This is a genomic window from Acinetobacter sp. YH12235 (assembly GCF_013417705.1).
GTDB lineage: Bacteria > Pseudomonadota > Gammaproteobacteria > Pseudomonadales > Moraxellaceae > Acinetobacter.
Map to the genome: position 1 here is coordinate 1 of NZ_VPDL01000022.1, position 57,671 is coordinate 57,671.

A 57,671-nucleotide genomic window follows, 5' to 3' on the forward strand; every position below is an offset into this window, starting at 1 on the left:
ATCAATTACGCAAAATAATTCGGTACTATTAAACATCGGGACTAGAGTTTTAAGTTTTGTGTGGTAACTCAACTGATGGCTCTAGTCCTCTTATTTTTCAAGTCAATTTTTTATCCGCGATTCGGGTTAATTAGAAGAAGTTAAAAAAAATTTTAGTAAAAAATGAACTTTATCAAATTATTTTACTTCTTTTGCACGTAAATGGTTCTCACTAACCTCCTTTCTACAAAATCGTGCAGCACCAACTTCTTGATCTGGCGCATTAATACCTTCTTGATTAAACATCACCTTAGCTGTTTTAAACATAATTTTAAAATCTAGCCAAATACTATTTTGCTCAACATATTGAACGTCCAAGTCGAATTTTTCTTCCCAAGATAAGTTATTACGTCCACTGACTTGGGCAAGCCCTGTCATGCCGGGTTTTACCTCATGTCTTCGCATTTGTTCAGCCGTATAATGTTCTAGAAATTCTTTCATTTGAGGTCTAGGCCCAACAATACTCATATCACCTTTTAAGACATTTATAAGCTGAGGCATTTCGTCCAAGCTGGTAGAACGTAGTTTTTGACCGAATGGTGTAATTCGAAATTTATCTGGTAAGGGATTACCTTCTTGGTCAAATGCATTTCTCATAGACCGAAACTTAATCATTTTAAAGAGCTTTCCATTTTTACCAGGTCGTTCTTGATAGAAGAAAATTGGTGAGCCTAGATTTCTACGTACTTTATAAGCAATGACGATAAAAACTGGCAATAATATAAATATAGCAGCAAGCGAAATAATAATATCGATTAATCGCTTAACAACTTTTATATCACTCCTAAAAAGGTCAGCACTAGAATATAGATGAGGGTAAGATGTTAAGGCATTTTTTAAAATTAGATCTTTCTTCCCCCGATAATACCAGGATTTTTTTTTCTCTAGCTTAGCCACTTTATTTATCCGTGGAGAAAATTGAATGATTTGGTTCTTATACCCTTCTTTTTCTACAAGATTTTTTTTTAAGAAAATATTATCTTTTTCAATAAATAACGATTTACGTGTTGTAATAGAGCTTTTTACAAAGTTTTCGATCTTATTTTTTTCTTGTTGTAGATCCATTAATAAACACCTCACTATGTCTATCTACGCATCATATCAATTGTATTTTTATTAAAGTAGAGAGACTATTGTTAGCCAATTTCATATTTTAGTTTTTTAGAAATATTATTATTATTTTTATTAAAATATATATTTAACTAAATTTAGTTAAATTTCACCTAATAAAAAACTTAAGTTTATATTTTTTCTATAAATATTAGCCACTTATATTAAATTAAAATAAATAATTTATAATTACACTAGATCAGTTAATAATGAAATATATTTCATTATTAAGGTAAATAATTTTTTAAAATATAGCAAATCTCACACTAAATAAAATGTGACAAAATGTAATTTATTTATAAATAATGAGTCTTATATCACAATAAAATACTATTTTAAGCTTATAATTAAATATATTTCTAATTAATTATACAATCAAGATAACGTTATTTTTATTCTATTGAGACCGTCTTAAATATATAAAACCAGATAAGATAAAAAAATTTAAGAAAACTAGAAATCCACCTCTAATAATAATGAGGTGGAATAATTCAAGTTAAAATTAGGTGATCATAAATCTATACTATAATAATCATGCACAATACCACGTGCACCAAATCTTTCTTTTTGATCAATCAATCCTATATTTAAGTATTTCCCTTCATCCTCATTGGAAGTCCCAAAATCAAATATTTTGGCATTTTTCTTACTTTTATCTATTAAATGATCAATGAGATAATCTAATACCTTTTTCTCCCTACCTTTATCATTGCTAGCCAAATATTGAGTATGAACTACTATTTCAGTTTCAAAAGTCACTGCTCCTGCCACAATATTTCCATCAAGACAACATTTATATGCTTTTATATTATTAGGGAAACGACTTTTTAATAAATCTATTTCATCTTCATTATGTACAGGTTGTTGGTTATGATGCTGACGCAGTACTTCCCGGATTACTCCCCAAACCATACTAGGTTGATCTACTTCCTCACAGCTAACCCCATTTTTTTTGAGCTTATTGACTGATCTTCTTTTACTTTCTGAGTATGAATATTCTTCATTTAAATCAATAGAAACACTAATATCTCGTCGGTAAAGCTTGGCATCATTTCGAAATAAAGCATACAAGTCTTCTTGAGCAGGATAATTATGATAAATAACAGGAATGCATTTATATATAATCTTATCAATATTTTTTTGTTTTAAATAAATTTTTAATAAATTAAATAATTCTAGCATGTCAGCGGCATGAATATCTCTATTAATTAAAAAACCGCCAAAAGTTAAACCTTGATGACTATAAAAAATATTATCTTTAATATTTCCAGGCAATAAGGCTACAATTTTCCCTTTTTCATTTTTAAATATCAATGAGAAATCCTCAAATCGATCAGCATGATATTCCATAAAATCACGATTAAACATAAAATGATAATTTTTACATTTTAATAAAAATTCATTCCATATTATTTTATCTGAAGTTTCATATTTATGTATTTGAAAACCTAAGTCTTCTTTCATTATAGTACCCATATCTATATCCTAGTTATTATTTTTAAATCAAATATAATTTTTCTATTTACTAAAAAAATACTATTACTTTTTTTAAAGCCCATTAATGCCCATCATTTGTAATAGTCTATGGTTTATATGATCCGCATTAAAATTCTTTCTAGCATAGAGAAATCCTTGATAGCCCATTTTATTTATTTGTTCAGGATGTTCTATAAAATAAGTCATTTTCTCTACCAATGCAGCCACATCCCATTTAGGAATTAGGAAACCTGTCAACCCATCGACTACAGTCTCATTGCAGCCTGGAACATCAGTAGTGATGACTGGACGTCCTACAGCCATTGCTTCTTGTGTACTACGGGGCACCCCCTCTCGATAATAAGACGGCAATACAAAAACCGCGCTATTACGTAGCCTTTGATCTACATCAGTCACAAAACCATTATATTCGATAATACCTGTTTGTATTAGCTGATCTAATTCAGCTTGCTTTAAGCCAGTTGGATTTTCAGGATCTAATCCACCAATAATTTTAAACACAACTTCAGGATATTTTCTTTTTACTATTCTTGCTGCTTCTATATATTCAAATATTCCCTTTTCAGCGATCAATCTGGCTATAAATATAAATGATATATTTTCCTGATTATTCCATTTTGTATAAGCATAATCTTGTAAATTAAGACCAATTGGTCCCAAGACTTCGATCGCATTTTTTTTATGTGGCAAATTATAATGATGGACTAAATCCTTAGGATCATCATGATTTAAAAAAATAATTTTATCTAGATATGGAAATGCAAGCCGATATAGTGACACCTGCACAAAACGTATGAATTTAGCCTTTAAGCTTTGGCCATATTTATGAATAGTGAAAGGTGATCCTAGTCCTTCGATCATGCCATAAATATAAGGTACTTTAGTCTTATAGGCAGCTAGCGTTGCATAGATAACAGGCTTAGTTGAATAGGAGAATACGATATCAGGTTGAATTTCTTTTATTTTTTTAGCCAACTGATAAGTTGAACGTAGATCAGCCAAGGGATTCAATCCTCCTCGACTAAGCTGATATGTCACTAAGGTGACTCCTAAATCTTGAATTTTGGCCAACCATTCATTTGTATATTCAGATACAAAGGCATAAACATGATAATTCTGTGCCAGACAAGACAAAATAAAATCTTTGCGAAAACCGTAAAGATTAGAGGCAGTCGTTCCAATGATGATAATTTTTTTAGAGATCATGGCTTTATACGCTCTATGAGTTCTAATTGTGCAGCATAAAAATTTTTATCAGAGTCAGAGACTGATGTAACTCTACGCTTATGTAGTATCTGCATTAAGTTCAAAAAATTTAGTACTTTTACAATAATTTTTTTAATTTCAAACTTTAAAACAATCTTATTTTTTTCAAGATCGGAAATAGTACTATTATAATATTTATTGATTACTCCGATCTGGGTATTATAACCACGGATCATTTTTTCTTTTTTTACATTTTCAACTTCTCTATAAAAATATAAAGGTTCCTGTAAAACGACGTAATTAAAATCATTTTTTATCGCAGCTGAAAGCCATAGTTCATAATCTTCAGCTAAGCAATTATCGACTTGGTACGGGTTTCTTTTACACCACTCCTTTCGGGCAAGTAATGAAGGATGCAGTATATTAGTAACACCTTGCAAAATTTCTTTGGGTTGCATTTGATGATTAGAATAGATTCTCTTTCCTAAAATTTCATTCTTGTCTCCAATTGAATATAAGCTGGTGACTACGACATCAATATCTGGATTTTCATTTAGTACTTTAATCTGTTTTTCAAGACGATCGACTGCCATTAAATCATCGGCATCCATACGTGCAATAAAATCATACTTTGCTTCATTGATAATCTGATTTAAGCGGTAGGGTAATCTTCTATTATGCCCATCAGCTATGATACGGATTCTCGGATCATTAAATGAGCGGGCAATCTCTAAAGATCGGTCTGTTGACCCATCATCTACCAGAATTAATTCCCAATTTTGAAAAGTTTGCGCTAATACCGATTTAATGGCATCTTCTAAATATTTTTCAGCATTAAAAAATGGTATTCCTATAGAAATATACATATTTATTCTTCCTTATTATTATTTGAAAATAGTAAAAAAGCGGCCAATAAAAACCAAAAAATCAGTGTTCTTGCGCTATAAGTTGTAAACCCATATAGCATCGGCCCCAAGAATATCAACTTGTTTGAAAATGATAATTTTTTAAATATTTGATATAAAAAGATTAAAAATAAAGAGATGCCGACGATCCCATAATAAAAAAGGATACCTAACCAGGTTGAATGAATTTCGTTCCCTTTCGGGTTATATAACCAGTGCGCACCTTGGCCAGCACCAAAAATTAAATATTGAGGATATTCAAGGAAGTTAAAAAGACCTCGTCCTTCTGCCTGGCTGTCTTTTTGATCCAGGCCTTCGACAAAACGCAGAACCACACTATCAAAAGCCCCTAAATGATATAAAAAGTAACTGAGGGTACTAAAAATGACTAATATGCCAAAAAATACAAATATTCTTTTATTCAGATCCCCTTTTTGACTAAATATAAATCCTAAAGTCAGCATTAAGAAGCCAATTGAAGCAGACCTTGACATGGTCAATAGAATTAAGAATAAAGCTAAAAAATAAACGATTATCTTTTTTAAATTACTTTCAGAAATATATAAAAAGATAGCACAGGTAGTTAAAACCCAAAATGCCATCTGATTGGGATCATTAAAAAGACCATTGTATCGTGGTTCAAAATTGTAACGACCTAATCCACTTGCCCAGATTGCAATTTCTATTACATAGGAAAATGGAATAAGAAACAGTATTTTTTCATAAAAAAAGTTAACTTGAGAGGAACTCAAATTCATTAATAATAAAAAAAACAACAAGTTAAAGATCCAGTAAATGGTAGAAACCATATAACTGGGATCTAGAACGATCAAATACCAAGCAAAATTTACACAAACTGTATATGCGACAAAGATTAAGGCTACACTTGAGTATTCGATGGTTATTTTTGAGCTACGGCTGAATAATAAAAATATAGCCGCCATAATAAAAAGGTGACTAAATTGTGGAACCCCACTAGACCAAAAATAAAACTGAGATAAGAAAAATGACAGCAAGATAAAGTATATAACCACTTTATCTTTTAAATTAATATCATCTAAAAAAATAATGTTATTTTTTGAATTACTTTCATTTAAAATAATCATTATCCATTCCTTTTATTATTATCTAATGCCTAGAATCAGCAAAAGAAATGATTAATATTTTTATATTACTAACTAAATTATTTTATTAAACATAGTTAAAATATAATTATTTATATAAAATTTTTTAATTATTAAAAATCTTTTTTTATTAAGAGCCAATAAAAAAATCTAAAAAAATCATATGTTAAAATTTCTGTAGGATATTCTTTTAAAATTTTTATCATCTTTTCTAATGATTTCTTTTTAGATAATAGCCCTAATTCAAATGCATTAATCCACAAAGCTCTCTTTTTTGCCTTATTAAATAAAATATGATTCTGATATTCACTTAGAATCATCATTCTTGAATCGTGCATAAGAGTCGTTTGCTTATGCATATTATTGTCATGCAACCTATATTTTGCAAAAAGCACAGGAAGATAGCATAACTCCCCTGCTTGCGCTAAAAGCAGCCACATATACCAGTCTTCTATTTGTACTTCTGCATTGTAGCCACCTATTTTTTTTAAAGCTTGAGTACGAATAAGTTGTGTAGTAGCGGGCAAATCATGTTCTAACAATAAAATCTGATCAAAGGTATAACTTTTTCTTTTTTTAACTCTATTTTTCACAAGATTAGAATCATTATCAATAATTGATACTCCTCCAAATACAGCTATACAGTTCTTATTCTGGCTTAGAAATTTGGTTTGTATTTTTATTTTATCTTTTAAGATTATATCATCAGAAGCAAGGGAGGAAAAATATTCCCCCTGTGCCCATTCTAATGCTTCATTTAGAGTTGCGCTTAAGCCCTTATTTGGACGATGTCTAAACTCAAATCGGGTAAACCGTTTTTCACATAATGGAATTAATTCTTGTATTTTTTCTACTGAAGCATCTGTAGATCCATCATCAATAATAATTAACTCAATATTCTGATAAGACTGGTCAATGACACTCTTGATGCTATCACGTATAAACCTTTCATGATTATAACTTGGTATAACTATAGAGACTAAGGGTTGTTCACTTATCATCATATTATTCCCTCTTTATTTTAATTGTTTAAATATAAATAAACTGATTACGATCCAATACAGCCCATAATTTATGAGATGGGCAATAGAAACACCTTCGAAACCAAATACTTGAGTACATATATAAGTTAAAGCAATGAGTGACACTGTAAATATAATCTCTGTACAAATATAGAGTTTAGTCATTGCTTTGCTGAGCATTAAATAAGCCAGTATCCAGCTTCCTATCTTCAAGGCATCTCCCATCATTTGCCAAAGAAATAACTCCTGCATAGGGGCAAAAGATGGACTAAATAATAATTTGATAATCCAATCACGTAGTATGAAAACACAAATTCCACCTACAACAGCAAGTGGAAAAATAAACTTATAGCCTAAATAGACCTCTTTCTTAATTTCATCAATTGCATTGAGTTCTGATAAGCGCGGCAAGTAATACACACCTAATGTAGTGGTTACAAGCAAAAGATATACTGTGCTTAGACGGATCATCGCCTCCCAATAGCCCGCATAAGCCAGGCTAAATTCTTGGGTTAAGTAAGCCCGAATTAACATTTGCGATAGCGGCACACAGATCGCACTGACTAATGCCATGAGAATAAATGAGGCAAATTTTTTGGTAATTCCTAGGTCTATTTTTCCTAATAGTGAAGAAAACTCAAACCAGTCTGCTCTATGACAGAGTATTAATGTCACTATAAATGCAATCGATTGATAAATGGATAATGCAATTAAAGCCCCATATAACTGCAGCTTGATTGCCAAAACCCCAGTGATCACAAGTGCAAATAAACTACCGGCAATATTTGCAAGCACCAGCTTTAAAATTTCTTTTTTCCCATTCAATATGGCTAAAAATAGCGTATTGAAATTGAAAAATATTAAAAAAACAGCAAACCATATAAAAATCGTTTGGTATTTAAGTGATTGAAATATATATAATGCCAGTTGCTTTTGAAAAATAAGTATGAGAATCGCAAAAACGAGACTAAATAGAAAAACAATACTCCCTGCTGTTTTCCAGACTGCACGTTGTTTAGTCTCATCTTCATGATATTCAGCCGTATATTTAACTACAGCGGTATTAATGGCACTGCCAGCGAAAGTCGTCACCATTTGAATAAAATTCTGGAATTGGCCGATCGCTGCATATCCGGTAGGTCCTAGATATACAGCCAGAATTTTATTCAGTACAAACATGGTGATGGTCTTAATCAAAACGGCTACACCATTCAGTACACTGGTCCTAAATAGATTCATCTATGCCTGAAAACCATTACATAACTGAACAACCTGCTTTGCTTCATCCATAGATAAAGTTGGTCCAATTGGTAAGCTTAGGACCTCCGCATGAATCTGTTCTGAAACTGGAAAACTTAAACCATTCCATTCCTTATAAGCCTGCTGCTGATGAGGCGGAATTGGATAATGAATGAGTGTCTGTACTCCGTTTTCTGCTAAATATTGTTGTAATTTTTCCCGATATTTTGTTCTGATCACAAATAAATGCCAGACATGTTGTGCATATGTCTCAGTGTCTATATTTTTGCACGGGAGCTCAATTGCGGGATTATGAATTTCTTTTAAATACAGATCTGCAATACGCCGACGATGCTGATTCTCCTGATCTAAAAATTTAAGTTTCACATTCAGGATGGCAGCCTGAATTTCATCAAGACGACTATTTACACCTGGTACCAGGTTTTTATATTTTTCATGTGAACCATAATTACGTATAGCTTTAAGCATCTGCGCTAACTCAGCATCGTTGGTGGTAATTGCTCCTCCATCACCGAGTGCGCCTAAGTTTTTACCAGGATAAAAACTGAAACCTGCAGCATCTCCCCAATTTCCTGCTTTTTGACCATTTATTTCAGCACCATGACCTTGGGCCGAATCTTCTAAAACCAGCAAGTTATATTTTTTGGCAATCGCCATAATTTCTGGCATTGCAGCGAGCTGTCCATATAAATGCACAGGCAAAATTACCTTTGTTTTTGGAGTTATGGCTGTCTCAATTTTCTTGGTATCAATATTAAAAGTCGTTATATCCGGTTCAACCAGTACCGGTTTCAGATTATTCTGTGAAATTGCTAAGATACTTGCAATATAGGTATTTGAAGGGACAATGACCTCATCTCCTTCATTGAGTTTTCCTAATTCTTTCCATGCGCGTAGCGTTAAAATAAGAGCATCCAAGCCATTAGCAACACCTATGGCATATCGTGTTCCACAATAATTTGCAAAATTATGCTCAAATTCTTCTAATTCTTTGCCACAGATATACCAACCAGAGTCAATTACCTGAGTGCAAGCTGCAATCAGTTGATCACGGTATTGAGTATTTATTGCTTTCAGATCAAGAAAAGGAATCATTTTTATCAATCTCATATAAAAATTTATATTTATTTTTTAATCTCATATTAATTAAAATTAATATATCTATAGTATTTAAATACAATCCTATTTATTCAGTTCATAACCTTTAGATTTAAAGCTTGGCTCCAATAAAAATTGTTTTACTTTCTTATTTAGCGGTTTTTCAATAAATCTATACATTATAAAGCTAGCAATTAGAGTGACAATAAATATAAAAAATGAAAACAGCATTAAGTCCATATTCAATGAAAATATTTTTCTTATATAATTTAAAATTTGTATTTCCAAAACATGCAGCAAGTAAAAAGAAAAACTAATTTCCCCTGCTAATACCATGTATTTATTTGACAAAAATTGGGTAATTATACTTTTCTTCTGAGCAACATGAGACAGTGCAAAAATTAAAATAATTGCTGCCATAGGCAACCAATAGTAAATTGAATACCTGTAACTTATATCTATTTTATTATGAAATACAAAGAATAAAATAAAAAGTAAAATAGCTCCTAATTCAAATATAACTACAGGTTGCTTAATTTTGGAATAGCCCACTTTTAATTTTTCAAAAATATCAAACAGGATAATACCCAACAAAAAGTCAGAAAAACGCACATATGGTGAAATATATAACCAATAGTGATCCTGATTTTTATCAAGCTGAATATTTAGAATCAAAATACCTATAAGATAGAATATAAAAATATAACTTCTGATTTTTTCAGAAATCAAAAATGCAAACGGAAACAGCAGGTAGAAGAACATTTCATCAGAGATACTCCAGGAAGGAGAATTCAATGAGAAATGGATCTCTTCTGAAGTAAAAAAGCTTTGTATCAGAAAAACATGCTGTATTAAATATTCCCAACCCTTGCCAGACTGAGCAAAAGTTAATAAAAATACCAGTGCTGTTGTGGCAATATGTACGGGATATATTCTGGCTAAACGAGAAATATAAAATTCTCTTTTTGAAATATTTCCGATTAAAAACTTTTCTTTATAATTGTAGGCTAAGATAAATCCACTCAAAATGAAGAAAAAGCTGACCCCTAAAAAGCCTTCGTCAAAAATACTATTAAAAATATTGGCATAGTCTGTTTCTTTTAGAAAAGCCAAATGACTCAGAAAAACAAAAAGTGCGAAAAACATACGCAATGATGTAAGCGGCTTAATCACGTCATATATCTCCTTAATATTTATTATTATTTTTACAATTCTATCTTCTGAAGCTTCTTCTTTTGCAAGGCCTTCATTCTAATGAATTAATTTTATTATTTAGTGATCTGCTCAATCAAAGTCTGATCTACTTCTTTTAGGAACTGGTCGTAATTACGAATGTAATCACTTTCATCATAGTAATCACTTGCCAGTACCAATAGGATGCAATCTTCTGAAAAATCATGCATCTCATGCCAAACCATAGGTGGGATCAATAATCCCTTATTAGATTGAGCAATTAAAACTTCCTGTTTTTCTCTGCCATTATCCATCAGCATTTTACAGCTACCTTGAATTCCAAAAGCAATCTGTCGAAGTTGCTTGTGTGCATGGAATCCGCGTGGAACATCAGGTTGAGCGCCAGCAATATAATAAAGTCGCTGTATACTGAAGGGTATATTCCGATTGGCTTCTGCGACGACCAGACTGCCGCGGTGATCTCCCAGGTTAGGTAATTCAATCCACTTAATTAAGTTCATGCTCATTACCCCACCAAAGAAATCAGATATTGACCGTAGCCATTCTTATGCATGGTATGACCAATCGCTAAAACTTGCTCTTTACTCAACCAGCCATTGTTCAAGGCGATTTCTTCTAGACAAGCAACTTTATAACCTTGACGTCTTTCGAGGGTTTCAACAAATTGAGCCGCTTCAAGCAAACTACCCTGGGTACCTGTATCTAACCAGGCAAATCCACGTCCCAGAAGTTCAACATTTAGGTCACCACGTTCCAGATAAGCCTGGTTAATTGAGGTAATTTCCAGCTCACCCCGTTCTGAGGGTTTGACCTGTTTGGCAATCTGGATGACATCATTGTCATAAAAATATAAACCTGTCACCGCAAAGTTAGATTTTGGATTTTGGGGCTTTTCTTCGATTGAGATTACCCGTTGCTGTTCATCGAACTCTACGACACCAAAGCGTTCAGGATCTTTCACCTGATAGCCAAATACTGTTGCACCTTTTTGTCGTGCTGCGGCCTGACGTAACATTGGTGTAAAACCTTGGCCATAAAAAATATTATCGCCTAGTACCAGACATACATTGCTTTGACCGATAAATTTTTCACCCAGGATAAAGGCTTGTGCCAGACCATCAGGACGAGGCTGGATCGCATAACTCAGCTCCATGCCAAATTGCGAACCATCCCCTAATAAGCGCTTAAACCCCTCAATATCTTCTGGTGTACTAATCACTAGGACTTCACGAATACCGGCCAACATTAATACCGATAAGGGGTAATAAACCATTGGTTTATCATAAATCGGAAGTAACTGTTTTGAGATTCCTTTGGTAATAGGATGCAAACGTGTACCTGAGCCACCTGCCAAGATAATCCCTTTTGTTGTTCTTAACATTATACTGCCTCCCCTAAACGTTCACGCTGATAAGAACCATCCTGAACACGCTGACACCATTCCAGATTATTCAGATACCATTGCACCGTTTTCCGGATACCTGTTTCAAAGGACTCTTGTGGCTTCCAACCCAGTTCGCGCTCGATTTTTGAAGCATCAATCGCATAACGTAAATCATGACCTGGCCGATCGTTAACAAAAGTAATGAGGCTTGTATAAGTTTTTCCCTCCAGACGAGGCTTGAGCTCATCCAGAATTTTGCAGATGGTTTTAACCACCTCAATATTCTGTTTTTCATTATGCCCCCCGATATTGTAGGTTTCTCCCACGATGCCTTCGGTTGCAACCTGATATAAAGCACGCGCATGATCTTCTACAAAAAGCCAGTCCCGGATCTGTTGACCATTGCCATAAATCGGCAATGACTTACCATCCAGGGCATTTAAGATCATTAAAGGAATCAATTTTTCAGGAAAGTGATAAGGACCATAATTATTTGAACAGTTCGTGATTACGACTGGCAAACCGTAGGTTCTATGCCAAGCCCGAACCAAATGATCCGAACTGGCTTTACTTGCTGAATAAGGTGAGCTTGGTAAATAAGGCGTAGTTTCAGTAAATAAGTCTGTTGTACCTTCTAAGTCTCCATATACTTCATCCGTTGAAATATGATGGAACTTGAATCTAGACTTTTTAATCGTAGATAGATTTTGCCAATACTTTCGGGCTACTTCCAATAAGGTGTAAGTTCCCACAATGTTTGTATTAATAAATTCTGCCGGACCATCAATCGAACGGTCCACATGAGACTCTGCAGCCAGATGCATGACGATATCTGGCTGAAACTCTAAAAATAATCGGGTTAAAGATACATGGTCGCAAATATCAGTTTGCGTAAATTGATAACGGGGATGATCCGATACAGAAATAAGTGACTCCAGATTACCTGCATAAGTTAACTTATCAACATTTAATACATGATGTTCAGTCTCGTTAATGAGATGCCGAATGACGGCAGATCCAATAAAACCGGCCCCACCGGTTACCAATATATTCATCACCATTTTGATTATCCTTTAATATTTTTTATTTTACTTTTCACAAATTATTTTTAATGTGTTAATGCCGTCTAGGCATATCTGTTTTTATTGATTTGTCTATAAGATATATTAATTTTATTACACAAACTACCCATAGAGCAGCTAATCATCAAATGTAGTTACATTTTACAAATCCGGATAATGTTTTTTAAACTTAGTCCATCTTATATAGGCTCCAAGTTTTTTAGATAATTTTCCACTAATATTAATTTAACAATCACCTAAACTAATTAAATATTATTTTAGTTAACAACAGATTATTTTGATTACTATAAATATAAAGTATTTTAAATTCTATTAAAATATAATTGAATATTAAGAAAAATCAATGATCTAAAAAACCTCTAGATTAGATAAAAATTATATGAAAATACTTTTCTATATTAATTTCAGGGCTTAATTCCTTCTATCATTGAAGAATAGTACTTATTTAAAAAATAACAATTGGAAACAATTAATATTCTAATGCTATCTTAAGCAATTCACTATATCTCTATAGCTTATTTAATCACGGTTTCACGTCCATTTTCGTCAATCTTACAGTTAAATTTCAGCTCAAACTTGTTAACTTGACTTAAGAATAGCTATAGACAAGGTATGTGATCTATTATATTTTTTAGACGTTAATCACATAAACCGAATTCAAAAAAATTAATAATTATTAATAAATACCAATTCTGAACATATAAAAATAAAGGGGTTTCAAGTGAACTATAGACACCTTTTAGGTACTTTTACCTTAAGCCTATCTCTGGTTGGATGTGCAGCAACATCCGGCTTTCAAACGTATGATTTACCGACAGAAGGAATCTATCAAACTGAACTGGGAACTCCAGTCAATCTGGTGAAACTGACTCAGGATACATTACCTGTAGTACAGTCTGCGCAAACGCATAATCTCAGTCATTATGCTCCTCTATTTCAGACTGAGGTGCAGGATTACCGCTTGAATCCAGGAGATATTTTATCTTTCCAGCTATGGGCTTATCCCGAAATTAGTGCCGTTCCTACAGCTAGTGACAATAACAATGGTTATCAGATTGACCGGAATGGTTATATCCAGTTTCCATTTATCAATCGTTATAAAGCAGCCGGAAAAACCCTTCCACAAGTGAATCAGGAAGTACGACGTCTGTTAATTCCTTATTTGAATAACCCGGATGTGGTCGTGAGAGTAATTTCCTATCAGGGACAGCGTTATTCCGTAGTAGGGAATGTGAAATCAGCCGGACAATTTTACCTGACTGACCAGCCGGTAAGTGTGTATACGGCGCTGGGCTTGGCTGGCGGGATTAATGAGCAAGGTGATTCCACTTCAATTCAGCTCGTACGCCAAGGTGTGACCTATGATCTAAATACGATTGCTTTGGAAAAAGCGGGTTATTCCTTACATAAGCTACTGATTCAACCCAATGACACCCTGTATATCAGTCCTCGGGAAAACCAGAAAATCTATGTCATGGGTGAAGCCGGCACCAATAAACCATTACCTATCCGTGACCAGGGCATGACGCTCGCTGATGTACTGGGTGAAAGCGAAGGGATTAATCCATATTCTGCCAATCCGAGTCGAATTTATGTCTTGCGTGGCAATTCTGACAACAAGATGACTGAAATCTATCACTTAAGTCTAAAAAATCTGGGAGATTTTGGTCTGGCTAAACAGTTCAAGATGAATAGTAACGATATTGTCTATGTTGATGCTACTGGTCTGACCCGTTGGGAACGCGTAGTGAGCCAGATTCTTCCATTTTCATATGTCGCTGGTTCAGCTATACGATAGGTGAAAGTATGAAAATTAAAAATCTTTTAGCAATCTGTTTTGGACATGTTAATCATCAATTAGTGAATAAACATTTATTTATAAGATCTATCCGTACTTTCAGATTAAATCTATAAGGCTGGATCAACTAAATAATGACTGTTAGTACTAATAAAAACACTATTTTTAATTCCTCCATGGACTTCACCTGTAACTCCATGGTGCCCGAAAACCAGATATGAAACAGATTAGATGAAAGACAACATTATTCTGATCAGAATCAGAATGTCTGGTCTTTAGCGGACTCGACATCCCAAGAGAGGATAAAAAACAGAATATTGAGGATCCTTTCTCGCAGGGAGCAGCAAGTCATTGATGCATTTTTTTTGAGTTAATTCAAAATGGCATCAGCGACTGGAAAAATCACTTTTAAACTTTTAGATAGTAAAATTATGAACAAAAATAACAATACCGATAATATGATTGACCTAAAAGGGGTGTTCTTTTCCCTGCTCGCGCAATGGAAGCTCATCCTGCTATGTGGTTTGCTCAGCCTGATTGTAGTGCTGCTTTACCTACGTACCGCAGCAATTAACTATAAGGTTGATGCAATCGTCCAGGTCGAAGAAAGTAGAGGCTCATCAGCTGCTTTACTTGGCAGTCTGTCCAGCATTGTGAGTCAGATGTCTTCATCCAATGCCGAGATTGAGGTTTTAAAATCACGTACGATTCTCGAATCCGTAATTGACCGTTTAAATCTGGATCTGCATATTGCCAGCACTGAAGACTCTTTTATCAACCGTTTGATTCAAGGCAGAACTTCTCAAACTGAATATCAGACCGAAACTGTACGCTTTAAAGATGGTCAAAAAAGCTTCGATATCCGTCAGTTTGAAGTCCCTGTAGCCTATCTGGATAAAAATTTGCTGCTGAAATTTCAACAACATAGCTTTAGCCTGATCAATCCACTGACCGAAGAAATCGTCTTTCAAGGCGCACTAAACCAGCCGGTTGAGGCTAAAGCTGTACAGGGCGACTGGAAAATTGCCATCTTTACTCAAGATAATCTCGATAACAGCTATCAGGTGAAAAAGCTCTCATTGCCTTCAGCGATCGATTCTATTCTCGCCAATTATACAATTACAGAAAAAGGTGATCTGAGCGGTGTTCTACAACTTCGCTATCAGGGTCAAGATAAACAGCACATTACTAAAGTCCTGAATACGATTTTAGCAGTTTACAGCCAGCATAATATTACACGCCGTTCAACAGACACTGCACGAACACTGGCTTTCCTGGATGAACAATTGCCGGATTTAAGGAAACAGCTTGATGATGCAGAGTTTGCCTTCAATCGCTTCCGCCAAAAATATAATACTGTGGATATCACCAGAGAATCAGAATTATATTTAAATCAGAGCGTGAATTTAGAATCACAAAGAGCCCTACTTGAACAGCGACAGGCGGAAATAGGTGCCAAGTATGCAGCTGCCCATCCAGCCATGCGTGAAATTACCGCCCAACTTCGCGTAGTGAATGGCAAGATTCGTGAATTGAATTCAACACTTAAAAATATTCCAGAGATTCAACGCCAGTATTTACAACTGTCTCGTGACGTTGAAGTGAAACAGCAACTGTATACTAATCTGGTAAATTCTTATCAGCAACTGCGTGTTGCTAAAGCAGGTGAAAGCGGTAATGTTCATATTATTGATACCGCACTTGAACCAGTTGACCAGATTCAACAGAAACAGCCACTGATTTTATTTTTAACCTTCTGCTTTGGTATTTTCCTGGGCATCCTGGTGGCGTTGTTCCGTAACATGCTACGTTCTGGTGTGAAAGATAGCAGTCAGATCGAATACCAGCTGGATCTTCCAGTCTATGCCAATATCGCGCACTCTACTGTTCAGAAGCCCGGCCTGAAATTACTGAAAAAGAAAAAAATGCCTTTCTTATTGGCATTGAAACACAGTGATGATATGGCAGTTGAAAGCTTAAGAAGCATTCGTACAGCGAGCCACTTTGCTCTGACTCAGGCCAAAAACAATATCATGATGATTTCAGGTCCAGCACCAAAAGTTGGAAAATCTTTTGTTGCCAGCAATCTGGCCGTCATCATGGCAGAGAAAAATAAGCGTGTACTGATCATTGATGCGGACCTGCGCCGTGGTCATATACACAAATATTTTAATCTGGATATCCAGTATGGATTAACTGAATATCTGAATGAACACGTGTCTTTGGATAAAGTGGTACAAACCACCAATGTGCCGAACTTAAATGTCATTAGCTGTGGTGAAAATGCAACTAATCCAGCTGAGCTTCTGAATTCAGAACGCTTCCAGGAGTTGTTGCAAAAACTGATTCCACACTATGACCATATTATTATTGATACTCCACCGGTACTGGCTGTTACGGATGCGATCATTGTTTCCCGATACGTCGGACTTAATCTGGTTGTAGCACGCTATGCAAAAACCCAGATGAAGGAACTGGCACTTACAGTAAACCGCTTTAAACAGGCTGGCAGTACTGTCAATGGTCTGATCCTGAACGATATCCAGCGTTCAGCAGGTGGCAGCTATAGCTATGATTATACATATAGTTATAAGCCGAAAGCCAAAACCAGCTAATCTAATAGCTCCTAAAAAAAACCAGCAATCATTGCTGGTTTTTTCTTTTTTGAGTCGTACCAAATGCAGGTATTCACTTGCTAAAAAACCACCCGTTCTACAAGATTTCTTAAAATTTTCTGCTAAGATGGACTGAACCTCAACGATAACATTAGATTGGACAAATACATGAGTAAGGCCTTACCGATTGCCGTCGCTGTTCTTTTAGGCGGTGCCGCGCTAGTACCTGTTTACTATGCAACTCAAAACCCTGCTACTCAAACTACAAAAGCATCTAAAGATGCCTCTGCTGTCTCTAAAATCAGCTATGCACTCGGTTATGAAGTGGCGCATCAGACTCCTCCTGAGCTGGACATTAACAGTTTTGTGACCGGTGTACGTGAAGGACATGCGCGTTCTGCACCTGCCTATACGGAAGAAGAATTACAGGCAGCTTATGAGCAGTTCCAGAAAGAAATGCAACAAAAGCAGCTTGATAGTGCAAAACAGGCTCAAGCTTCAAGTGATACTTTCCTGACTGAAAATGCGAAAAAAGCAGGTATTAAAACAACTGCTTCCGGCTTACAGTACCAAGTCACGAAAGAAGGTACAGGTAAACAGCCAAAAGCCTCTTCAATTGTGAAAGTACATTACACTGGTAAACTGGTAGATGGCACTGTATTTGACAGTTCAGTAGAACGCGGTGAACCGATCGAGTTTCCATTAAATCAAGTCATTCCAGGCTGGACTGAAGGTCTGCAGCTGATGAAAGAAGGCGGTAAGGCAACTCTATATATTCCGTCAAATCTGGGTTATGGTGAACAGGGTGTCCCTGGTACGATTCCTCCGCATAGCACTTTGATTTTTGATGTGGAATTAATCGAAGTAAAATAATACAAATAGGGAGAGCGACCAGCTCTCCTTTATTTTTGAGAATTGATAATGAAAATACAAATCAGTTTAATGGTTTTGCTGCTCAGTTCAGGCAGCCTTTTTGCTAAAGAGATCAATAATACAAGTAGTGAAGCTGAGAAGATTGGTTACAGCTTTGGTTATCTGATGGGTCGCAGTAATGCAGACACTTTAAAGGATCTTGATTTAGATGCATTTAGCCAGGGCTTAAAGACAGCCGCTGCTGGACAAAAATCCAGTTTAAGCGATGAAGAAATGACCCAAGTGCTGACTCAGTATAAACGTCAAAGTGATGCCAAAGAACTGATTGTGCTGAAGCAGAAAGCTGAAGAAAATGCCAAAGCTGGCAAAGCATTCTTGCAGGAAAATGCGAAAAAGCCAGGCGTTAAAACTACCAAATCTGGTCTGCAATACCTGGTACTGAAAGAAGGTAAAGGGAAATCACCAAGTGCTAACAGTAATGTTCGTGTGCATTATGAAGGTCGCCTGATTGATGGTACCGTTTTTGACAGTTCGATTGCCCGCCAGCAGCCAGTCGATTTCCGTACCACCCAAGTGATTACTGGCTGGACAGAAGGCTTACAGCTGATGAAAGTCGGTGCTAAATACCGCTTCTTTATCCCCGCTGATCTGGCCTATGGACAGATTGGTTCGGGAGATATCATTGAACCAAATAGTACCCTGATTTTTGATATCGAATTACTGGAAATTATTAAATAAAAATTCCTTTAATTGTAAAAGTTAAAAAGAGAGGCAAATTATTTGCCTCTCTTTTTTTGTACTGATGAGAAACGAATTAGTTGGCGGTTTTCATGTATATTCATAGCAGTTTTGCTATTTTATAGTTTAATCAAAATATTCAACAACAATAGAGGACTTCAGCATGGCAGCAATCAAGACCCGCGAAATTCAATATACTGCGCAGGATGGCAGCACTTTGATTGGTTATTTTGCCGCACCGGAAACTGATGCACCTGTAGCCGGTGTTATCGTGGCACCCGAATGGTGGGGCCGCAATGACTATACTGAACAGCGTGCCCGTGAACTGGCGGAACATGGGTATGCCGCGCTGGCAATTGATATGTATGGTGACAAGAAAGTAACCACCAGCTCTGATCAGGCCTATCAATGGATGATGCAGACGTTTGAAGATCCGGACACTATCGTGAACCGTGCGAAAGCTGCTTTAGATACTTTGGCGGCACAGGATGAAGTCAATCCGGAAAAACTGGCTGCGATTGGTTTCTGCTACGGTGGTAAAGTGGCTCTGGATCTGGCTCGCTCAAATGCACCGTTAAAAGCTGTGGCTACTTTCCATGCCAACCTGTCTCCTAAAGCACCTGCACAGGAAGGCCAGGTACAGGCAGAAATTCTGGTCCTACATGGCGAAAAGGACAGTATGGTGAGCCTGGATGATGTCGCCAGCTTTAAAGAAGAAATGCAGGCGGCTAAGGTCGAGCATAATGTGATTGTATTTGAAAATGCCAAGCATGGATTCAGTAACCCGCTGGCGGATGAGCGCGCCAAGGCCAATGGTGTCGATCTGGGCTACAATGCTGAAGCAGAGAAACAAAGTTTGGCTGCCATGTATGAATTACTAGCACGACAACTCGCCTAATAACAGATAAATTGATCCGGCTCATGATCGAGCTGGGTCATACATGAAAAAAATAAATTCAATGAAAGGAGCCAATATCATGACTGAAAATAACTGCCCGTACTGTAATTTTGACGAATACGATATTCTGGCTAAAAATGATTTTGCTGTCGTGTTACCTGAACCCAACTCCCTGTCCAAAGGACATTATGTAGTTACTCCATTACGTCATGTGGCGTCATTTTTTGAAATCACAGATAAAGAACGTAAGAGCATGATGTCCTTACTTGAACAGGCTCGTAATGAATTGCAATTACGCTATCAGCCTTCCGGTTTTCATGTCGGGTTTAATGATGGCGAAGTATTTCAGGAAAAATCAGAACATTTACACATTCATATTATCCCACGTTATGAAGGCAAGGTATTAAAGCTGGATGCACGCTGGGGCATTGAAGAATAAGAATTTAAATTTTTTTCCCGAGTGAATGCTTTTCGAAGTGTTCACTTGTCCCTTCCATTTATTCATTTTTACTCTTTTTCAGTCTTGCTGTTTTAGCAGACTTTTCATCTTTTAGCTGGGTCTCTTCAGTTATACTAGGCCTCGTTTTCCAGTTTGTTCTATCTTCATGTTTGTATTTTCAGATGCCCTTTTAGAATGGTTTGATGTGCATGGCCGTCATGATTTGCCGTGGCAAGTGGCTGATGATCCCTATAAGGTCTGGGTCTCTGAAATCATGCTACAGCAGACTCAGGTCAAAACCGTGCTGCAATATTTTGAGCGGTTTATTCAACGTTTTCCGACAGTACAGGACTTAGGTACAGCTTCTTGGGATGAAGTCGCACCCTATTGGGCTGGGCTGGGCTATTATGCTCGTGCCCGCAATTTGCATAAGGCAGCCGGTATTGTAGCAAGGCAGGGGCATTTCCCGACGAGCCTGGAAGAATGGATCGCTCTGCCCGGCATTGGCCGCTCAACCGCGGGAGCCTTAATGTCTTTGGGTTTACGTCAGTACGGCGTGATCATGGATGGTAATGTCAAACGGGTGCTGGCACGATTTTTTGCGATCGAAGATGATCTGTCTAAACCGGTTCATGAACGTGCCTTGTGGGAGCTTGCTGAACAGCTTTGCCCGGTTGAACGGAATCATGACTATACCCAGGCGATTATGGATCTCGGTGCGACCGTCTGTACTCCGAAAAAGCCTTTATGCCTGTATTGTCCAATGCAGCAACATTGCAAGGCACATCAACAGGGTCTGGAAAATGAATTGCCCTTTAAAAAAGCCAAAAAGCCGGTACCGGTCAAAGCAGCTCAAGTGCTGTTGATCCAGTCAGGTGATGAATGGCTATGGCAGCAACGTCCTAATAGTGGTCTTTGGGGCGGGCTTTGGTGTCTGCCAATTATTGAAGACACTCATACATTTGAACAATTGTGCCAGCAACTCGGTCTGAAAAATCTCGTACAAAAGGCCCAGATCAGCCACAGTTTCACCCATTTTACCTGGCAGCTTGAAGCCATGGTTTTTGCAGTCGATGCAGATCAGCAGGAACATCTGGCGATTGAGTTACAGGGCTTCTGGATGAACCCGGAAACTGCGGTCAATGCAGGTATTCCAACCGCCATGAAAAAATTGATTTCTACCGTAAATTTATGACATAGTCTGGAACAAGAAGAATCATATTGGCCTCATTTAAGGATAAATATTTTGCGCCATTCTCTTGCGTTTGTCGGGCTTTCTTTGGTGATGTTATTTCTGGTGGCGTGTAGTAGCGCACCGAAACATCCTTCTGCGGTTCAGCTTAATCCGGCACTGGTCAAAAAACTGAATCATATGCGTATGCCCTCTTCTCTGCCGATTCCGGTAGATCGGGTTCAGGCTCGTGAATTGAAAGATACTTGGGGAGCTTCGCGTAGTAGTGGCCGTTTGCATGAGGGCATTGATATTCTGGCTCCACGTGGAACCAAGGTTCGTAGTGCGACGCCTGGTCTGATCGCGGATTTACGGAATAACAATTTGGGTGGTAAAGTAGTCTGGATTCTGGGTCCAGGTGGTGCCTGGCATTATTATGCACATCTGGATGGTCATAAGCGTGGCCTGAAAGTTGGTGACTATGTCAAAAAGGGCGATGTCATTGGTTATGTCGGTAATACTGGCAATGCCCGGCATACTGCGCCACATCTGCATTATGGTCTCTATTTAAATGGTAAGGGCCGTGGTGTTGTTAACCCTTATCCATATTTACGTTAATTTTAGGAAGTTTACATGTCAGAAGCGTTGATCAACCGTCTGGTCGAATTTGCTGAATCAGGCAATCAACAGAAAATCGTGCTCAATGGCCAGACCTATCAGGGCTGGATCATGGAAATTACCGAAGAGGCGCTTCTGATCAGTACTGGTTATGCCGATAAAAGTGGTAAGGATATGTGGATCCAGTTCAGTGATCTGCAGCAGGCAGAACTCTCCTACTGGGACAATCAGCAAGATCAGTGGACGACATTTAAATTATAAGATAATCAAAAAAGGAGCATCTCTTGACGATCCAACGCTGTGGCTGGTGCTCTGATGATTCTCTGTATACTGCTTACCATGATCAGGAATGGGGACAGGCGCTGCATGATGAAAAACGCCTATTTGAAATGCTGTGTCTGGAAGGCCAACAGGCCGGTTTAGCCTGGATTACCGTACTCAGAAAACGTGAATCTTATCGCAAACATTTCTTTCAATATTCGATTGAAACGATTGCTTCTTTTACAGATGAGCAACTCACCGCAAAACTGCAAGATGCTAGTCTAATCCGGCATATCGGTAAACTAACTGCGATTCGTGATAATGCCCGGACCTGGCAACAGCTTAAATCTCAAGAAATTGATGTGGTCACATGGTTGTGGTCCTTTGCCCAGCAGCCCCGGTTAAATAATGATGTTGCAGATTATCGTCAGGCTCCAGCACAAACCATTGAAAGCCAGAACATGTCCAAAGCCTTAAAAAAAGCAGGCTTTAAGTTTGTCGGTCCTACGATCTGTTATGCCTTTATGCAGGCAGTTGGCATGGTCGATGACCATGAAAATCACTGTCACTTTAAAACAATATCCTCCCATTCAAATAAGAGCTGAATCTATGTCCACTAATACTATTCAAGCCTATGCCGCAATGTCTGCCGGTGCTGCTCTGGAACCTTATCAATTTGATGCAGGTGAACTTCAGCCGCATCAGGTCGAAGTGAAAGTTGAATACTGCGGCCTATGCCATTCTGATATTTCAGTACTCAATAATGACTGGGGATCTTCAGTATATCCTGTGGTGGCCGGACATGAAGTCATTGGAACCATTACACAACTGGGTTCTGAAGCCAAAGGTCTAAAAGTAGGTCAACGTGTCGGTATTGGCTGGACTGCGGAAAGCTGCCAACATTGCGATCCTTGTATTTCAGGCCAGCAAGTGCTGTGTACCGGTGGTCAGGTTGCAACCATCGTCGGTCATGCAGGCGGTTTTGCAGATAAAGTCCGTGCTGGCTGGCAATGGGCAATTCCCTTACCCGAAGATCTGGACCCAGAAAGTGCTGGCCCCCTGCTCTGTGGCGGGATTACTGTATTTGACCCGATTCTGAAACATCAGATTCAGGCCATTCACCACGTCGGTGTCATTGGTATTGGCGGTTTGGGACATATGGCGATCAAGCTGTTGAAAGCGTGGGGTTGTGAAATTACCGCCTTTACTTCAAATCTGGATAAAACCGATGAGCTGAAAGCTATGGGTGCAGACCATGTAGTGAATAGTCGTGACCCAGCAGCGCTTAAACCGCTTCGTGGTAAATTTGACCTATTAATGAGTACTGTCAATGTCACACTAGACTGGCAGGCTTATTTATCAACACTGGCACCAAATGGTACTGTACATATGCTGGGCTTACCATTGGAACCCATGCAAATTTCTGCAGGTTCACTGATTGGTGGTGCTAAATCTGTGACTGGCTCGCCGACAGGTTCACCAGCAGCTTTACGTCAATTACTAAAATTTGCGGCACGTAAAAATATTGCGCCACAGATTGAACTGTTCCCCATGTCGGAAATTAATGCGGCGATTGAACGTCTGCACTCAGGCAAAGCCCGTTACCGGATTGTACTGAAAGCCGATTTCTAATTTGTACCAATCATCAGTAAATCTAGATCTGCCCTAGCATCATGTTAGGACAGATTTTTTTTTGGCTGTATTTGCAAATAATTGGTTTATAAATATTTAGCCAGCTTCTGAGCTAGAAATTCAATAAATAGATGTACCCGTTTAGGCAGATGCTCCTGACGGTAATAGACCGCATGAATTTTTTGATAATGTAGCTCAATCTGGTCTTCAAATAACGCCTGTAAACGACCCGCCTGCAAATCGTCCTCGACCAGAAAGCGTGACAGACAAGTAATACCCACCCCATATAAAGCCAATTGACGAACCGTTTCCCCATTGGGTGCTCTAATCTTTGGCTTTACAATGATAGGTTCGCCATCCAGCCGAATCGGCCAGGTGTTCAAATGCGTAGGCTGACTAAATCCCAGCAAAGTGTGCTCCGATAAATCTGCCACTGATTGCGATCTGCCCTTTTGCTGTAAATATTCAGGGCTGGCCACAATATACAAACGACTGCGGCATAATAATCTGGCATGCAGGCTGGAATCATGCAGTTCTCCAAAGCGGATCGCGACATCGGTTTTATGTTCCAGCAGATCAATCACCTGATCATGATTATTTAGTTCAATTTCGATGTGGGGATAACGCTGCATAAATTCCTGAATTAGCGGCACGATTACATGCAGTACAAAAGGTGTCGCTGAATCGACCCGAATCAATCCTGAAGTATCACTATCTGATTTCAGTAAGGCATCTTCAGCTTCTGCCAGATCATTGAGAATTTTGCGCGCCTTTTCTAGAAATAGCTGGCCTTCTTGAGTCAGTTTCAGCTTACGTGTGGTTCTTTCTAAAAGAGTAACATTTAACTTATTTTCCAGACGTTGCAATGCCCGACTGACACCCGAAGTGGTTTGTCCCAAACGCTCTGCCGCCATGACAATAGAACCACTATCCACAATAGTGACAAAAGCCTGTAATTCTTCAATCGTCGATTTCATTTGTCACTCTTTTATTGATTTTCGGTCAATAATATTTTGCAAATTCAGCTATTTTTTCGCAACAATAAAAAGCACAAAATACTCAACATCGAAAATACTTAAAGATTAAAGCTATGAATATTGTTCCTCAATTTGGTGTCGGTACCTTTCGCCTGTCTGGACAGACCGTCATTGATTCAGTCAAAACAGCCCTGGAAGTCGGTTATCGCGCCGTAGATACGGCACAGATTTATGCCAATGAAGCGGAAGTGGGTCAGGCTATTGCAGAAAGCCAAGTTAATCGTAACGAGCTATTCATTACCACCAAAATCTGGACAGATCATTACGCACCAGACAAATTAATTCCAAGCCTCAAAGAGAGTCTGCATAAATTGCGTACCGATGCAGTTAATCTGACGCTCATTCACTGGCCTGCACCTCGCTTAGGCGTTCAAATTCCTGAGCTGATGCAGACTTTATTAGAAGCCAAACAGCAAGGTCTGACTGAGCATATCGGTGTGTCCAATTTCAATATTGAGCTGACCCAACAAGCCATTGATACGATTGGTCTGGAGCATATCGCAACTAACCAGATTGAACTGAGTCCTTATCTGCAAAATCAGCGTCTGGTCAGTTTCCTACAATCTCAGAAGATTGATGTCACCTCTTATATGACACTAGCTTATGGCAAAGTGCTGAATGATCCTGTCCTGCAAGGAATTGCTGCACAGCATCAGGCTTCGACTGCACAAATTGCACTGGCTTGGGCCTTGCAAAAAGGTTTTGCTGTGATTCCTTCTTCAACCAAACGTGAACATCTGCTTGCCAATCTGGCAGCGCAGGAGATACAACTGTCTCAAGAAGAAATGGCTTTGATCAGCACCTTGGAGCGCAATGGCCGCGAAGTTGATCCGGAACAACTGGCACCCCTCTGGGACTAAGCAGAAACCATGAAAGTTAATTTTCCTTTGCTTGCACTGGCGGTTGGCGCCTTTGCAATTGGTACCACTGAATTCTCTCCTATGGGTTTTCTGCCAGAAATCGCTCGTGATCTGGAGATTTCGATTCCTCGTGCCGGGATGCTAATCAGTGCCTATGCTTTAGGTGTGATGTTGGGTGCACCGCTAATGACCCTCTGGTTAAGCCGTTATTCTAAACGTAAGTCTCTCATTTTACTGATGGCGATTTTTACGATTGGTAATATTCTGGCGACATTAACGCCTAATTATCTGGGGCTGATGGGGGCACGCATCATTACCAGCCTGAACCATGGTGCTTTCTTCGGGATTGGTTCGGTTGTCGCGGCCAGTGTCGTTCCGAAAGATAAACAGGCCAGCGCTGTAGCCATGATGTTTATGGGCCTGACCATTGCCAATATTGGCGGGGTGCCACTGGCAACCTGGATAGGACAACATATCGGCTGGCGTATGGCTTTTCTGGGTATTTCCCTGCTTGGTGTGCTGACCATGTTCTCCCTATGGAAAGCCTTACCAGAAGGCCAAAGCAGTCAGAAACCGGATGTAAGGCAGGAGCTGCAAGTCCTGACCCGCCTGCCTGTTGTTTTAGCTTTATTGACTACCGTGATGAGTGCGGGGGCCATGTTTGCCCTATACACTTATATTGCGCCAAGTCTGCAAAGCTTTACTCAAGCCTCACCGGCATTAATTACCCTAATGCTTGTGCTGATTGGAGTAGGTTTCTCGATTGGTAATCATCTGGGTGGCAAGTTTGCAGATCTATCCTTAGATAAAACCCTGATTGGCTTTTTAATCTTGCTTATGCTGATGATGCTGCTCTTCCCGATTCTGGCAAGCACGGCTCTTGGCGCAGGTCTGGCATTAATCATCTGGGGTGCTGCTGCCTTTGCCGTGGTCCCACCTTTACAGATGCGAGTCATGTCCGTGGCTTATGATGCGCCTGGACTGGCCTCTTCAGTAAATATTGGTGCCTTTAACCTCGGGAATGCTTTGGGTGCGATTGCGGGTGCCAGTGTGCTAAATCTGGGACTTAGCTATAGTGCGGTTTCATTTGCCGGTGCTGGGCTCAGTGCTGTTGCTTTGCTTCTGGTCGTGATTCAAATGAAACTGGTTCCACAGCAAGAGACTCCTGCGCAGCAATGCTCTTAAAATTTCCTTCATCAAAAAGTCCGCCTGATGCGGACTTTTTTATTGGCTATTTAGCGTAAAGCTTCAGGTAACACAGGCGTTGTCACAGGTTTAGCCAGTTCGGTTTTCATCTTTTGCAGCATCTGATAAGGCTGCTGCTGCACAAACATATTCACAAAGGTTAAAGGAATCGAACCTTCAGGATTGGCATAACCATAAGTCGATACCTTGACCTTGTTATTGGCCAGTTTCTGGAAGGTCCAGTCTCCCTGATAATCAGTCAAACGTACATAATTCGGATTTAGGGCATACCCAGTCTGAATTGCTTTATTCTTGATGATGATCTGACCATTGGCATCCTTGATCATTTTGCCTTGCACGATCAAATCACGATCTTTTAAAGGAAATGGAAAATCCAGCACCATATACAAGGTGAAATCGCCTTTTTTATCATCACGGGATAGCACCTTGATACTACCCATATAAGGCACCCATTTCACTGCATGATCAACATCCAGAATCAGAGAAACGGCATTCTCAATCGGGACATTGTAGGTGGTTTCGGCTTTATAGAGAAAAACGGGATTACGCTCATCCTGATAGGTCCAGACTTTAATATTATTTTTATTAATGCTGAGCTTGGCATTCTGCACAGAGGTCGACTGTGCTGTAGCGGCAAAGGCTACAGCACACGCCATTAATATTAATTTCTTCATTCCATTGTCATCTTATTTTAGTTTTAAGTTATTTTTATATAGGATTTTGACGAAAATTTATACTTAAATATCGTTAAAACCAAGTACATCCTTCATGTCATATTTACGTGCATCACGACCAACGACCCAAGCTGCTGCACGTACGGCACCCGCTGCAAAGTTCATACGGTTGGTTGCTTTATGCGTAATTTCAACACGCTCGCCTTCGCCAATAAACATTGCAGTATGTTCACCGACAATATCACCGCCACGAATGGTCTGAAAACCAATGCTTTTACGTTCACGAGGACCCGTATGCCCTTCACGATGATACACCGCATCTTTTTTCAGATCACGACCCAGTGCTCCAGCAATCGCTTCACCCATCATAAGAGCTGTACCTGATGGCGCATCTACCTTATGACGGTGATGTGCTTCGATCACTTCAATATCGACCGTATCACCAAAGACTTTAGAGGCAAGTTCTAGCAGTTTGATCGAAACGTTCACACCAACCGAATAGTTCGCTGCATAGACCACTGGAGTTTCTTTTGCAGATTCATCCAGATAAGCTTTTTGTTCGTCATTCATACCAGTCGTACCAATCACGATCGCAACGCCATTTTCACGGCAGATTTTAAGATGATTTACCGTCGCAGCAGGCGCAGTAAAGTCGATCACTACGTCACAGTCTTTAACTACTTCTTCAAGATGGCCGACAACCTTTACACCCAGGCTCCCTACACCAGCCAGTTCACCGGCATCTGCGCCAATCAATGAGCTTTCAGGGCGCTCAACAGCTGCTGCCAATTGGTAACCGGCTTCTTTCACCGCCTGAATAAGGATGCGTCCCATACGGCCGCCTGCACCTAAAATCCCAATGCGTGGTGTCGCTGACATAACATAGTCCTGATGTTGATTCGAAATTGCTCTTACTATAGCAAAACTCGCTCATAACACTAAGATTGATCGCATAAAAATCAATGAAAAGAATTAAAGAAGGTCATGAGGGATTTTGATATGCAGTCCATATCAACAATAGTTTATGGACGAGTAAAAAGAAAAATAATTCCATTAGAGGAATAATGATTAAATAGTTAGTCAGAGATAAACTCATTTAAAGAAAAATTCTAGTTAATAAGAATTAGATTTTAATTTTAAATAATTGAATTTAATAAGATAAAAAATATTTTTCCATGGTACGTATGATCTTGATTTTTCATATTCAGATTATTTGTATTTAAGGGAAATATATTGAAACTCCAATTTGACCACCTCAGCAATATAAGTATTACTGATATTATTGAATTAAATACCCATTATCGCGTACTGAGGCATATGCCTTTAGCGCATGGCATTATTTTAGATGAAGCGCGATGGATTGTTTGAGTAAATGAAAGTATAAATCCATACTTTTTTAAATTTAGGAATGTTTAAGGATCAAGCATCAAGTAGTTGACCAACTTCCAAGCTGGTATATCCACGTTCTTTAAAGATCAAAATAATCGCTTTTTTATAATCTTCACAAATAGATGTTTTATATTTAGTGATGAGTTGAATCTCGGAATTCAGCTCCAGGTCATTTTTTAAGGTCAAAACTTCGGTAGAGATCTTATTAAAAATCTTTAAATTAAACATACAGGCACCTGTTATCAGTTGTAGCGGCCCGACTACAACAAATACCTGCCTTAGCTCAGCTAGACACCCTTGGTCGCAAGGATTACAAATTAGAAAAAGTTCTGCAAGTTTTGAGGAATTGACAGATTAAATAACCGTCTAAATCATTCTTATTTAGCAAGATTGTCGGCCTAAAAATTAATTTTATATATCAATTTCTTAATAATCTCATGTTTGCTAAAAATTTAATAGGAACCAGTTTTTGTAACAATTCTTTTAATATTTCAGATTATTCATAATATTTTATTAGTCAAATGAATAGAGAGATCATTAATTCAGGATTTTCATATCCTGATGATGAGGTCTTAAAAGACAAAGTATTTTTTCTATCTGGCAAAGGTAAAACCAGACTCTTTGTACGCTTTGGCTCACATCAATCTCGGCCTTTTGCTGCTATCCAGAATACTGGAAGTTTCCTATGATGAATTCATCAGGAACAGGAAGTTCCAAACAAGAATAACAATAGATCAGCAGAAGGACAGTAAGGTACGACAGGAGTTATACTGAGCGAACCCATACGAAAAACCCCGGCAGGATGCTGGGGTTTTTCTTTTAGTATTTAAATTAAATTTCATCCTTTAAATGTGCAAATATGTGACATACATCACATTAACAAATCCATTTTCTTATATATTTTGCCACTTGCTCAATTTTATGAGATTAATGATTAATCTTATATTTCAGTTATTTAAATAACATCAAACTACATTAGTAAACATAAGTACACACAAAAAAACATCAATATTTACATTTTATGTCAACATTTTTGCCAAGTGTACTGAGTAGTACACTATTTTTAATACAAGGAAATTTATATGAAATTAGTTCAATTAACTTTTGCCGGGGTAGCGTTAATTGCTGCATCACAAACTTTTGCTGCTGAAGAAGTAGCACAAACAGCTCCTGCTGCAACTGAAACAGCTGCGTCTGAAGTTCAAGCTGCTGAAGCACCTGCAAGCGAAGCTCAAGCAACTGAAGCTCAATAATATGACAGGATTTATATTTCTCTGCGTGAGGGGTATAAATCCTTCTTAAAAAGCCAATATCATTAAAAGAATAATTTTCTCATTATTTTTATCTAATAATTAACTTATACATCTTTTCCGAATTTAAGCTATAAAAAAGGACGCCTGAGCGTCCTTTTTTATCTATCCAGATCAGTCAAACAACCGATCAAAGAAAGATTTTTTCTTTGGAGAAGACTGGCTGCCCTCATCTTCCATGGTCGCTTGCAACTCTTTCAACAGTTCACGTTGACGTGCAGTCAGGTTCACTGGTGTTTCTACAACAACACGGCAAAGCAGATCACCTTGCATGGTTGAACGTACTGGTTTCACGCCCTTACCACGTAGGCGGAACAGTTTACCGGTTTGCGTACCTTCAGGAATTTTCAGGCTGACACGACCATCTAATGTCGGAATCTGAACTTCTTTACCCAAAGCTGCATCCGCAATTGAAATTGGCACATCCATATACAGATCTGCACCGTCACGCTGGAAGATTTCGTGTTCACGTACCACGACTTCAACGTATAGATCACCTGATTGGCCATCACGAATCGCTTCACCTTTACCAGTCAAGCGTACGCGGTCGCCATTGTCCACCCCGGCTGGGATAGTAACTTCTAGGGTTTGCTGACGGTCAGATACACCTGATCCATGACATTTATTACATGGGTTCTTAATGATCTTGCCCTGGCCACGACAGGTACTACAGGTTTGCTGTACCGAGAAGAAACCTTGCTGCATACGTACTTGGCCGGCACCATGACAGGTTGGACAGGTTTCAACATCGTTCGGATTTTTAGAACCTTTACCATCACAGGCGTCACATGGTGCTGGTGCAGTAAAAGTAATGGTTTTCTTAACGCCTTTGACTGCTTCTTCAAGCGTCAATTCCATCACATAGCGTAAGTCTGAACCACGGCGTTGACGTTGCTGGCCACGGCCCCCCCCACCAAAGGCTCCACCGAAAATATCCCCAAACTGGCTGAAAATATCTTCCGCACTGAAACCACCGAAGCCGCCAGCACCACCGCCCATACCACCTTCAAAGGCTTGATGGCCCATACGGTCGTACATGCTGCGTTTTTCGCTGTCTGACAGAACTTCATACGCTTCTGAAGCTTCTTTAAACTTCTCTTCAGCTTCAGGATTGTCCGGGTTACGGTCTGGATGATATTTCATCGCCAACTTACGGTAGGCTTTTTTAATTTCATCATCACTAGCGGTTTTAGAGACGCCCAAAACCTCATAATAATCACGTTTAGCCATGTCTGGCGATGCTCCTCACGGAATTCTATTTAATATTGACTGTGGTCTAAAATTGGGGTTAAACCCAGCTTTACAAGGGGAATTCTGAAAAAAAATTGAAAGCTTAGAATACGGCTTTGTTTTGAGAAAATTTGAAGATACCTTTGAACCAGGCATTAATGAGGAAAATAATGGCAATAAAGCTGAATACTACACCTGCGACTGTGCAGGCTTTCACCCAAAGCTGGCTATCCCAGGCGAAGAAAAATAATGGAATGAACCAGAGCGCTGCAAAAATCGCGAGTACTGAATAAATTACAATATTACGCATGATCCAGAGTGCCTGTGCCTGTAACCAGACTTCAGCATAATCAATCTGGGTCACCTTACGTGCATACCAGTAGGCGAATATGCCGCTTACCACTGTAAACAAAGCAAAAAACATGAAGACATAAGCCATCGCCACGGAACGTCGCATCTTGGTGAGTGTGTCTTGAGTCATGTTTAGTCAACCTTAGTGTGCGGCCCAGCACAAGCGAGTTCCGCAGCAGTATGTCTTTTTTGAATTATTAAAAAATCAGGTACTACTATATTGAAATTTTCAATATTTCGCACCTGAAATTATGACAAATTTAAACAGAATTTAAACTTTTTTTCACTTTAAACCATTGTGCATATAAGGCTGGCAGGAAAAACAGTGTTAATAGCGTTGCCACGATCAATCCTCCCATAATGGCAACCGCCATTGGTCCGAAGAAAATGCTTCTGGATAAAGGAATCATGGCCAGAACGGCAGCCAGTGCAGTCAGGACAATCGGACGGCAACGGCGCACTGTGGCATTGATAATTGCATTCCATTGCGACTCACCGGCCTGAATATCCTGTTCAATCTGGTCAATGAGAATCAACGAGTTACGCATGATCATGCCTGACAAAGCAATCGTGCCTAGCATGGCCACAAAGCCAAAAGGTTTATTGAAAATTAACAGGAATAAGACCACGCCAATAATGCCCAATGGCGCCGTTAGGAAGACAATAAAGGCACGTGAAATACTTCTAAGCTGGATCATCAGCAAAGTCATCACCACCGCTAAAAATAAAGGCATACCCGCATTTACTGAATTCTGCCCACGCGCAGATTCTTCGACTGTTCCGCCTACTTCAATCAGATAGCTACTTGGCATTTCTGATCTGAGCTGCTCAAGTTGATCTTTCAGCTCGTTGACCACGGTTGCCGGTTGCAGTTGTGTCCGGATATCAGCCCTTACGGTAATGGTCGGCAAGCGATTCCGATGCCAGATCAGGCCTTCTTCAAAGCTATATTCGATCTTGGCAATCTGGGCCAGAGGAACTGAACTCCCATTCGTGGTCGGTACTGCCAGACTACTCAGTGAACCGACATCGACACGTTCAGCCTGATCACCCCGTAAGCGGATCTCAATCAGCTCACGTTTCTCACGGTACTGATCAATCGCAGTTCCAGAAATTGAGCTATTCAGGAAATTGGCCAAATCGCTACTGCTTACTCCCAACTGACGGGCACGATCCTGATCGATATCCAGTTTAATCACTTTACTTGGCTCGCCCCAGTCCAGATGCACATTGGTAGTATTCGGATTATCTCCGACCGTTGCTGCAACTTTCTGTGCCCATTGACGGACTAATCCCAGGTCTTCACCCGATACTCGGAACTGTAATGGATAGCCGACGGGTGGGCCATTTTCCAGCAGAGATACGCGGGTACGGGCTTCTGGTAACAGCACCCGAATCTGGTCGCTTAAGGATTTACGGATTTCATTGCGGTCTTCAAGTGATGAAGCCAATACCACAAACTGGGCAAAGCTGGCTTGCGGCAATTGCTGGTCTAATGGCAAATAGAAACGCGGTGAGCCGGTACCGACATAGACCACATAGTTATCAATCCCCTCCTGTTTGGACAGGAAGTTTTCAACTTTTTTCACCGCAGCCTCAGTCGCTTTTAATGAAGCGCCCTCTTCCAGTTTCAGATCTACCAGAATTTCGGCACGGTTCGATGGCGGGAAGAATTGTTTTGGCACCAGATTAAACATCAAAATGGATAGCACAAAAATCCCGACAGTCGCCGCGATGACCGTTTTACGGTAGGTAACACAGATATTCACCCAACGGCGAAAGCCCTGATAGAACTTGGTTTGATAAGGATCATGATGTTCACCGGCATGATGCACCAGCGGCTCCGGTTCAGGGCGTTTGCCTAAACGCGCCCAGAGACGTTGATACCATGGTGCTCTCTGCACCAGATCTTTATTGAAATCTGGCAGGAGTTTGTCACCCAGATAAGGCACAAACAGAACTGCGGCAATCCAAGATACTAATAACGCCAGCGTCACCACCTGGAAAATCGAGCGGGTATATTCCCCGGTACTGGATGCTGCTGTCGCAATCGGCAGGAAACCGGCAGCAGTAATCAGTGTTCCGGTCAGCATTGGAAAAGCAGTCGTCCGCCAGGCATGACCTGCCGCCTGTAAGCGGCTAAAACCCTGCTCCATTTTGATTGCCATCATTTCAATGGCAATGATTGCGTCATCCACTAGAAGGCCAAGTGCCAGAATCAGGGCACCCAGAGAAATCTTATGCAGACCAACATCAAACAGTTGCATCCCGGCAAAGGTCATCGCCAGTACCAGTGGAATCGAGAACGCCACCACCAGACCGGTACGAAAACCGAGTGAGAAAAAACTCACCAAGAGAACAATAATCACGGCCTCGGCCAGAACTTTCATAAATTCATTAATACTGCGTTTCACCGCTACCGGCTGATCTGAAACTTTTTGCAGATCCATTCCTAAAGGCAAAGTTTTCTGCAAACGGGCAAATTCCTGTTCCAGATTTTTACCCAAGGCAATGATGTCACCGCCTTTACGCATCGATACGGCAATACCGATGCCATTTTCGCCCATAAAGCGCATACGCGGTTGTGCCGGATCGGTAAAGCCGCGATAAACCTCCGCCACATCACCAAGCTGGATGGTCTTGCCATTCACCAGTAAAGGTAGTTGCTGCAGTTCTTCGACATTATTCAGCGCACCACTGACCCGCACCTGAATCCGGTCAGAACGGGTTTCAAAAAAGCCCGCCTGAGTCATGGCATTTTGCTGCTGCAGTGCCTGCTGAATGGCAGTCACTGGAATACCCAACTGGGTGGCTTTGGTGTTGGAGATTTCGATCCAAATTTTCTGGTCTTGGAGTCCAATCAGTTCAACTTTGGCAACATCCTTGACCCGTTGCAACTGTAACTGTAAACGGTCTGCATATTCTTTAAGCGTCGCATAATCAAAGTCATTGCCTTTAATGACATAGATGTTACCAAAGGTATCGCCGAACTCATCATTGAAGAATGGACCTTGTACGCCTTGCGGCAATTCATGCCGAATATCATTGATTTTCTTACGGACGTTATACCAGACATCCGCGACATCCTTGGAAGCCAAGGAATCCTTGGCAATAAAAGTCACCATGGATTCCCCCGGACGGGAATAGGCCATGATCCGGTCATACTGTCCGGTAGTCATCAACTCTTTTTCAATCCGGTCGGTGACCTGTAAGGACATTTCTTTAGCACTGGCACCCGGCCAGTAGGTCTGGATTACCATCACCTTAAAGGTAAACGGCGGATCCTCACTTTGTGACAGTTTGGAATAGGATACGATGCCCACCAAACCGAGCAGGATCATGAAATACAGTACCAGACCTTTATTCTTTAAGGCCCATTCAGACAGGTTAAAGTTCATATTTAACTCCCTGCCTGAATTTTCACACTACGGTTTTCACGGTCAATCGGATTGATTTTTTGCTGGTCACGCAGCAGATGCACCCCACCAATCACCACATAATCATCAGCCTTTAACCCACTGAGAACTGGTACAGAATCACGGCCATAAGCACCCAGCTGAACCGGCACTTTGCGGATGGTATGATCCGGCTTGACTACCATCACATAGGCCTGCTGATCGGTCGCTGAAACGCTGGATAAAGGAACGCTAAGGACATTGTCCTGACTGTTCTGGAAGAATACCCGGGCACTCTGACCAAGCTGAATCTGGCTGTTCCCTTCGCGTAAAGCCACTTTCACCCGGAAGGTACGCGATTGATCTGCTGCTGGTGAAATCTCACGAACAAAGGCAGCAAATTTTTCATTCGGTTTGGACCATAAAGTAACCCAGGCCGGCTGACCAGTTTTAATTTTGGAAATTGCCTGTTCAGGAACCCCAATCACAACTTCACGCTCACCGGCTATCGCCAGTTCAAAGGCGGCCTGCCCTGCTGCAACGACCTGACCAATTTCGATATTGCGTGCAGTAATCACTCCATTTTTATTGGCAATGAGCTGGTTATAAGCGGTCTGGTTTTTGGCCGTATCATAATTAGACTGGGCCTGTTTCAGATTTGACGCGGCTGCCTTGTATTGATTTTCAATCACATCATATTGTGAACGGCTCACGGCATTGGTTGGTAACAGCTGCTTGAAACGCTGTAATTCATCCTGAGCAATTTTACTGGCCGATTGGGCACTTTCCAGCTGGGCACGTGCTGCATTTAATTGAAGTTGAGCATCTTTCACATCTAGGGTCGCCAAGACCTGCCCCACTTTTACCTGATCGCCCACATCGACAAAGCGCTGGGTGACCTGCCCGCCTACCCGGAATGCCAGTGCTGTTTGCTGATGTGCCTGGACATCACCGGCATAGCTTTTCAATTCCTGATGTGAAGTTTTCGGTGTGGTCACCATGACAAATGGAACTTCCTGTTCTGCTGCAGCGCTGTCCTTGCTACATCCTGAGAAAGCCATACTGCATAGGACGATCATACCAGCCAGTGCGCTCTGTATCGTGCTCATTATTGTTCGCTCTTATCTAATCATCATTTTTAGGGCAAAATAGGTAGATATATAAATTGCTTATTTTTTAATTAATATACCACCCGGTACACTAATTAGGATTCTGCAGTTAAAACAATGACCATATTGATTTTTTTTGGATGAAATTGTGCAAATACCGGTTGGACGGCCCAAGGATCTGGAGAAACGCCAGCGTATTCTGAACGCAGCGAAACAGCTGTTTTTACAGCATGGTTATCATGGTTCCAGCATGAACCAGATTGCGCTGGAAGCCGGGGTGACCAAACTCACTGTCTATAATCATTTTCAGGATAAGGCCACGCTGTTTAGCTGTGCGGTTGAAGAAACCTGTGAGGCAATTTTGCAGGAATCTCCTAAAGTTCTGCAGCCTGATAGTGATTTTCAGCAGGAGCTATATCAGATCTGTCTGCGCTCATTCAATATTGCCAATCTGCCGGAAGCTCTCAAACTGGACCTGCTCATCATGCAACTGGCCTATGAAAAAAATCCGTTGGCGGAACGTTTTTATACAGCCTCACATATCAAGCTGAATCAGGCCTGGCATGATTTCTTTGAGCAGGCGCAGCAACATCAATTTATCCAGACTGATGATCCGCAGCATCAGACCGAACTGATGGTGTCCTTACTGTTAGGTATGCGACATCACAAAGTCTTACTGGATTTAAGCCCGTTACCTGACATGCAGCAACGCCATCAGATCATTCAGCAGGCCATCGAGATCTTTATGCTGAAATATGCAATTTCCCGTTAAATTTCTTCTATCTGGCCTGATCCTTGCAACAGCGTAAGGACTAAAATTCATCCAATTATCAACAAATGATATTCAACTTTTGTCTGCAAAAGACTTGGATTGTCATGCAGTCGGGGTATAGTCAAAGGAAGAATCGGAGGGATATAAAAAATGGTTCAACAGATTGATGCACCTCTACGCGAAGACGTACGTTTACTGGGTAATTTGCTGGGAGAAACCCTGAAGTTACATGCGGGGCAAGATTTGTTTAATCAGGTCGAGCAAATTCGGGCCTTATCGAAAGGCGCTCGCGATGGACAGGTGGAAGCAGAAAAACAGCTGGAACAATTATTCCTGACTTTAGAAGATCATGAAATCCTGCCATTGACCCGTGCCTTCACCCATTTCTTAAACTTTGCCAATATTGCCGAACAGTACCATGTGGTACGTCGTCGCCGTCAAAGCGAATTTGAGGAAACTACAGAATCTCCAAATCCTCTGGTTCCTTTATTTGAAAAATTCAAACAGCAAGAAATTTCTGCAGAAACCTTATATCAGCAAATCTGTGAATTAAAGATTGAACTGGTGCTGACCGCACATCCAACAGAAGTCAGTCGACGCACCCTGATCCAAAAATATGATGGCATCAATAATGCCCTGTCCAAATTTGACCAGCAGAAACTGACCCCACGTGAACGTCAGACAGTTTTGGCTGACTTAAAACAGCTCATCAGTTCTGCCTGGCAAACTGATGAAATCCGTCAACATCGCCCAACCCCGGTGGATGAAGCCAAATGGGGCTTTACGACAATCGAACAGACCCTCTGGAATGCGGTTCCTAAATTCATCCGTGAGCTGAACGGCATGGTTGAGGAACAATGTGGCCAGACTTTGCCACTAGATGTTGCTCCGGTACGTTTCGCTTCCTGGATGGGGGGTGACCGGGATGGCAACCCGAATGTGACGCATAATGTGACTCAGGAAGTATTGTGGTTGTCGCGCTGGAAAGCAGCTGATCTGTATCTGCGTGATATTGAAAACCTGCGCTGGGAACTTTCTATTCAGCAATGCAGCGATGAAATTACACAGGCGTTAGGCCATCAACATCCTGAACCCTACCGTGAATATTTACGCGATATCCGTGAACGTCTAAAAATCACCCGTGCCTGGCTGGCTGAAAAACTGCATGGCAAAGATGCGGATGATAGTCGGGTGATTAAAAGTAAAGATGAGTTATTAAAACCTTTACTGACCTGCTATCGCTCATTGATGGCGTGCAATCTGGCAGAACTTGCCAATAGCAGTCTGCTGGACCTGATTTACCGGGTGAACTGTTTCGGCATTGAACTTCTCAAACTGGATATTCGCCAGGAATCTGGTCGTCATCGTCAGGCCATTTCAGCCATTACTGAATATCTGGGTCTGGGTAATTTTGAAACCTGGACTGAACAGGCCCGTCAAAACTTCCTGTTGCAGGAACTGCAAAGTAAACGGCCTCTACTACCTAAACACCTGAATGAACCAGCGGGTAGCCTGATTGAACATCCGGATGTGCAGGAAGTGTTTACCACCATGCGCACATTGGCCGAACAGCCAAGTGAGTCTCTGGGTGCCTATATTATTTCCATGGCCGAATACCCAAGTGATGTGCTGGCTGTCTTGCTGCTGCAAAAAGAAGCTGGGATTAAACAGCCTTTACGGGTAGTACCTTTATTTGAAACCTTAAAAGATCTCGACGGCGCTGCTGACACCATGTCGACACTCTTTAATATGCACTGGTACAAACAGCATATTCAGGGTAAGCATGAAGTCATGATTGGTTATTCGGATTCGGCCAAAGATGCCGGCTTTATGTCAGCCAACTGGGCACAGTACCGTGCGCAGGAAGAACTGACCGCAGTTGCTAAACAGCATGGTATCCAGCTGACCCTGTTCCATGGTCGTGGCGGTTCGATCAGCCGCGGCGGTGCACCCACCCAGCAAGCCTTGTTCTCGCAACCACCAGGCTCTATTTCAGGCGCTATTCGGGTGACTGAACAGGGTGAAATGATCCGCTTTAAATTCGGTCTGGAAGAAATCGCACTACAAAATCTGGAAATTTATACAGCGGCGACGCTGGAAGCGACTTTATTACCGCCACCTGAACCAAAACCGGAATGGCGTGATCTGATGCATAAAATGACTGATCTATCAGTACAAGTCTATCGTCAGACGGTACGTGAAAATCCGCATTTCGTAAAATACCTGCGTACCGTGACCCCAGAACTGGAACTGCAAATGCTGCCGCTTGGTTCACGTCCTGCCAAACGTAAGGTCAGCGGTGGAATTGAATCCTTGCGTGCTATTCCCTGGGTCTTCGCCTGGACCCAGATCCGTTTGATGTTACCGGCTTGGCTGGGTACCGGTGCCGCATTAAATGAGGTACTGGATCAAGGGCAACGTACAATTCTGGATGAGATGCTAACCGAATGGCCTTATTTCCAGACCTTAATTGATATGCTGGAAATGGTGCTGTCCAAAGCAGACAGCAATGTCGCGCTCTATTACGAATCACATCTGACTCAGGATGAAGACCTGAAAGAGCTCGGCACGGAACTGCGTCAACGCTTGCAAGATGCCATCCAGACCCTACTCACTTTAAAAGATGAATCAAAACTGCTGAGCAGTAATGGTGTCTTGGACCAGTCCATGACCGTGCGTAAACCTTATCTGTTACCGCTCCATTTACTGCAAGCCGAATTGATGAAACGTCGTCGATTATATCTGGAACAGCAGCAGGCTGAACACACGCCAGTCGATCATGCCCTAATGGTGAGTATTGCCGGTATTGCCGCCGGTTTACGAAATACCGGTTGATTTTTTCCCTTCCATTTAAAGCACATCTACACGATGTGCTTTTTTATTGATCAGTCAATAGCCAAAAAAAGCTTTATTTATATATCAAATTGAAATTACTTATAGAAGTTGAATATGAATTGTCCGGGAATTAATCCACTGATTTAACTTTAGTTTTGATTTAAAAAACTTTTACCGCACGGTAAAATATCAAATAAAGTCATAGAATTAATTTGAACAAAAATTTTGTTTCAGTGATTAAATCTTCTAAAAAACAAGAGTATGATGTGCACAATTTATCTTTTGAGTGCTCATTTTATGTCCAATTGGTTTCCCAAGTGGCGCCCTTATGAGGGTAGTATCGATGCACGACCAGTAGGTACCGCAGAGTATTTACCGCCTGCCCAGACCCTGATCTTGGGGGTACAACATGCCTTTGCCATGTTCGGAGCGACGGTACTGGCGCCATTTCTAATGGGTTTTGATCCCAATCTGGCCATTTTAATGTCGGGGATCTGTACCATCCTGTTCTTCCTGATCACGGGTGGTCGTGTACCAAGTTATCTGGGTTCAAGCTTTGCGTTCATTGGGGTGGTGATTGCAGCAACCGGCTATGCAGGTGCTGGCGGACTGAATCCAAATATTGGTGTCGCCGCTGGCGGGATTATTGCATGTGGTGTGCTTTATACCTTGATGGGTGTTCTGGTCATGGCAACGGGAACCCGCTGGATTGAAAAATTGATGCCGCCGGTGGTGACCGGTGCGGTGGTAATGATTATCGGTCTGAACCTGGCCCCTGTGACTGTGAAAAACGTCATGGGCAATACCTTTAATATGTGGATGTCACTGGTGACCGTACTGTGTATGGGTTCTATTGCGGTGTTTACCAAAGGTCTGGTACAGCGTCTATTGCTCTTGATCGGTTTATTGCTGGCTTACTTCATTTACTACATTTTAAGTAATGTGATGGGCTATGGTACTGCGATTGATTTTGCGCCAATTCAGCAAGCTGGCTGGTTTGGTGTTCCGAGCTTCCATGCACCTGTATTTGATACCAATGCCATGCTGATCATTGCGCCAATTGCCTTGATTCTGATTGCAGAAAACCTGGGACATATTAAAGCGGTGGGTGCCATGACCGGTGAGAATCTAGATCCGCATATCGGTAAAGCCTTTGTGGCGGACGGTATTGCAACTACCTTGGCAGGTGGTGTGGGCGCACCGGGTATGACTACCTATGGTGAAAATATTGGTGTGATGGCCGTTACCCGGGTTTACTCGACGATTATCTTTGCTGTTGCCGGTGTATTTGCAGTATTCCTCGGTTTATCGCCGAAATTTGGTGCGATTATTCATACCATTCCAACAGCGATTTTAACCGGCGCCTCAATTGTGGTCTTTGGTCTGATTACTATTGCCGGTGCGAAAATCTGGATCGAAAATAAAGTCGATTTTTCACAGAACAAAAACCTGATGGTGGCAGCAGTAACGATTATTCTGGGTACGGGTGACTTTGCCCTGACCTTCGGTAACTTTAACCTGGGTGGAATTGGTACAGCGACCTTTGCTGCGTTATTCCTGAACTGGTTCTTTAGCCTGGTCGATAAAAAATAATTCGAAGACTTAAATTTTCAAGCAGCCTCCAGGCTGCTTTTTTTATATCGTAAGAATTGTTTAAATAGGCCTGATCTTTTATATGAGCATCCTGCCGATGCGTCTGGATTTTTTTGATTTACGTCTTTTTCTCAATATAGTCGACACAGGTAGTCTGACCAAAGGTGCTGAACGCTCTGCCATTTCCTTACAGGCAGCAAGTGAGCGGATTAAAAAGCTGGAACAGCAATATCAGGTCAGTCTGTTCAGCCGCCATTCTGGCGGGGTGAAAATGACTTTTGCGGGACAGGTCTTTGCTGAGCATGCCCAAGCCCTGTTGCAACAGGGACAACAGTTGTCTCAAGCCATGGCCGGTTTTAGTGAAGGACTCAATTCCAATATCAGCTTATGGTGTAACTCTTCAGCACAAAGTGAGTACCTTCCCCTATTATTGCCAAAATATCTGGTAAATAACCCAAATATCCAGATTGACCTCAAAGAAGCGGAGAGCAATGACATTATTGCGGCTTTAGCGAGTGGTACTGCCAAGCTAGGACTTATTTCCAGCTTTTTTCCTGCGCCACAATTACAGACTCTGGAATTTTCAGATGATCCTCTGGTGCTGATCTGCCCTGAACAACATGATCTGGCAGCTAATCAGGCATTAACATTAGCAGACTGTCTGAGTTATCCCTTTGTTGGTCTGATGCAATATCACTCTTTGCAGCAGTCGATTGAAACCCAGGCTCGCTTGCTGAACTGTGAAATTCAATACCGCTTACGCTTACCAAATTTTGCCGCCATTGCCCAAGTTGTGGCCAATGGTGTAGGTATCGCGATCATGCCAAAACGTGCTGCACAACGTTTGTCGAAGCTCTATGCATTTCAGCAAATCCAGCTGACAGGAGATTGGGCCAACCGCAAGTTATTGTTAGCTGCAAAGAACTTTGATGAACTGAGCACCGCCTATCAGCACTTTAGCCAGTTCCTCATTTCTGCGGATGTACAAAAAATCCTGAATTAAATCCAGCCAAATTGATGCAGCATCATATAGCTACCTAAGGCGATCAGGCCGATAAAAAATACTGTCCGGAATTTCTGTTCAGAGATACGAGAACGGATTTTCTTGCCGAACCACATCCCGATCAAGGCCGGAATCAATGCAATCGCTGACATGGTATAATCAATCGGCATATCTTCCACCGGGTTTCGGTGCAGGAAAATTGCCAAACACACCGTCGAGGTGGTAAATACCAACCCTAAGGCCTGAACCAGATCATCACGTTTTAAATGCAGGGTTTGCAAATAAGGCACCACTGGAATTACCACTACCCCAGTTGCCACGGTCAAGGCCCCGCCGAGATATCCCATAATCGGAGAAAGCCACTTTTCATGCTGGCTTAAATCTGGCATCCGTTTCGCCAATAAACCATATAGGCCATATAGAGCAAGCATCCCGCCCAATAAAGCTTCACTATGAAATTCAGAATGACCTAAAGTCGGGAAAATACTCCAGACTGAACCCACGATAATGCCTGCTAGCAACAGCCAGAAACGGCGAATCAGCTTCAGTACATGACCTTCGGCAAAAAGTTGCCAGAAATTGGTCAGCATCGAAGGTACTATCAGTAAAGTTGCTGCCTGAAATGGACTCATAAATATCGTCAGCAAACCCATGGACACCGCAGGCAAACCTAATCCAATGGTGCCTTTAATCAGACCAGCCAAAGCAAAAATAGCAATAACAAAAGCAGTCATCTGATGACCCTAAATTGATTTAAGCCCATGCTATAGAAATCACGAATAGAGTAAAATCAGGGTTTTAAGAAGGAAGCCTCAAGTAAATATTGAGGCTTCAGATGGATGTGCTGAAACTCATCAGATTCATCAGCAAAAATCGGATTTAAAAGTCGTTTAAGGACGGAACTCTTTCAGTTCACGCTGAATGAAATACTGGAATATTTCCCGGTACAAATGCTCAATGAAGGCCTGATCCACGCCCTGCTGTTGTGCCAAGGCTTTGACATTTTCCACAATCTGCTCCATACGCTCCGGTGATTGCAGATCAGTTTCAGTTTTTTTAAAACGGGTGGTTTGATCAACATAAAATTGACGCGCAGCGATCAGCTCAACTAAAGCTGTATCAATGGCATCGATCTGTTGACGTGCATGTTGTAATGATTCAGCTTTGATTTTTTCCATGTTTATTCAGTCACTTTCAGTTTAGTTATCACTCTTATACTTTTCTTCTAACACATTACTGAAAATACTTTCAATCATCCAGACACGATATAAGCTATTAAATGTATAACTTTGCCCATCAATACGCAGTTCCAGCACCGGTAAATTCGGCTGGGACTTCATTTCACATAAGGTGTCATTTTCCTGCAACTTGGCCAGAACGTCTTCCTGGGTCAGTTCAGTAATACTCAGTTCCTGCTGCATACGCTTGAAATGTGCTGCATAAGACAGATCATAACCACGAGTCCAGACCGCTTCCAGAATCTGGTACATGGCTTCAATCCGCTGCTCTTCCGGACAGCTATAAAACAATTGCGCCATCGGCATTACAGCCTGCTCGGTTGGCCGGCAGAATGGGGTAAATTTGACTTCAGTCCGCTTGGATAAGCGCGTCGCCAGACTCCAGTCAAACCAGTCGCGTCCCTGATAAGACAGCGGATAGACATTCAACTGGATATTATAAAAATCAGCCAGCTCTTCCTTGATATAAGCCAGTAACAACCAGGAAATCGGATCTTCCAGAGCGATATACAAATCCAATTCAGGATCCATGGACTGGATTTCATTCAGCTCTTCGGCATCACTGATCAGATGCTCACGCCATTCAATATGATTGATCAGGAAAATCGGATTGCCGGTCAGTAATCTCTGCTGTTTCAGGCGACGGGTCAGACGTAACAGATCATCTACCGCCTGATACTGGCGTCCGCCAAACTGGAAATAACTGGCCAGAATCGGACTATGCTCAAAAATTCGTTCCGGAAAATTCTGCGGCGAATGATGACGGCTGGCCATCGCATATAAAGTGCGTAATTTTCCGTTCTGTTTTTGCCAGAGCATATGAAAGACATCTTCCAGCAAATACAGAAAATCCTGTCCGCGTAACGGTGTATTTCTCAGGATAGTTTCTGCCTGCTTTAAGGCTTCAGCTGTCGGTAATTCTGGGGTCTCATGAAAGCTGAAACGATGCTGTTTAGATAAAATTTTGGCATCATTCAGGCAATAGTGCTGCCATTCATCAAAAGACATCTGATTAGGCGGCTCAGCCCGCTGATCTGAAATGATGACTTTGAGTGGCTTCAGTTCCGGACTGAGAATTTCTTCCAGTTGCGGTAACTGTTGTACCGCCAGATAACTATAAACATCATCCAGTCTTAAATGGATGCTCAAGCCATCTTCAATAGATAACACCGTTTGACGAACTGGTTTCTGGTAAAACCAACTCGATCGGATTGGATCAAACCAACGGCGTAGCAGGGACATGAGAGGTGCCTCGAAAAGATTTTGTCATGCCAGCCCTTGCCAGCAGGATCGTTTTATTCAACATCCTATTATGAGGATGTTTATGACCTGATATAAGTCTTGTGCAAAACTTATATCAAGTCAGCAACAAATGTTCAATGTTTTCTAGGACTTTAGATTTCAAGATTTAGGTCAGTCACGGCCCCGGTCTCCGCCCCAGAGGTCAGTTTGGCGAATTTCGCCAGTGCCCCGTGAGTGTAATTCGGTTTCGGTTTCACCCAGGCCGCCTGACGTGCAGCAAGCTCTTCATCCGAAATATGCCAGGTCATTTCACGGGTTTCCGCATTAATGGAAATTTCATCGCCATTTTGCACCAGACCAATCGGGCCACCCTCATAGGCTTCCGGTGTGACATGACCAATCACAAAACCATGACTTCCGCCTGAGAAACGGCCATCAGTAATCAGTGCAACTGAATCCCCCAGACCTTTACCAATAATAGCAGAAGTCGGTTTTAGCATTTCCGGCATGCCCGGTCCACCTTTAGGACCTACACCGCGAATCACGACTACCTCACCTGGCTGAACTTCGCCATCCAGAATCCCGCGCATCGCACCCTGTTCGCCTTCAAACACGCGGGCCGGTCCTTTGAAATATAGACCTTCTTTACCGGTAATTTTGGCCACAGCCCCATTCGGTGACAGGTTGCCTTTCATAATGATCAGATGCGAGTCTTTTTTCACCGGTTGGTCGAATGGCAAAATAATCTGCTGGTCTTCAGGATAATCTTCTACATCTGCCAGGTTTTCTGCCAGTGTTTTTCCGGTCACAGTCAGGCAGGAACCATCTAGCATGCCAGCATCCAGCATGCGTTTCATCAATGGCTGGATCCCACCAATGGCAATCAGTTCCGACATTAGATATTTACCGGATGGACGGACATCGGCGACTACAGGAATTTCTTTACCAATTCGTACAAAGTCATCCAGGCTCAGCTCAACACCCGCTGTATGCGCCATGGCTAACAGATGCAGCACTCCATTGGTTGATCCACCCAATGCAATCAATACTTTAATTGAATTTTCAAAAGCCGCTTTGGTCATGATGTCACGTGGCTTGATATCCAGACGTAGCAGATTCATCACTGCTTCACCAGCACGGGCACAGTCAATCTGCTTGTCTTCAGACACCGCTTCCTGTGCGGATGAGCCTGGCAGGCTCATGCCGAGAGCTTCAATCGCAGAGGCCATAGAATTGGCGGTATACATCCCCCCACAAGAACCCGGCCCTGGCAAAGACACTTCTTCAATATGTTTCACCTGAATCGCATTAATTTCGCCTTTGGCATGCTGACCGACCGCTTCAAATACAGAAATCATGTCAGTATGGCCTTCACCCGGCTTGATGGTACCGCCATAAATAAACAGACCCGGACGGTTTAAGCGTGCCAAGCCCATGATGCAGCCCGGCATGTTTTTGTCACAACCGCCAATGGCAATCACGCCATCATAGGCCTGACAACCAACTACTGCTTCAATCGAATCGGCAATAATTTCCCGCGACAGCAAGGAGTATTTCATCCCTTCAGTCCCGTTGGAAATCCCATCAGAAATAGTGATGGTATTGAAGATAATGCCCTTACCACCGGCAGCATTCACGCCCTGCTCGACTGTACGTGCCAGGCCATCAATATGCATATTGCAAGGGGTCACATTGGCCCAGGTCGACGCGATCCCGATAAACGGACGAGTAAAGTCTTCATCCTGAAAACCGGTGGCACGCATCATGGAACGGGCCGGTGCATTTTCGATGCCTTCATAGACGGGAGCAGAATGTTCTCGGATATTGTCTTTACTCATTTTATTCGTCCTGGATGTAATTCTTGTGAAGCTTAAAAGCTGTCTAGGTTTTATTCGATTGTATAGAAAGCGATCTTTAGATAAAAGTAAGACTCTGTGTATCTGATTCAGTTATTTGAGGTAGTGCAATTATCAAAAATAAAAAAAGCACCCCTCTGGAGTGCTTTTTTGCGCTATAAAAATTTACAGCTTAGATTTCACGTACTGCGCCTTTCGCCGCACTAGTCGTATGCATCGCATAGGCTTTTAGGGCTTTAGAAATCTTACGTGGACGGTCTTCCACTGGATGCCAGCCTTTTTCATCTTGAGCAGCACGACGAGCGGCCATAGTCGCATCATCAACAGCCAGATGAATGGTACGGTTTGGAATATCGATTTCGATACGGTCGCCATCTTCAACCAGACCAATAGCACCACCTTCAGCTGCTTCCGGAGAAACGTGACCAATCGACAGACCTGAAGAACCACCAGAGAAACGGCCGTCAGTCAGAAGTGCGCACTCTTTACCAAGACCTTTAGATTTCAGGTAGCTGGTTGGGTACAGCATTTCCTGCATACCAGGGCCACCACGTGGACCTTCGTAACGAATCACAACTACATCACCTGCTGTGATTTTACCACCCAGAATCGCATCTACCGCAGAATCCTGACTTTCAAATACGCGTGCAGTCCCGTTAAATTTCAGGATTGATTCATCTACACCAGCTGTTTTTACGATACAGCCATCCAGCGCGATGTTGCCATAAAGTACAGCCAGACCACCGTCTTTAGAGAAAGCATGTTCTGCATTACGGATCACACCATTTTCACGGTCGCCATCCAGACGTGAGTAGTAACGGTCTTGTGAGAATGCAGTTTGAGTTGGTACACCGCCCGGTGCTGATTTAAAGAATTTATACACTTCCTCATCTTCAGTACGGATGATGTCCCACTTGTCCAAAGCATCTTTTAATGTTGCTTCGTGAACCGTACCGACAGAGGTATCTAACAGGCCTGCACGATCCAGTTCACCGAGGATCGACATGATACCGCCGGCACGGTGTACATCTTCCATATGCACGTCATTCTTCGCAGGAGCAACTTTACAAAGCACTGGTACTTTACGAGACAGACGGTCGATATCATCCATAGTGAAGTCCACACCGGCTTCATTTGCAGCAGCTAACAGGTGAAGTACTGTGTTAGTTGAACCACCCATCGCGATATCCAAAGTCATGGCATTTTCATACGATGCTTTGGTCACCATTGAACGTGGCAAGACGCTGTAATCATCTTGTTCATAATGACGTTTTGCCAGTTCAACAATGAGAGAACCAGCGCGTTCGAACAGTTTTTTACGGTTCGCATGCGTTGCCAAAGTTGAACCGTTACCTGGAAGTGATAGACCCAATGCTTCAGTCAAACAGTTCATTGAGTTCGCAGTGAACATGCCTGAACATGAACCACAGGTTGGGCATGCAGAACGTTCGTATTCCGCAACTTCTTCATCAGTATAGTTATCATCTGCAGCGACGATCATCGCATCGATCAGGTCGATGGCTTTGTCATTACCACGAATTTTTACTTTACCGGCTTCCATCGGACCGCCAGACACGAAGACCACTGGAATGTTCAGACGCATTGCTGCCATCAACATCCCCGGAGTGATCTTGTCACAGTTCGAGATACACACCATGGCATCGGCACAGTGTGCGCTGACCATATATTCCACCGAGTCAGCAATCAGGTCGCGTGAAGGCAGTGAATACAACATACCGTCATGACCCATCGCAATGCCGTCATCAACAGCAATGGTATTGAATTCTTTTGCTACACCGCCTGCCTGTTCAATCTGACGTGCCACGAGTTGGCCTAGATCTTTAAGGTGAACATGACCCGGTACAAACTGAGTGAATGAGTTCACCACGGCAATAATCGGTTTACCGAAGTCTTCATCCTTCATCCCAGTTGCGCGCCATAAGCCACGCGCACCCGCCATGTTTCTTCCGTGTGTCGATGTTTTTGAACGATAGTCAGGCATTTTATATTTCCAACAAAGTTTGAGCTTGAAATGAACCGAAAAAGGTTCACTCTGGCTAGATCATACTGACAATGAGCTTAAATCAGTCGAATGTTAGACCTATCATACTACAAGCCATTGTTTTACAAGATGACCTATTCGTTGTAGATGCAGACAAAAATGTCTATAGAGAGGTCTCGGTGAGCTGACAATAAAAATCTCTTAATAAAGCTACTATACCGCCATCATGGATCGGACAATACAAAACTTTCATGAATAATTTTTAGAATTTGCATGAGTTTTTTTTATATAAAATTTAATTAAAAGTAGGAATCTATAATCGCTGTAACAGTTAAGTGCATTGTAGATTAGGCGGCCATTTGGCTTTTAGCTTATAATAGCTGCCAAGTTTATTTGGAATTTCATGTGTGAAAATCATATTTGCAGGCACACCAGAATTTGCAGCAACTGCATTGGCTGCGCTTCTCAAAACCGATCATGAAATTGTGGCGGTCTATACTCAGCCGGACCGTAAAGCCGGTCGTGGTCAGAAACTTACCGCTTCTGCTGTGAAACAGCTGGCGCTTGAACATGACATTCCGGTATATCAGCCACTTCATTTCAAGTCTTCAACTGAAGAAGGTCTTGCTGCTCAGGCTGAGTTAAAAGCGTTGAATGCTGATGTGATGGTTGTAGCTGCCTATGGTCTGATTTTGCCGCAAGTGGTTCTGGATACGCCTAAATATGGTTGCCTGAATATTCATGGTTCACTGCTGCCACGCTGGCGTGGTGCTGCGCCGATCCAACGTGCAATTGCAACAGGTGATCACGAAACTGGCGTGACCATCATGAAAATGGCTGCCGGGCTGGACACTGGTGATATGATGTATAAAACTTTATGTCCTATCACTGCAGAAGATACTTCAGCTAGCCTGCACGATAAACTGGCTGCTCAAGGTGCGGAAGCAATTGTAGCGGTACTGGAATCTGAAGAAAAATTACAACAGTATTTAGCCGCACGGGAAGTGCAGGACGAAGAACTTACCGTCTATGCTCATAAGCTATCTAAAGCAGAAGCCCGAATTGACTGGAGCTGTACTGCCTCTAATATTGACCGTAATATCCGTGCCTTTAATCCTTGGCCGGTGGCTTTTATCCCTCTAGATGAAAATAACAACCTGCGGGTTTGGGGTTCGGTACTCTCAGAAAAAAATGCACACTGTCATGCAGCCGGCACGATTCTGGCGATTGATAAACAGGGTGTGCATGTAGCCTGTGGTGATGAAAAAGCAGTGTGTTTAACTTCACTGCAATGGCCGGGCGGCAAACCGCTCAATCCGGTACAAATTAACCAGACCCAAAAATTACATGTAGGACAATTATTGGCATGAGTCATTCTGAATCAGGCACATCTCACCTTAACTTGCGTGCCCAAGTGATTCGTACCTTACTTGCTGTACAGCAAGGACAATCTCTGGCCAGCATCTTGCCGCTGCATTTAAAGAAAGTGGCTGACCGTGATCGTGCCCTGTTCCATGAACTGGTTTTGGGTACTTTGCGTCAATGGTACGCACTTAAAAGTATTACTCTGCCACTGCTGGTGAAGCCTTTAAATAATGACACGGTTGAAACCTGTCTCTATGTCGGCCTATACCAGTTACTGGAAACCCGAATTGCACCGCATGCTGCCATTTCTGAAACCGTGACTGCAGTAAAGCAACTTGGTTATCAGGCTTTAAGTGGCGTAGTCAATGCCATCCTGCGCCGTGTTTCACGTGAAACATCGGAATTTCAGGCAGCACTGGATCAGGCTCATGGCCTGCCAAGCTGGCTATTTAAACGTCTGAAAAAAGACTGGCCAGAGCAGCTTACTGAGCTGAGTCATGAACTGAAACAGATTGCTCCACTGACCTTACGCGTAAATGAACGTCAGGTTAGCCGTGAAGACTATCTGGAAATTCTGGAAGAGCACGAAATTCCGGCTCACGCCTGTACTGTTTCCAAGGTCGGAATTGTCCTGGATGCCAATGTACAGGTACCTGATTTACCCGGCTTTGATGTCGGCGGTTTTTCGGTGCAGGATGAACATGCCCAGCTCTGCGCTACCTTGTTGCCAGATCTCGATGACAAGTTTGTGATTGATGCCTGTGCAGCACCGGGTGGTAAAACGGCGCATATTCTAGAAAAATATCAGCCGCGTAAACTGATTGCGCTGGATCAGGATGCCAAGCGTTTAACGCGTGTCACTGAGAATCTTGAACGTCTGTTATTAGAAGGCGAACACGTTGAAATTAAAGCCGCAGATGCCATTACCTGGCAGGCACCGGAACAGCCGGACTGTATCGTACTGGATGCGCCTTGTTCAGCCATCGGTGTAATGCGTCGCCATCCCGATATTCGTCTGTTACGTCATTCAACCGATATTACCCAGACGGTAGAGTTACAAAAGCAGATTCTGGAAAATATGTGGCAGCAACTGAAAGTCGGTGGCACCCTGCTCTATATCACTTGTTCAATTCTTAAAGCGGAAAATGAACAGCAGATGGTCGAATTCTTTAACAAACATCCCGAGGCTAAAGAAATTAAAATTGAAGCCGATTGGGGCATTGAACAGATCCATGGTCGTCAGCTTCTCCCTAAAACTGGTCAAGGCGATGGATTCTTCTATTGCCGGATTGAAAAAACTGCTTAAATGATATTGCTAAAAGAAAAGGTAGCTTCGGCTGCCTTTTTTATTGTTTTGATTTGAGATTCTTATTGTACAAATTTAAAAATCACTAGACTGGTCGCCAGTGCCGCCATCCCGCTGACCAGACCATACACGGTTTCATGACCTTTAGAAAAACGTTTCGCAGTTGGCAAAAGTTCATCCAGTGCCAGATAAACCATCACCCCACCGATAATCCCAAACACCATGCCATAAATAGTATGGCTCATATACGGCGCCAGAATGAAATAACCCAGCGCAGCGCCCAGAGGTTCAGCAAGGCCTGAAACCAGACTAGCCACAAGTGCATAGTCTTTACGGCCTGTTGCACCATAAACCGGTAATGCAATCGCAACACCTTCAGGCACATTATGAATCGCAATGGCAACCGCCAATGGTGCACCCAGTGCAGGACTTTCCAGCGTCGCAAAAAAAGTCGCCAATCCTTCTGGCAGGTTATGTGCACTAATCGCAAATAACGTCAGTAGTCCTGTTCTTAGTAATTGCGGCTGACTCAGATCCTGTTTCGATTGAGCCTCAATGGTTTCATGCGGATTAGGAACGAATCGATCCAGCAATAAGACCAGTACCACACCCAATAAAAAGGCAAAAGTACCATAAGCAAAACCGGATTTTTCATCAAAAGCCAGGCTAAAAGAACTAATAGATTTATTTAAAATTTCTGTGAGCGAGACATAGATCATTGCTCCGGCAGCAAAGGCCAGTCCGAAGGCTAAAACCCGGTAATTCGGTTTTTTCAAGAACAGCACCAATCCCCCACCCACGAGGGTAGCCAGACCTGCCAAAAATGTCACTGCAAAAGCGGTATAGACTTGTGCATCGGTAACGGGAGCAATTCCCATAAGTCTGCCCATTAAAAAAGTCATTATCACCAAAGATGATAATGACTTTCATTTACAGCAACAATGTGTTTATGTGAAGATTTTTAGTCTTCTGGTTCTTCTGGATTTTTTGCCAGATGCATGACAGCCAGTGCCAGACCACCCCATAATAAAACCATGGAGAAAATCATCATAATTAATGCAGATGTATTCATATTCGTTCTCCTAACTATGACGATCTTTAACTAGACTGAACAAAATGGCACCCAGAATAAAGAATGCAATCGTACCCCCACCAATCATCCATAACGTACTTGCAGGATAATCACCGTAACCCTCTGCCATGATTGATTTCAGGGTTAAACCTAATGCTGATAATAAAGATAACGGTGTGATCACAGTCAGCATGAACTTCCAGCTGCCACCCAGTTTCAGACTGGCAAACTCGTTCACATGTGTTTCCAGCTGTTTCATCAATGGACGACGGAACCAGGACAATAAAATAATCGAGAACAGACCACCACCCACAATACCAATGTTGTTAGCGAAGTAGTCAATGATATCGACAAAGGTAATGGCACTATGAGTCGAGAACATCAAGGTAGATACAACTGCTGAACCACCCGCAATAATCGTCACTGACTTGTTCTTCGACCAGCCAAGTTTGTCCTGGAATGCCGCAATTGGCACCTGCAGAATACTGACCATAGAGGTAATACCTGCCACCGTTAATGAACCGAAGAACAGGAAGCCGAACAGGTCACCACCGGCACCTAAACTGGAAATGATTTTCGGGAAGGCAATAAAGGCCAGACCGATACCACCAGAGACCACATCTTCAACTTTCGCGCCTGAACTGAACGCCATAAAACCAAGTGCTGCAAAAACCCCAATACCTGCCAAGATTTCAAAAGACGAGTTAGCCAATGCCACCACGACACCTGAACCGGTCAGGTTAGTTTTACGTTTCAGGTAAGAGGCATAGGTCAACATAATCCCGAAACCCACTGAAAGTGAGAAGAAGATGTGACCAAATGCAGCCAGCCAGACTTTATAATTGGTCATGGCTTCCCAGTTTGGGGTAAAGAAGGCATTTAAGCCATCGACTGCACCTGGTAAACGTACCGCCTGAATCACCAGAATCGTGAATAAAATTACCAGTAATGGCATGAAGATTTTATTCGCCAGTTCCACCCCACGGCGTACCCCACCGTAAAGAATCAGCATCACGGCTGCCCAAACGATCACCAGACCAAAGAACAGGACCGGTACAAAACCGAAAGTTAAGCCCTCACCATTTTGCAGGTAGCTATTGAAGAAAAAGGCTTGTGTATCTGTGCCCCATTGCTGTCCAAAGGAATAAATCATATAGCTGCCGGCCCAAGACAGGACGCTGGCATAATAAATCCCGATGATCAGGGTCACCATGACCTGCCACCAACCCAGAGATTCTGCATTCATGAGTTTTTTATAGGCCATCGGTGGTGCTTTGCGGAACTTATGTCCGACTGCATAATCTAAAAATAATAAAGGTAAACCTGCTGCAAAAATCGCAATCAGATAAGGAATCAGGAATGCCCCGCCGCCATTTTCATAGGCAACGTATGGAAAGCGCCAAATATTCCCCAAACCAACGGCAGAGCCAATGGCTGCAATAATAAATCCTGATCGTGCCGACCAATTCTCTCGAGTATCTGTCATAGAACACCTAAACTTTAAACTTCATTCAATACTGCTTATTATGGTTATGTCGCGAGCACTGAAGAAGCATTTCAATTATTTCGGGTGTTTGAATTAGAGTTATACCTTTTGGGCATCGAATTCTAATATACAAACAGGTCAGCTAGCCGGACAGCTTGCTTAAAGTCTGAGCAGAAAGCCGACCTTGTAGATGGTTCAACAATACTGACTTTTTCAAATTTTTTCTGTAATTTCTGCTTAAAACATTCTTTTTTTATAATCTGTTCTTATCAAATGCTCAATAATTCTACGCTGATCCCTTGATTTTATTGGTTATATGTATATAAACTTTTTGGAATATATTGTTTTTAAGTTTTACTACAGTTTTCAAGCAATTTTTCGCTCTTAATTCATCAAGTGTTAAATAGAGATTGAAAAAGTATTTTTATACCTTCCTCGCTTATTTTCTTCTGAATAAAAACAGAGCTGTGTCTTCATTTATTCAGTCTATATTTTCTGCCTACGCTGCTACCTTTTTAAGCAATAAAAAGCAAAATTCCACAACCGGTCTTAATTATGCCGATTGTGGAACAGTACTGATTGATTCGGTCAGCTTAACATTTGATGACAAGCATACGTTCTTCCTGCATGTCACGAATCGCAGACTGAATGCCTTCACGGCCCAGACCGGAATCCTTGACACCGCCATAAGGCATATTATCAACACGGAATGACGGAATATCATTAATGATGACACCACCCACATGCAGATGATCCCAGGCATACATCATCTTCTGCAGATTCTGGGTATAGATGCCGGCTTGCAGACCAAAGCGACTGCTATTAATACAGGCAATCCCTGATTCAAAATCGCTATAAGCTTCAATAATAGCGACCGGACCAAACACTTCATTACGGTAAATTTCCAGTTGATGGTCTACCTTTTCCAACAGGATCGGTTCAAACATCGCACCCTTCACTTCACCACCAGTCAGTACATTGGCACCTTGCGCTACGGCATCTTCCATCCAGCGATGCAAACGTTTAGCTTCAGCTTCCTTGATCATTGGCCCTAGCAAAGTTGTTTCCAGATCGGGATCACCGGCTTTCAGATGTTGTAGTTTCTGAACCAGCTTGTCTTTCAGTTCTTCAAAAATATCCTGATGCACCAGAATACGTTGCACACTGATACACACCTGCCCTGCATGACCATAAGCACCACCAATCAGACGATCAATCAGCTGTTCGCTGAGTTCAGTATCTGGCTCAATCATTACTGCGGCATTCCCACCGAGTTCCAGAGTAACTTTTTTGCGGCCGGCGCGGGCTTTCATATCCCAGCCCACGACATCAGAACCGGTAAAGCTCAATAGTTTAAAACGGTCATCTGTAACCAGTACATCTGCAAGATCGCGTGGACACGGCAGAACTGAGAATGCATTCTTCGGTAAATCAGTTTCTGCCAGAATCTCGGCAATTTTTAAGGCTGAAACCGGAGTCAGACTCGCCGGTTTTAATACAAATGGACAACCTGCAGCAATTGCCGGCGCAATTTTGTGTGCAGTCAGATTTAATGGAAAGTTAAATGGACTAATCAGGGAAACGGCGCCAATCGGTACCTGTTTGACCATGCCCTGATAACCGGAAGCTGCGGCAGTGACTGCCAGAGGCAAAATACGGCCCTGATCCATCTGGGTGACCGCATCTGCCGCAATCTGGAAGGTATTGATCAGACGTTCTACTTCTGCACCGGCTGCTTTACGTGGCTTGCCACCTTCCGCAATCAGGATTTCAGTCAGTTCTTCACGGATTTCATTAAACCGCTTCACACAATGCAGCAGAATTTTCTGTTTCTGGAAAGGTTCCAATGCTGCCATTTCTGCTTCTGCCTGAGTCGCAGACTGAATTGCCTTTTCTAAAGTTTCAGCATCTGCCAGCGCGACACGTGCATAAAGCTCCTGACTATATTTATGTTTGACCTCCAGCCATTCACCCGTTTGTACCGGCTGTCCTGCCACATATAATGGATAGTCTTGATGATGTTGTGCTGCTGTCGATCCCATTATTCTGCCCTTCACATTAGCATATACATTTTAGAAATTACCTATATCATGCACTTACTGATTACGTTTAAGAAGATGTATTTAGGTAACAAAATCGCTCAATTTAAAGAAAGCGTAAGGAAAATTAGAAATGCGTACACAATTATTCACTGCATTATTACTAGGATTAGGACTGAGCAGCATAGGCCATGCCGATGTGATTGGTCTTAAAGCAGATGCCAGCTACTGGAATTTTGACGGTTATAGCCAGTCTGCCAATGCCAGCAAACAGGACCTGGATCGCCAAGGTACAGCACAACTCTCTGTCGCATTTGAACATCCAGTACCACTACTGCCAAATGCCAAAATCAAATATGTGAATCTGGACAGCAATAGCGAACAAAGCACCCCGCTGAATGCTGCCGATATCGAACTTAATAATATCGACTATATTCTGTATTATGAACTGCTGGATACCATTGTGCATGCTGATATCGGTGCTGGTCTGACTAATCTGGATGGTACAGTCAGAAATCTGAATGCAGGTGCCCTGACTCAGTACGATCTAGATGAATACAGTCCATTACTCTATGCTACAGCTGGGGTAAAACTGCCATTTACTGGCATGAGTGCTAAAGCCGAAGCGGTTTACAGTCACGGTAGCGACATTAAAAAGACTGATGTTCAGGCTGAACTGCAATATGACTTTATTGATAACCTGCTGGTCGATGTAGGGGCTAAAGTCGGCTATCGCATCATGAATATTGATGCCGAACAAAATAATGCGCCAGACTTGGAACTAGAATTTAAAGGTCCTTATATCGGCTTAGACATACACTTCTAAATAATATAATGACTTATGGAAATTAGCCTTAACCCTGTAAGCCGAGACGTACAATGATAGATGTCATCGACGTCTATGCCAGTTTTTAGGTTCAGACTATTCTATAAACATACAGAGCAGGAAGCTCAAATACCTAAAAACAAGAAGAATAAAGCAGTGCACCAGGACGTGAGGTACGACAGGAGTTATACCTAAACACGAGATACGAAAAAAGCCCCAACAGGATGTTGGGGCTTTTTTTATCTATAAATTCTTAGCATTGTTTAACAGTTCCGAGCTAAAAATCCAACATTGTAAGAATCGCCTTGTTGTTAATCTGAAAATCCTCACATTTTTTGGGAACAGCAATCATGGTAAAAAAGGTCCTCTTTATTACTTCAAACCAAGGCGTTGAACATGATGAACTGGTCGAGCCTTTAAATTTTCTAAAATCCAAAGGATTTGAAGTGATTCATGCGGCAGAAAAAAATGAAGAGGTGGCAACAGTAAAAGGCGATACTAAAGCTGCTAC

At 41.6% G+C, this 57,671-nt stretch carries 51 protein-coding genes (1 of these 51 running past the window's edge); 22 read left to right on the plus strand and 29 right to left on the minus strand.

Annotated features, from left to right (window positions below):
* Positions 1-177 precede the first annotated feature (177 nt).
* From FTV13_RS11510 to rfbB, 12 genes are all read right to left on the minus strand, one after another.
* Positions 178-816, minus strand: coding sequence for a sugar transferase (locus FTV13_RS11510; protein WP_180012139.1), 639 nt, complete (start codon positions 814-816; stop codon positions 178-180).
* Between the two features lie 843 nt (positions 817-1,659).
* Complete coding sequence (locus tag FTV13_RS11515) at positions 1,660-2,625, minus strand: GNAT family N-acetyltransferase (protein WP_257218513.1); 966 nt, start codon at positions 2,623-2,625, stop codon at positions 1,660-1,662.
* Between the two features lie 72 nt (positions 2,626-2,697).
* Positions 2,698-3,852 carry a glycosyltransferase family 4 protein gene (locus tag FTV13_RS11520; protein WP_180012097.1) on the minus strand — a complete coding sequence of 385 codons (1,155 nt, stop codon included), beginning with the start codon at positions 3,850-3,852 and terminating at the stop codon, positions 2,698-2,700.
* Complete coding sequence (locus tag FTV13_RS11525; RefSeq protein ID WP_180012099.1) at positions 3,849-4,718, minus strand: glycosyltransferase family 2 protein; 870 nt, start codon at positions 4,716-4,718, stop codon at positions 3,849-3,851. The genes FTV13_RS11520 and FTV13_RS11525 overlap by 4 nt, the downstream gene beginning before the upstream one ends.
* Before the next feature lie 2 nt (positions 4,719-4,720).
* Positions 4,721-5,863: an O-antigen ligase gene (locus FTV13_RS11530; protein ID WP_180002623.1), complete on the minus strand. Its 1,143-nt coding sequence runs from the start codon at positions 5,861-5,863 to the stop codon at positions 4,721-4,723.
* 131 nt (positions 5,864-5,994) lie between these two features.
* Positions 5,995-6,882 carry a glycosyltransferase gene (locus FTV13_RS11535; RefSeq protein WP_180012101.1) on the minus strand — a complete coding sequence of 296 codons (888 nt, stop codon included), beginning with the start codon at positions 6,880-6,882 and terminating at the stop codon, positions 5,995-5,997.
* Between the two features lie 15 nt (positions 6,883-6,897).
* Positions 6,898-8,142: an O-antigen translocase gene (locus tag FTV13_RS11540; RefSeq protein ID WP_180012103.1), complete on the minus strand. Its 1,245-nt coding sequence runs from the start codon at positions 8,140-8,142 to the stop codon at positions 6,898-6,900.
* The gene (locus FTV13_RS11545) at positions 8,143-9,258 is read right to left on the minus strand and encodes a DegT/DnrJ/EryC1/StrS aminotransferase family protein (RefSeq protein WP_180012105.1); all 1,116 of its coding nucleotides are present in this window, start codon (positions 9,256-9,258) and stop codon (positions 8,143-8,145) included.
* Positions 9,259-9,345: 87 nt separating this feature from the next.
* Positions 9,346-10,434, minus strand: coding sequence for an acyltransferase (locus tag FTV13_RS11550; RefSeq protein ID WP_180012107.1), 1,089 nt, complete (start codon positions 10,432-10,434; stop codon positions 9,346-9,348).
* 95 nt (positions 10,435-10,529) lie between these two features.
* Entirely contained in the window at positions 10,530-10,955 is a 426-nt protein-coding gene (locus tag FTV13_RS11555; RefSeq protein ID WP_180012109.1) for an FdtA/QdtA family cupin domain-containing protein, read from the minus strand.
* A gap of 5 nt (positions 10,956-10,960) precedes the next feature.
* Positions 10,961-11,836, minus strand: coding sequence for a glucose-1-phosphate thymidylyltransferase RfbA (gene rfbA, locus FTV13_RS11560; protein WP_104426847.1), 876 nt, complete (start codon positions 11,834-11,836; stop codon positions 10,961-10,963).
* Positions 11,836-12,894 carry a dTDP-glucose 4,6-dehydratase gene (rfbB, locus tag FTV13_RS11565; RefSeq protein ID WP_180012143.1) on the minus strand — a complete coding sequence of 353 codons (1,059 nt, stop codon included), beginning with the start codon at positions 12,892-12,894 and terminating at the stop codon, positions 11,836-11,838. Before rfbB ends, rfbA begins: the two co-directional genes overlap by 1 nt.
* Positions 12,895-13,642: 748 nt before the next feature.
* Here rfbB and FTV13_RS11570 point away from each other — a divergent pair.
* The 11 genes from FTV13_RS11570 (at position 13,643) to FTV13_RS11620 (ending at position 23,964) form a co-directional block, all read left to right on the plus strand.
* Positions 13,643-14,719: a polysaccharide biosynthesis/export family protein gene (locus tag FTV13_RS11570; RefSeq protein ID WP_034170758.1), complete on the plus strand. Its 1,077-nt coding sequence runs from the start codon at positions 13,643-13,645 to the stop codon at positions 14,717-14,719.
* A 431-nt stretch (positions 14,720-15,150) separates the two neighbouring features.
* Positions 15,151-17,334 (plus strand): polysaccharide biosynthesis tyrosine autokinase, encoded by a 2,184-nt coding sequence (locus FTV13_RS11575; protein WP_180012111.1) that lies wholly within the window; start codon positions 15,151-15,153, stop codon positions 17,332-17,334.
* Between the two features lie 168 nt (positions 17,335-17,502).
* The gene (locus tag FTV13_RS11580) at positions 17,503-18,207 is read left to right on the plus strand and encodes an FKBP-type peptidyl-prolyl cis-trans isomerase (RefSeq protein ID WP_125279709.1); all 705 of its coding nucleotides are present in this window, start codon (positions 17,503-17,505) and stop codon (positions 18,205-18,207) included.
* Positions 18,208-18,255: 48 nt separating this feature from the next.
* Positions 18,256-18,945: an FKBP-type peptidyl-prolyl cis-trans isomerase gene (locus FTV13_RS11585; RefSeq protein WP_005233205.1), complete on the plus strand. Its 690-nt coding sequence runs from the start codon at positions 18,256-18,258 to the stop codon at positions 18,943-18,945.
* 163 nt (positions 18,946-19,108) lie between these two features.
* On the plus strand, positions 19,109-19,843 hold the full coding sequence (locus FTV13_RS11590; RefSeq protein ID WP_005233204.1) for a dienelactone hydrolase family protein: 735 nt from the start codon (positions 19,109-19,111) through the stop codon (positions 19,841-19,843).
* A gap of 79 nt (positions 19,844-19,922) precedes the next feature.
* Entirely contained in the window at positions 19,923-20,282 is a 360-nt protein-coding gene (locus FTV13_RS11595) for an HIT family protein (RefSeq protein WP_005233203.1), read from the plus strand.
* A gap of 166 nt (positions 20,283-20,448) precedes the next feature.
* The gene (mutY, locus tag FTV13_RS11600) at positions 20,449-21,477 is read left to right on the plus strand and encodes an A/G-specific adenine glycosylase (protein ID WP_218946466.1); all 1,029 of its coding nucleotides are present in this window, start codon (positions 20,449-20,451) and stop codon (positions 21,475-21,477) included.
* Between the two features lie 90 nt (positions 21,478-21,567).
* The gene (locus tag FTV13_RS11605) at positions 21,568-22,071 is read left to right on the plus strand and encodes a M23 family metallopeptidase (protein ID WP_171431287.1); all 504 of its coding nucleotides are present in this window, start codon (positions 21,568-21,570) and stop codon (positions 22,069-22,071) included.
* 15 nt (positions 22,072-22,086) lie between these two features.
* Complete coding sequence (locus tag FTV13_RS11610; RefSeq protein WP_004780440.1) at positions 22,087-22,332, plus strand: hypothetical protein; 246 nt, start codon at positions 22,087-22,089, stop codon at positions 22,330-22,332.
* A gap of 23 nt (positions 22,333-22,355) precedes the next feature.
* Complete coding sequence (locus tag FTV13_RS11615; RefSeq protein WP_180012113.1) at positions 22,356-22,937, plus strand: DNA-3-methyladenine glycosylase I; 582 nt, start codon at positions 22,356-22,358, stop codon at positions 22,935-22,937.
* 4 nt (positions 22,938-22,941) lie between these two features.
* Positions 22,942-23,964, plus strand: coding sequence for an NAD(P)-dependent alcohol dehydrogenase (locus FTV13_RS11620; protein WP_166135373.1), 1,023 nt, complete (start codon positions 22,942-22,944; stop codon positions 23,962-23,964).
* Positions 23,965-24,050: 86 nt separating this feature from the next.
* On the opposite strand, the gene FTV13_RS11625 is transcribed toward FTV13_RS11620, so the two are convergent.
* On the minus strand, positions 24,051-24,941 hold the full coding sequence (locus FTV13_RS11625; protein WP_180012115.1) for a LysR family transcriptional regulator: 891 nt from the start codon (positions 24,939-24,941) through the stop codon (positions 24,051-24,053).
* 113 nt (positions 24,942-25,054) lie between these two features.
* On the opposite strand from FTV13_RS11625, the gene dkgB reads away from it, so the two are divergent.
* Positions 25,055-25,861, plus strand: coding sequence for a 2,5-didehydrogluconate reductase DkgB (gene dkgB, locus FTV13_RS11630; RefSeq protein ID WP_180012117.1), 807 nt, complete (start codon positions 25,055-25,057; stop codon positions 25,859-25,861).
* Positions 25,862-25,870: 9 nt separating this feature from the next.
* Positions 25,871-27,046: an MFS transporter gene (locus FTV13_RS11635; RefSeq protein WP_180012119.1), complete on the plus strand. Its 1,176-nt coding sequence runs from the start codon at positions 25,871-25,873 to the stop codon at positions 27,044-27,046.
* 50 nt (positions 27,047-27,096) lie between these two features.
* Here the strand turns inward: FTV13_RS11635 and FTV13_RS11640 are convergent, their stop codons facing one another.
* The 3 genes from FTV13_RS11640 to FTV13_RS11650 form a co-directional block, all read right to left on the minus strand.
* Entirely contained in the window at positions 27,097-27,741 is a 645-nt protein-coding gene (locus FTV13_RS11640) for an START domain-containing protein (protein WP_175966481.1), read from the minus strand.
* Between the two features lie 63 nt (positions 27,742-27,804).
* Positions 27,805-28,620, minus strand: a complete 816-nt coding sequence (gene dapB / locus FTV13_RS11645; RefSeq protein ID WP_180012121.1) for a 4-hydroxy-tetrahydrodipicolinate reductase — start codon at positions 28,618-28,620, stop codon at positions 27,805-27,807.
* A 540-nt stretch (positions 28,621-29,160) separates the two neighbouring features.
* Positions 29,161-29,358, minus strand: coding sequence for a hypothetical protein (locus tag FTV13_RS11650; RefSeq protein ID WP_104426834.1), 198 nt, complete (start codon positions 29,356-29,358; stop codon positions 29,161-29,163).
* Between the two features lie 854 nt (positions 29,359-30,212).
* Here FTV13_RS11650 and FTV13_RS11655 point away from each other — a divergent pair.
* Positions 30,213-30,383, plus strand: coding sequence for a hypothetical protein (locus FTV13_RS11655; RefSeq protein WP_171505624.1), 171 nt, complete (start codon positions 30,213-30,215; stop codon positions 30,381-30,383).
* A gap of 171 nt (positions 30,384-30,554) precedes the next feature.
* Here FTV13_RS11655 and dnaJ read toward each other — a convergent pair whose 3' ends face one another.
* From dnaJ to FTV13_RS11675, 4 genes are all read right to left on the minus strand, one after another.
* Positions 30,555-31,670 carry a molecular chaperone DnaJ gene (gene dnaJ / locus FTV13_RS11660; RefSeq protein ID WP_034703346.1) on the minus strand — a complete coding sequence of 372 codons (1,116 nt, stop codon included), beginning with the start codon at positions 31,668-31,670 and terminating at the stop codon, positions 30,555-30,557.
* Positions 31,671-31,773: 103 nt separating this feature from the next.
* Positions 31,774-32,151 carry a hypothetical protein gene (locus FTV13_RS11665; protein ID WP_104426832.1) on the minus strand — a complete coding sequence of 126 codons (378 nt, stop codon included), beginning with the start codon at positions 32,149-32,151 and terminating at the stop codon, positions 31,774-31,776.
* A gap of 130 nt (positions 32,152-32,281) precedes the next feature.
* Positions 32,282-35,419, minus strand: a complete 3,138-nt coding sequence (locus FTV13_RS11670; RefSeq protein ID WP_180012123.1) for an efflux RND transporter permease subunit — start codon at positions 35,417-35,419, stop codon at positions 32,282-32,284.
* Between the two features lie 2 nt (positions 35,420-35,421).
* Positions 35,422-36,525: an efflux RND transporter periplasmic adaptor subunit gene (locus FTV13_RS11675; protein WP_180012125.1), complete on the minus strand. Its 1,104-nt coding sequence runs from the start codon at positions 36,523-36,525 to the stop codon at positions 35,422-35,424.
* Positions 36,526-36,673: 148 nt separating this feature from the next.
* On the opposite strand from FTV13_RS11675, the gene FTV13_RS11680 reads away from it, so the two are divergent.
* From FTV13_RS11680 to FTV13_RS11695, 4 genes are all read left to right on the plus strand, one after another.
* Entirely contained in the window at positions 36,674-37,297 is a 624-nt protein-coding gene (locus FTV13_RS11680; protein ID WP_180012127.1) for a TetR/AcrR family transcriptional regulator, read from the plus strand.
* A 150-nt stretch (positions 37,298-37,447) separates the two neighbouring features.
* Positions 37,448-40,132 carry a phosphoenolpyruvate carboxylase gene (gene ppc, locus FTV13_RS11685; RefSeq protein ID WP_166137404.1) on the plus strand — a complete coding sequence of 895 codons (2,685 nt, stop codon included), beginning with the start codon at positions 37,448-37,450 and terminating at the stop codon, positions 40,130-40,132.
* A gap of 297 nt (positions 40,133-40,429) precedes the next feature.
* Positions 40,430-41,725: a solute carrier family 23 protein gene (locus FTV13_RS11690; RefSeq protein WP_166137407.1), complete on the plus strand. Its 1,296-nt coding sequence runs from the start codon at positions 40,430-40,432 to the stop codon at positions 41,723-41,725.
* A gap of 97 nt (positions 41,726-41,822) precedes the next feature.
* The gene (locus tag FTV13_RS11695; RefSeq protein WP_166137443.1) at positions 41,823-42,728 is read left to right on the plus strand and encodes a LysR family transcriptional regulator; all 906 of its coding nucleotides are present in this window, start codon (positions 41,823-41,825) and stop codon (positions 42,726-42,728) included.
* Here the strand turns inward: FTV13_RS11695 and FTV13_RS11700 are convergent.
* The 5 genes from FTV13_RS11700 to ilvD (FTV13_RS11720) all read right to left on the minus strand — a co-directional run bounded on the left by FTV13_RS11700 (position 42,725) and on the right by ilvD (FTV13_RS11720) (position 49,066).
* Positions 42,725-43,462 (minus strand): sulfite exporter TauE/SafE family protein, encoded by a 738-nt coding sequence (locus tag FTV13_RS11700; RefSeq protein WP_180012129.1) that lies wholly within the window; start codon positions 43,460-43,462, stop codon positions 42,725-42,727. The genes FTV13_RS11695 and FTV13_RS11700 overlap by 4 nt on opposite strands.
* Positions 43,463-43,618: 156 nt before the next feature.
* Positions 43,619-43,906 carry a chorismate mutase gene (locus FTV13_RS11705; protein WP_180012131.1) on the minus strand — a complete coding sequence of 96 codons (288 nt, stop codon included), beginning with the start codon at positions 43,904-43,906 and terminating at the stop codon, positions 43,619-43,621.
* Positions 43,907-43,927: 21 nt separating this feature from the next.
* Complete coding sequence (locus tag FTV13_RS11710) at positions 43,928-45,208, minus strand: hypothetical protein (RefSeq protein WP_180012133.1); 1,281 nt, start codon at positions 45,206-45,208, stop codon at positions 43,928-43,930.
* Between the two features lie 152 nt (positions 45,209-45,360).
* Positions 45,361-47,046: a dihydroxy-acid dehydratase gene (gene ilvD / locus FTV13_RS11715; protein WP_166137416.1), complete on the minus strand. Its 1,686-nt coding sequence runs from the start codon at positions 47,044-47,046 to the stop codon at positions 45,361-45,363.
* A 190-nt stretch (positions 47,047-47,236) separates the two neighbouring features.
* On the minus strand, positions 47,237-49,066 hold the full coding sequence (gene ilvD / locus FTV13_RS11720) for a dihydroxy-acid dehydratase (RefSeq protein WP_081402678.1): 1,830 nt from the start codon (positions 49,064-49,066) through the stop codon (positions 47,237-47,239).
* Between the two features lie 407 nt (positions 49,067-49,473).
* Here ilvD (FTV13_RS11720) and fmt point away from each other — a divergent pair, with 407 nt between their 5' ends.
* Positions 49,474-50,436, plus strand: a complete 963-nt coding sequence (fmt, locus tag FTV13_RS11725; protein WP_004780397.1) for a methionyl-tRNA formyltransferase — start codon at positions 49,474-49,476, stop codon at positions 50,434-50,436.
* Positions 50,433-51,737, plus strand: coding sequence for a 16S rRNA (cytosine(967)-C(5))-methyltransferase RsmB (gene rsmB / locus FTV13_RS11730; protein ID WP_179992897.1), 1,305 nt, complete (start codon positions 50,433-50,435; stop codon positions 51,735-51,737). The genes fmt and rsmB overlap by 4 nt, the downstream gene beginning before the upstream one ends.
* 62 nt (positions 51,738-51,799) lie before the next feature.
* On the opposite strand, the gene zupT is transcribed toward rsmB, so the two are convergent.
* The 4 genes from zupT to FTV13_RS11750 form a co-directional block, all read right to left on the minus strand.
* Positions 51,800-52,615: a zinc transporter ZupT gene (zupT, locus tag FTV13_RS11735; RefSeq protein ID WP_179992896.1), complete on the minus strand. Its 816-nt coding sequence runs from the start codon at positions 52,613-52,615 to the stop codon at positions 51,800-51,802.
* Between the two features lie 83 nt (positions 52,616-52,698).
* On the minus strand, positions 52,699-52,809 hold the full coding sequence (locus tag FTV13_RS11740) for a methionine/alanine import family NSS transporter small subunit (protein ID WP_004780392.1): 111 nt from the start codon (positions 52,807-52,809) through the stop codon (positions 52,699-52,701).
* Positions 52,810-52,819: 10 nt separating this feature from the next.
* Positions 52,820-54,295, minus strand: a complete 1,476-nt coding sequence (locus FTV13_RS11745) for a sodium-dependent transporter (protein WP_125279821.1) — start codon at positions 54,293-54,295, stop codon at positions 52,820-52,822.
* Between the two features lie 593 nt (positions 54,296-54,888).
* Complete coding sequence (locus FTV13_RS11750; protein WP_180012135.1) at positions 54,889-56,337, minus strand: aldehyde dehydrogenase family protein; 1,449 nt, start codon at positions 56,335-56,337, stop codon at positions 54,889-54,891.
* Positions 56,338-56,467: 130 nt separating this feature from the next.
* On the opposite strand from FTV13_RS11750, the gene FTV13_RS11755 reads away from it, so the two are divergent.
* Entirely contained in the window at positions 56,468-57,160 is a 693-nt protein-coding gene (locus tag FTV13_RS11755) for a TIGR04219 family outer membrane beta-barrel protein (protein ID WP_180012137.1), read from the plus strand.
* A gap of 350 nt (positions 57,161-57,510) precedes the next feature.
* Positions 57,511-57,671, plus strand: partial view of a type 1 glutamine amidotransferase domain-containing protein gene (locus tag FTV13_RS11760; RefSeq protein ID WP_179992893.1) — the start only. It continues 391 nt past the right edge of the window; only the first 161 of its 552 coding nucleotides appear in the window; the start codon lies at positions 57,511-57,513; its stop codon lies beyond the right edge, outside the window.

What these genes read in the sequence shown, in the direction of transcription:
- FTV13_RS11515 (WP_257218513.1), bottom strand. Translation starts at nt 2,625, where the DNA reads ATGGGTACTATAATGAAAGAAGACTTAGGTTTTCAAATACATAAATAT.
- FTV13_RS11520 (WP_180012097.1), bottom strand. Translation starts at nt 3,852, where the DNA reads ATGATCTCTAAAAAAATTATCATCATTGGAACGACTGCCTCTAATCTT.
- FTV13_RS11525 (WP_180012099.1), bottom strand. Translation starts at nt 4,718, where the DNA reads ATGTATATTTCTATAGGAATACCATTTTTTAATGCTGAAAAATATTTA.
- FTV13_RS11530 (WP_180002623.1), bottom strand. Translation starts at nt 5,863, where the DNA reads ATGATTATTTTAAATGAAAGTAATTCAAAAAATAACATTATTTTTTTA.
- FTV13_RS11535 (WP_180012101.1), bottom strand. Translation starts at nt 6,882, where the DNA reads ATGATAAGTGAACAACCCTTAGTCTCTATAGTTATACCAAGTTATAAT.
- FTV13_RS11540 (WP_180012103.1), bottom strand. Translation starts at nt 8,142, where the DNA reads ATGAATCTATTTAGGACCAGTGTACTGAATGGTGTAGCCGTTTTGATT.
- FTV13_RS11545 (WP_180012105.1), bottom strand. Translation starts at nt 9,258, where the DNA reads ATGATTCCTTTTCTTGATCTGAAAGCAATAAATACTCAATACCGTGAT.
- FTV13_RS11555 (WP_180012109.1), bottom strand. Translation starts at nt 10,955, where the DNA reads ATGAACTTAATTAAGTGGATTGAATTACCTAACCTGGGAGATCACCGC.
- rfbA (WP_104426847.1), bottom strand. Translation starts at nt 11,836, where the DNA reads ATGTTAAGAACAACAAAAGGGATTATCTTGGCAGGTGGCTCAGGTACA.
- rfbB (WP_180012143.1), bottom strand. Translation starts at nt 12,894, where the DNA reads ATGAATATATTGGTAACCGGTGGGGCCGGTTTTATTGGATCTGCCGTC.
- FTV13_RS11575 (WP_180012111.1), top strand. Translation starts at nt 15,151, where the DNA reads ATGAACAAAAATAACAATACCGATAATATGATTGACCTAAAAGGGGTG.
- FTV13_RS11580 (WP_125279709.1), top strand. Translation starts at nt 17,503, where the DNA reads ATGAGTAAGGCCTTACCGATTGCCGTCGCTGTTCTTTTAGGCGGTGCC.
- FTV13_RS11585 (WP_005233205.1), top strand. Translation starts at nt 18,256, where the DNA reads ATGAAAATACAAATCAGTTTAATGGTTTTGCTGCTCAGTTCAGGCAGC.
- FTV13_RS11590 (WP_005233204.1), top strand. Translation starts at nt 19,109, where the DNA reads ATGGCAGCAATCAAGACCCGCGAAATTCAATATACTGCGCAGGATGGC.
- FTV13_RS11595 (WP_005233203.1), top strand. Translation starts at nt 19,923, where the DNA reads ATGACTGAAAATAACTGCCCGTACTGTAATTTTGACGAATACGATATT.
- mutY (WP_218946466.1), top strand. Translation starts at nt 20,449, where the DNA reads ATGTTTGTATTTTCAGATGCCCTTTTAGAATGGTTTGATGTGCATGGC.
- FTV13_RS11605 (WP_171431287.1), top strand. Translation starts at nt 21,568, where the DNA reads ATGTTATTTCTGGTGGCGTGTAGTAGCGCACCGAAACATCCTTCTGCG.
- FTV13_RS11610 (WP_004780440.1), top strand. Translation starts at nt 22,087, where the DNA reads ATGTCAGAAGCGTTGATCAACCGTCTGGTCGAATTTGCTGAATCAGGC.
- FTV13_RS11620 (WP_166135373.1), top strand. Translation starts at nt 22,942, where the DNA reads ATGTCCACTAATACTATTCAAGCCTATGCCGCAATGTCTGCCGGTGCT.
- FTV13_RS11625 (WP_180012115.1), bottom strand. Translation starts at nt 24,941, where the DNA reads ATGAAATCGACGATTGAAGAATTACAGGCTTTTGTCACTATTGTGGAT.
- dkgB (WP_180012117.1), top strand. Translation starts at nt 25,055, where the DNA reads ATGAATATTGTTCCTCAATTTGGTGTCGGTACCTTTCGCCTGTCTGGA.
- FTV13_RS11635 (WP_180012119.1), top strand. Translation starts at nt 25,871, where the DNA reads ATGAAAGTTAATTTTCCTTTGCTTGCACTGGCGGTTGGCGCCTTTGCA.
- FTV13_RS11640 (WP_175966481.1), bottom strand. Translation starts at nt 27,741, where the DNA reads ATGAAGAAATTAATATTAATGGCGTGTGCTGTAGCCTTTGCCGCTACA.
- dapB (WP_180012121.1), bottom strand. Translation starts at nt 28,620, where the DNA reads ATGTCAGCGACACCACGCATTGGGATTTTAGGTGCAGGCGGCCGTATG.
- FTV13_RS11650 (WP_104426834.1), bottom strand. Translation starts at nt 29,358, where the DNA reads ATGTTTAATTTAAAGATTTTTAATAAGATCTCTACCGAAGTTTTGACC.
- FTV13_RS11655 (WP_171505624.1), top strand. Translation starts at nt 30,213, where the DNA reads ATGAAATTAGTTCAATTAACTTTTGCCGGGGTAGCGTTAATTGCTGCA.
- dnaJ (WP_034703346.1), bottom strand. Translation starts at nt 31,670, where the DNA reads ATGGCTAAACGTGATTATTATGAGGTTTTGGGCGTCTCTAAAACCGCT.
- FTV13_RS11665 (WP_104426832.1), bottom strand. Translation starts at nt 32,151, where the DNA reads ATGACTCAAGACACACTCACCAAGATGCGACGTTCCGTGGCGATGGCT.
- FTV13_RS11670 (WP_180012123.1), bottom strand. Translation starts at nt 35,419, where the DNA reads ATGAACTTTAACCTGTCTGAATGGGCCTTAAAGAATAAAGGTCTGGTA.
- FTV13_RS11675 (WP_180012125.1), bottom strand. Translation starts at nt 36,525, where the DNA reads ATGAGCACGATACAGAGCGCACTGGCTGGTATGATCGTCCTATGCAGT.
- ppc (WP_166137404.1), top strand. Translation starts at nt 37,448, where the DNA reads ATGGTTCAACAGATTGATGCACCTCTACGCGAAGACGTACGTTTACTG.
- FTV13_RS11690 (WP_166137407.1), top strand. Translation starts at nt 40,430, where the DNA reads ATGTCCAATTGGTTTCCCAAGTGGCGCCCTTATGAGGGTAGTATCGAT.
- FTV13_RS11695 (WP_166137443.1), top strand. Translation starts at nt 41,823, where the DNA reads ATGCGTCTGGATTTTTTTGATTTACGTCTTTTTCTCAATATAGTCGAC.
- FTV13_RS11700 (WP_180012129.1), bottom strand. Translation starts at nt 43,462, where the DNA reads ATGACTGCTTTTGTTATTGCTATTTTTGCTTTGGCTGGTCTGATTAAA.
- FTV13_RS11705 (WP_180012131.1), bottom strand. Translation starts at nt 43,906, where the DNA reads ATGGAAAAAATCAAAGCTGAATCATTACAACATGCACGTCAACAGATC.
- FTV13_RS11710 (WP_180012133.1), bottom strand. Translation starts at nt 45,208, where the DNA reads ATGTCCCTGCTACGCCGTTGGTTTGATCCAATCCGATCGAGTTGGTTT.
- ilvD (WP_166137416.1), bottom strand. Translation starts at nt 47,046, where the DNA reads ATGAGTAAAGACAATATCCGAGAACATTCTGCTCCCGTCTATGAAGGC.
- ilvD (WP_081402678.1), bottom strand. Translation starts at nt 49,066, where the DNA reads ATGCCTGACTATCGTTCAAAAACATCGACACACGGAAGAAACATGGCG.
- rsmB (WP_179992897.1), top strand. Translation starts at nt 50,433, where the DNA reads ATGAGTCATTCTGAATCAGGCACATCTCACCTTAACTTGCGTGCCCAA.
- zupT (WP_179992896.1), bottom strand. Translation starts at nt 52,615, where the DNA reads ATGGGAATTGCTCCCGTTACCGATGCACAAGTCTATACCGCTTTTGCA.
- FTV13_RS11740 (WP_004780392.1), bottom strand. Translation starts at nt 52,809, where the DNA reads ATGAATACATCTGCATTAATTATGATGATTTTCTCCATGGTTTTATTA.
- FTV13_RS11745 (WP_125279821.1), bottom strand. Translation starts at nt 54,295, where the DNA reads ATGACAGATACTCGAGAGAATTGGTCGGCACGATCAGGATTTATTATT.
- FTV13_RS11750 (WP_180012135.1), bottom strand. Translation starts at nt 56,337, where the DNA reads ATGGGATCGACAGCAGCACAACATCATCAAGACTATCCATTATATGTG.
- FTV13_RS11755 (WP_180012137.1), top strand. Translation starts at nt 56,468, where the DNA reads ATGCGTACACAATTATTCACTGCATTATTACTAGGATTAGGACTGAGC.